The sequence below is a fragment of the Dietzia sp. Alg238-R159 genome (assembly GCF_900537145.1).
GTDB lineage: Bacteria > Actinomycetota > Actinomycetes > Mycobacteriales > Mycobacteriaceae > Dietzia > Dietzia kunjamensis.
The window spans coordinates 57,672-114,698 of sequence record NZ_UNRI01000009.1 but is presented as its reverse complement, the minus strand read 5'-3'; the positions used below and the strand labels follow the sequence as shown (position 1 = coordinate 114,698).

The following is a 57,027-nucleotide window of genomic DNA, read 5'->3' as shown; positions in this document are numbered from 1 at the left end:
GACAAGGCCTACTCGTCTGGCACGATCCGACGCCAGCTCCGCAGTCGCGGTATCGCCGCTGTCATCCCAGAGAAAAGCGACACCATCGCCGCTCGCGAACGCCGCGGCAGCCGCGGTGGCCGACCCCCGAAACTCGACACTGACCTCTACAAAGACCGAAACGTCGTCGAGCGTTCCTTCGCACTGGCCAAGCAATGGCGAGCGCTGGCCACCCGCTACGACAAACTCGCGATCACTTACCGCGCCGCCGTCACCCTCTGCGCAATTCTCACCTGGCTACGCCGATTGGGAGACACACCCTAGGTGGACGACCTGAGCCGCCGGTCGGGACCATCCCCGCTCGCGCGGGGAGCACCACCGGGCACCCTTCGCGGCCTTGGCCCCACGGGGACCATCCCCGCTCGCGCGGGGAGCACCTCCGGCGTCTCGCTGATGGTGTGAGCGCCCGTGGGACCATCCCCGCTCGCGCGGGGAGCACACCCTCTACATACACGGCGAAGACGAGCAACCGGGACCATCCCCGCTCGCGCGGGGAGCACATCGACGAGCTGACGGGCCGGGACGGTGAAGTGGGACCATCCCCGCTCGCGCGGGGAGCACATCGGTACCGGCGAGTCGGTGGTCTCGGTGACGGGGACCATCCCCGCTCGCGCGGGGAGCACCCGGTCCTCGGGTTGCATCGTCCGCTGGTTGAGGGACCATCCCCGCTCGCGCGGGGAGCACGACGCCGTGATGAGTGGGGCGCCGGCGGGATCGGGACCATCCCCGCTCGCGCGGGGAGCACTGACACGCGCTGCGGCCGAGCAGGGGCTGGACAGGACCATCCCCGCTCGCGCGGGGAGCACGTACTCGAGCGTGTCGTGCGGGCCGGGATGCTGGGACCATCCCCGCTCGCGCGGGGAGCACGACGGCAACATCCTCGCCGGGGTCAACCCGGCGGGACCATCCCCGCTCGCGCGGGGAGCACCGTGATGAGGCGTTGCGGAAGAAGGGCGAGGCGGGACCATCCCCGCTCGCGCGGGGAGCACTCGCAGGTGGGTTCGACGAAGCCGAGGACGCAACGGACCATCCCCGCTCGCGCGGGGAGCACAGTATCGCGTCGACGACGACGAGGCGGGAATTGGGACCATCCCCGCTCGCGCGGGGAGCACCCCTGGGCCAGGTCGATCACCGCCACCGCGGGGGGACCATCCCCGCTCGCGCGGGGAGCACTCTCTTCGGAACCTAGCCGCTGGTAGTCCATCGGGACCATCCCCGCTCGCGCGGGGAGCACACCAAGGGCCTCATGCAGATGCGCGACGACACGGGACCATCCCCGCTCGCGCGGGGAGCACTTCGGGGACAACTGGGAGGCGATCAAGGACCTGGGACCATCCCCGCTCGCGCGGGGAGCACCAGCGGGTCCACGACGACACCGAGGTGCCCGAGGGACCATCCCCGCTCGCGCGGGGAGCACGCCGAGTCACCCACCCAGGAGAACGACCTTCGGGGACCATCCCCGCTCGCGCGGGGAGCACATCTGCTGCGCCGTCCTGGGCGCGTAGAAGTCGGGACCATCCCCGCTCGCGCGGGGAGCACTGCGGCGGTCGCCCGCTATACCGCATGGGTGGAGGACCATCCCCGCTCGCGCGGGGAGCACGAGTTGGACACCTCGATGCCGAGGGACGACTCGGGACCATCCCCGCTCGCGCGGGGAGCACATGACCGCCCCGGTCTACGACACCCTCACCGACGGACCATCCCCGCTCGCGCGGGGAGCACAAATGCTCCGTAATGTCAATGGGCTGCGCCCCGGGACCATCCCCGCTCGCGCGGGGAGCACGCATGGCGAATCCGCGCCGCCGACGGGTACGTGGGACCATCCCCGCTCGCGCGGGGAGCACCCCTCCGAGATCAACCCCAGGACGGCCGCATCGGGACCATCCCCGCTCGCGCGGGGAGCACAAGGCTGGTACGAGGTCTCGACCCGGGGTGGCGGGACCATCCCCGCTCGCGCGGGGAGCACGTCTCGACGGCCGGAGCGCAAGGGTACGGGCAGGGACCATCCCCGCTCGCGCGGGGAGCACGACCTCCACCCACCGCAACATCAAACCCCCGAGGGACCATCCCCGCTCGCGCGGGGAGCACTCCAACACCTGGCGGTGAATGAACCGGGCGGCCGGACCATCCCCGCTCGCGCGGGGAGCACGAGGTGCCGCTCCGCGCCAGTTCGGCCCGGATGGGACCATCCCCGCTCGCGCGGGGAGCACCTGTCTGGCGGCGAGGCGATCATGCGGCCCGAGGGACCATCCCCGCTCGCGCGGGGAGCACAGGCCCGCCTCAGTGGGATCGAGGCAGGCGTCGGGACCATCCCCGCTCGCGCGGGGAGCACATCCAGCTTGCCGGTGACCTCGCGTCATCAACGGGACCATCCCCGCTCGCGCGGGGAGCACGAGGGCGAGCTGACCGGGATCCAGTCCAGTGAGGGACCATCCCCGCTCGCGCGGGGAGCACTCGCTGCGCGTGTGCTCGTCGCCCGCCCGCTCCGGACCATCCCCGCTCGCGCGGGGAGCACCCCGCCTCGGTGACCGCCTGAGACATAACCCGGGGACCATCCCCGCTCGCGCGGGGAGCACAGCACGCACAGACCTACATGGGGGCGCGATGAGGGACCATCCCCGCTCGCGCGGGGAGCACGGCGCGGACGATGCCGACGATGAGGCCCTCGCGGGGACCATCCCCGCTCGCGCGGGGAGCACGCGCAGATCCAGGGGGCCTGTGATGTGAAGACGGGACCATCCCCGCTCGCGCGGGGAGCACGTGGTACGTCTCACTTCGGGCACGTTCCTGGTGGGACCATCCCCGCTCGCGCGGGGAGCACGGGGCCGGGTAGTTGGCTACCGAGCCTGTGTCCGGACCATCCCCGCTCGCGCGGGGAGCACGTTGGTAATATCGGTAGGTCGTCGTGGCAGTCGGGACCATCCCCGCTCGCGCGGGGAGCACAGCGTGCCAAGCGGTATCGAAATCGTTGACGAGGGACCATCCCCGCTCGCGCGGGGAGCACTTCCGGCTCAACAGGGGGAGTGAACGGAACCGAGGACCATCCCCGCTCGCGCGGGGAGCACGTTGGACGCCTTCGAGGACATGACCCGGGCGGTGGACCATCCCCGCTCGCGCGGGGAGCACGTGTTCGGTCCGGTCATCGTCGCGGCGGCGGACGGACCATCCCCGCTCGCGCGGGGAGCACGTTGTGTCGCGGATCGTGGACATTCACGGGGCGGGACCATCCCCGCTCGCGCGGGGAGCACGGCACGAGCGGCACCATGACCGTGTGGGCCGGGGGACCATCCCCGCTCGCGCGGGGAGCACGTACGCGGAGGTCCCCAGCAGGTCGAAGCGGTCGGGACCATCCCCGCTCGCGCGGGGAGCACGAGACCGGCGAGGTCTTCGCGGACCAGCCGCAGGGACCATCCCCGCTCGCGCGGGGAGCACACGCCCCCACTGCGAGTGGGATGGATGTAAGTGGGACCATCCCCGCTCGCGCGGGGAGCACGTCACCGGGTACGCGCCCATCACCGTCAACCCGGGACCATCCCCGCTCGCGCGGGGAGCACAGGCCGGGCGATCCGGGCGAATCGTGCAGTGGGGGACCATCCCCGCTCGCGCGGGGAGCACCCGTGCCAGTCACCAATGCCATGGGGCGTCTCCGGACCATCCCCGCTCGCGCGGGGAGCACGGTGTCCGGCTGATGGCGATGTCGAAAAAGATGGGACCATCCCCGCTCGCGCGGGGAGCACAGTGATCTGCTGATAGCCGAGGTCGCGTAGCCGGGACCATCCCCGCTCGCGCGGGGAGCACGTACCGAGCCAGTCCCCACGCACCGGGGCGACGGGACCATCCCCGCTCGCGCGGGGAGCACCCTGAACGCCCACCACCCCAAGCCTGGCGAATCCGGACCATCCCCGCTCGCGCGGGGAGCACTCGCTGTTCACGATGCCGGACAATCCGTTGGACGGACCATCCCCGCTCGCGCGGGGAGCACGCGTGCTGCCCGGGTACACACCCGGCCGGGACGGGACCATCCCCGCTCGCGCGGGGAGCACGCGCTTAAGGCGGCGCTCGGTGTGGTGGGTACGGGACCATCCCCGCTCGCGCGGGGAGCACGACTCCAGCCCGCATTGTGTGGTGTCGTCGCGGGGACCATCCCCGCTCGCGCGGGGAGCACAAAGACAACGGGGACGAGGAGATGGAGATCCAGGGACCATCCCCGCTCGCGCGGGGAGCACTCGTCTGCGGTACTGAACCTGCTCAAGCCCGCGGGACCATCCCCGCTCGCGCGGGGAGCACTCGGTCTGTGCAACCGCCAGGTCCTGCGAGGCGGGACCATCCCCGCTCGCGCGGGGAGCACCGTCCCTATGCCGGTGTCGATGACGCCGGCGACGGACCATCCCCGCTCGCGCGGGGAGCACGTGTCCACGGCGGGGGCGCAAGGGTACGGGCAGGGACCATCCCCGCTCGCGCGGGGAGCACTGGGTCAAGTGCCCGCCCCCCGTCGCGACCGTGGGACCATCCCCGCTCGCGCGGGGAGCACCGGATCAAGGGCATCACCGCCCGGCCGATCAAGGGACCATCCCCGCTCGCGCGGGGAGCACGCTTGCTGACCAGCCATCTTACAAGCGACTAAGGCACTCTTCCATGACTTATGACAGGAGTGGCTGGGGTCGGACGGAGAAATGGCGCAGCACTCGGCCGAAGAACTGACTTGTACAAGGCTACTAATCGGGAGCGCTAGTATCTCGCGGCTCCTAGCGGCCGATCACTTCAGTAACGTCTGCGTCGACGCTGCGCAGCCGTGCTCCAGCCCTTGCGAACTCGTCCACGGGTGGTTTCGTTGTTGGTTGGACGACGGATCAGGGTGATGCCGTCGAGATCGACGGGCTCCCATTCGTGACGGTGAGTCTTGAATGTAAGCCGCTGTTCCCCGTCAGAATTGTGCACCATGATCGCCTTGCCGTCCTTCACGTACTCGACGATCTGGCTCCATAGTAGGTCCCGTACTCGAGCCGGAACGTGGCCGACGTAGACTCCGGCGCTGATCTCAAGCAGCCAGCGGGTAAGTTGTCCGCGGAGTTTCGCCGGACAACTGGTGAGGACAACCACTACCACGGCAGGTCCGCATCGGCGGATGAGAAATTGGTGCCGCCGACTACATTGTGGCCGCGGTCGTCCCAGAGCTCAATTACATCGGCGTAGTCGGCTTCCTCCACAGCATCCGTGTCTCCTGTGAGGAGGAGGGTGTAGGTGTCACGAACACAACGTGTCAGGATGGCGCCGGATTTCACGGCATCTCGAACGGCTCTGCGGGTCATGGCTCCCACGTCGTCAGCTGGGAGGCGTTCCCGATTGATGATCTCAGCTACATCGAAGGCCACCGGAACGGTTATTTCGGCCTTGTACAAATCCGCGATGTCGTACACGAATGACCGGTCGTGGCCGGTGTGGACAAATCCAAGACCCGGACTGCAACCGAGGGCCACAACCACGGAATGGACAACACCGTACAGACATGTGTGCGCTGCTGAGAGCGCCTGGTTGATCACGTCGGAGGCTGTGAAATCCTTCGGGTCGTAGTCGCGACGCTTCCATTCGACCCCAGTCCGCGCTGAATGTGTACGGTACAGACTGCGGACTCGGGCTCCCTCACGTCCGCGAAGTTGCTGCATCGAACACGCTGACACTTCTTCATCGGGAAAGCGCATCTCGTACATCGCGCGGGCGACGGCGATGCGACCGCGAGTATTGGACACCGCGCGGGCTTGCGCGTCCAGCAGCCGGGAGGTCCGACCGAGTGGGCGCCCGTGTGCGTAATAGCGGACACCGCGCTCTCCGACCCATACCGCTGTTGAGCCGCTGTCAGCCATCAACAGCATCGCCTGGTGCGTCACCCTGGTCCCGGGGCCGAGCAACAGCGCGCCAAGAGAAGCTGCCGGTATATGTATCACGCCAGCGTCATCTGTTGCCGTGATCGCGCTGTCGTCACGTCCGATCGTCGCACGCTCGACATAGACGAACGAGAGCCGATCCTGGACGCGGACCAGTTCGCTAGGTCGCGTTGGGCGCACTCCGGGAATCTCGACCATGTCAGGACACCGGCAGTAATGTCAGCAGCCCGCAACCGTACCCTTTGGCGCGGCCGATTCCTTGCGTAAGCGCCTTGCGCAAACGTTCAGTGTCGTCGACCCGCAGTTGGCCCTCGAACACGGCCGATCGTAACGTGACGCGCTGAGATCCTCGCCGAAAGACGACTGTCTCACGGTCCCGTACCACCAGTTCAGGGTGGGTCCGGTCTTCGCTGTTCGACGAGTTCTCGATCACGCTGAACCCGTTGGACACAGTTCGATCGAGAAACCACTGCCTCTGATGACCGTCCGTCACGTGTCCTACGATCTGCTTCCGAACGCCTCCGTCGGCTGGCGTAGAGATCCGATGAGTCGGGTTGGCGGCGAGGCGGAAGATGTATTCCTGGTCTTCCGTGATCGACGCCAGGAACGACTTGTAGTCCCGGGTGGCCCAGGTAGCTCTCGTCGACCAGCCAGCTTGGTCGTTGATGTGCGCCAGGCACGGCTCGGCTGGGCTGACGACCAGGAGGTCGACGGCCTCGTCATGGCGATCGACCCGCCAGAGCACTCGTCCGGCTTCGGTGCTCGTAGGTGTGCCGGGAGAAAACGATGACATCACCGCAGCATGCATCGCGTGCCGGCTTCCGAGCAGCTTCATCGCTCCCCGACGACGCCGGTTCAATGAGATTTTTGACATGTACATTAGCTACCTCCAAGTGGAGCGAGCCAGTCGAGCTGCGCCGCCGGGCGCTCGGACGCAGGGTTGTGGACTGGGACCGTGTAGTGCACTACGTCCCGCCACTCGTACTGCCGATGGGCGGGGTCGAAGCTGATCGGAAAGTCGCGGACGGATTCCGCAATGGCCTCGCCGGGTTCGGCGTCACGCACGACCGGAAGCCCCACTGTGCTGCCCTGCATGCGACGATGACGGGTACTTGCCGTCCACTCGGCCTCGCTGAGAGCAACTTGCACCGTCGAGTCGACAATCCGCCCCCTGATCGGCCCGGCTGGAGGGAAGGAACGTCGACCGAGATACAGCGGGAAGGTCGGATTCCTCAAAGCGCTGACGAGAGCCTCCAGCAACACGGCGGGGCCCTCCACGGCGGCCACGAACTTTGCGTCGGCGAGGTAGTAGCGGTGAGTGAGCGCCTTAGACTTTCCTGTCCGCCAGTCGATTTCCGTCTGGAAATCCCGTTCAAGTCGACCGGGCTGGTCGGTCCTCACGCCGAAGCGGAGACGCGCGAGGTCCTCGATCGGATCGGTACGGCGACGGCCCATCGCCGCAGCGAGCAGACCTACCACGCCGCTCTTCGTCGGCTCAGGGCGGGTTTGCCGTTGGGTGAACCGGCTGGAGTCGCCCCACGCCTGCATGGGTGCTGCCAACTCGACCAGAAGCGTCCCGGTCACAGGGTCTCTCCAACGCGCGTCCGCACCTCGCCGCCGAGAGAGGTTATAAGGTCATCGAGCGATACGGTTTGAATCGCCTCGTCCAGGTCCACTGCATCGATCGTGGTTATCGCGTACGACGCGGCCGGTCTGGCGTCAAAGGCCGAGTAGACCCGGTCCGCTTCGTCGAGCAGTGCATTGACCGACCTTCTGGTCAGTCCGCCCGTAGGGGGGACAGCGTCTTCGAAGGCCGCGGCGAGATTGATCGGTTGGTCGGTACGTACCGTAGCCAGGACTAGCGACGGCAGCGTCTTGTTGGCGAACGTGTTGCGCTTGCCGGTCGGCATAGAGGTGATGAACGAACGGGCGAAGGCCTCGACGCCGCGAGCGACCGCCTCGACGTTGCCGAGGTTCTCCTGCAATCGTGCGACGTTGACCGTTGCGTACCTGTAGAGCGTCGCGGTGTTGAACTCGACAGTGCCGATCATGCCGGCGCCGGCGTTGTCCGCCGACTGCTTGTCATCGACGGCGGTGAAGTAGTCGAACTCGGGCACGACGGTATGCGTGCCGATCGCGTGGGCGACCTGGGCTGCGGCATCGACATTGTGGTCGGGTGCGTCCGCGATCATCCGACCGAACAGGGCGAGGTCGATCGAGTTGCCCCGCGACAGTAAGTCCTTAGCAGCCTTCTTCTCGATCTTGCCTTCGGTGGTCACGGCGAGTTCGGCGAGTGCGTCGATCTGCGGATTGCTGAGGAACAGAAGCGCGCCGGTCCGCGAGTACTCCTTCGGGTCTTCGTCGCTCTTCCGAGGCTTGACCTTCTCTACCTTGATCCCGGTGGCGGTGAGCACCTCAGCCGCGCGCTCCTGTGCGAAATCCTTACCGGACGGATCGAGAGCGCCGATCCGCGCAGCGATCTGGTCGACCATCCGTAGCGTCCGGATCCCGAGTTCGGACTCGTCCAGATGCTCGGTGAAGTCGTGGCGCATGGCGCGTTTCCAGGCTTGACTCGACACTCGTGCACGCCTGGTGCCTCCGAAGGTGGTGGTCTTGGGACTGCCGTCCTCGTCACGGTTGATGTTGGCGGGCGGGACGGAATGCACGACGTGAAAGTCGATGAACAGTGACATGCTTTCTCCTGGTGGCTGGCCTGCGTGGGTGAACGTGTGGGTGGATCAGTCGGTCGAGGTGGCCGACTCGCTGGCGGACCCTGTGGCCGACTCCTCGTCAGGTTTCGGAGCCCGGCTGAAGTCGCGGGACCACCGAAGCTGGACGCGCCTCCGGGCCTGGTCCGAACTCTCGCTGCGGCGGTGGTGTCCGCCGAGTACAGAGAGATCGTCGGCCAGGCGCCCGTAGTCGAGCCGGATATCATGCGCACGAAGTTGACCCACGAGGCTCCGGAGATGCCAGCGAGTCTCCGGTTCACTGTCCGCCGTGACCAGGGCATTGAATCGCCGGACGACCGGGTCGCTGGCGTCCTCGCTGCCGCTGATCCGCGCCAGTCGACTCAGTGCAGTGCCGAGAGAAGGGCCCCCGTCTTCGTGCATCGGCTCGTTCTTTGACTGCTGGTGGAGTGCGAACAGGGTCAAGGTGAGGTACACGGCTTTCTCGTCGGCGCTCGGGTAGTCGCGGTCGTCCTCAGGTACGGGGTAGCCGAGAAAGGCGATCTGCCACGCGGAGGGATCCTCGCCGATCTCTGTCGCTGTTGCGCGCCGGAGGCGTGCCAGCGCGCCGACGGCGGCACCACGGTTATGTCTCACTCCCTCACAGAGGTCCGCAGCCCGTCGGTTTACGTGCTGGTTGACGGCTGATCGGTACCGCCGCTGAGACTCGGTCATCGCGTGTCGTCCTTCCGTTCGACGGGCAGGTGCCGCCTGAGGTTGAAGTAGAACCAGTCGGCTGCTGCGCCGGCGGACATCGCTCGCCCGTCGACCACCCTCACGCCACGGGATCGGGGGGGCGCGGAATCCAGGAGCTCAACTCCGAGATCCCGGATGGTCGAGTGCGCTTTCGCGAACCAGGCCTGGAGGAGATTCTCGGTATCGAAGTCACCGCCCACATGACTGATCCAGAAGCGGAAGTGTTGATCGAGGGCCGCGTAGGCGGTTGTTCGAGCCCGCGCTGCGGCGCCGGCGGGATCTCCCCCGTTGGCGACAGCGAGGTCCGAGGCGAGCCGGGCCAGCGCGGAGACTCCGTGATCGGACCGCTCGATCGCCTCGATAACGCCACGGTAGGCGGAGCTTGCGCCGTGCGCGATCGCCGGGTAGACGACCAGCCGGTCGGTAAATATTTCCGAGTAGACGGACATGTTGGAGCCGTACTCGACGCCCACGGACACCAGGGACACCCGCTGGTTCGGTAGCTGGCGGGACATGACCCGGGTGCCGAGACGGTTCACGATTTCGGACGGTAGCGACTCGACAATGCCCTTCTTGTTAACGCGAGGTTCCGGGGGCGGCAGCAGCGCGGAGAGACCACGCCACAGGGCTCTGCTGAAGTCGTGGGCACGGGGCATGTAAAGGGGAACCGCGGACACTTCCTTCTTGGTCTGAGGCTCGCTGTACCTCCAGGAAGTCATCGGCTCGATCGCGAGTTGGCGCGCCTTGGCTATCGGATCGCCGATGCAGATTAGAAGTCGAGTGACGCGATCACCCGAGGTGAAGAGGCGAATGTGGCGAATCGGCCAGGTGAACAGCCCTGCCGGACCGAATGGGCCGATCGCGCTGACCTGACGCGCTGCCGGAGTCAGGGGATCGAGTTCCCACAGCGCGTAATCTTTTTCTGCCGTGTCGGGCTTCGGAACCCAGTTGTGCAACAGGGTTTCGCGGAAGTCGGCACCTTCCAGATAGAGGCCCCCGAGCCAGCCGGCCCAACCGACACCGATTGGGTACCCCCTGCCCCCCTTGGTGCGTGGATCGTCGACAGCACCCGTCTTGATGCCGTCGACATCGTAGGCCTGACAGTGCACCAGCCACCGTGCAGCCTCGGCGAACGACAGTTCGCCCACGTCCCGTCTCATAGTGAAGAGGCTGCCCGGCCCCGGTGCGTCAGGGACCAGAAGCGTTAGCGGGCGAGTAGCTCCAGACGTGCTCTCCAACCCTGCGACCTGCATGAACGGGTGGACTCTGTCGAATAGGTCGAATCTGTCGTGCCACCGATCGAGATAGTCACCGATCTGGTCGAGAGGCAGCGTTCCGGATTCCCAGATCTCGCCGAGATCGTCATCGTTCGGCACCGCGCGATACAGGACCGCGAGGATTAAGCGAAGAATCGCAAAATCCTGGGTTGGTAGCTCCCCGGCGATGCGACCGATTTCCGTGGAGCGGCGGAATACTTCGCGCAGAGAGACCGTCTCTGCGCGGCCATCGACTAGCCGCACCCGGATCCACGGCTCGTCGATGAGATTGAAGGACGCGTTCTCGACGACAGGCCGGTTCACTGCAGCTCCTTCTTGGTCACAACTAGGCCGAGCTGGGTGTCGTACTGGAAGTGGTGTCCTGCATGGAAGGCCGAACCATCTTCGCCGAGTACCAGTGGCAGCGTCCCGCGCAGCCAGCGCGAGTTCTGCCAGGTGTCAATGCAGTTCTGTTCGAGCTCGTCGATGAGCTGGTCGCCGAGTCCACCAGTACCGAGATATCCGGGAAGCCGCAGGGTGTTGAGTGAGGCGGCGTAGGCGACGTCATCCTCGATGACCGTGGCCATGTCCACCTGCATTCCAGATAACGTGCCTGCCCACCTCGGGATTCGGTGTCGCCCGCCGACCCGCTCGACGACGACCACTTCGATCGAGTCCTCCGAGTCACGCACCTGCGCAATGCCCTGTTCTTCGGTAGAGCTCGGGGCCTCTACGTGCGCCCAGCCGACGAGTGGGCCTTTGGCCGGCGCGGGCACGCGGAATAGCGCTGCCTTGCTTCGCTTGTCGGCGCGGACCCGGTCGGCGATACGCTCCGCCTCGCTCCACTCGTTGGCCCACCCGTCCGGTGCCGATATCGACTCGTAGGCGCGAGTCACCAAGAGGGCGACGTCGTCGGGGCTCATGATGCTGTCGTGTGACCTGTGGTGCTCGTCGAGGGTGGCTATACATCGCAAGAGAGGTGCCGCTCCGTAGACGGTCCGGCAGCCGCGATCGAGCACAGGTACTCCGTCGTCGTCGCGGTCGAACCCAGTCAGGATCAGGCGAGCCGAGCGGTGCGCTGACGGTCGCCCGGGGTTCTTCCACTCGTGGCGGTGAAGTCGTCCAGCGCGCTGGATGATGAGGTCGATGGGTGCGATATCGGTGAACATCAAGTCGAAGTCGACGTCGAGTGACTGTTCGATGACCTGCGTCGCGATGACGATAAGCGGGCGGGGACCGGTCGGGGCACCGGGGCCGAGCCGTTCGCGCAGTTCGACCTCCTTGGCGAGTCGGTCGGGAGTGAGGAATCGAGAGTGCAGAAGTCGGAGCTCGACGTCGCCGGACGCATCGCTCGAAAGCGCTATGAACACCTCCTGAGCGCGGCGCACAGTGTCGCAGACCACAGCGATGCTGCCGCCGTGCTTCGATTCGGTGATGACCCGCCGCGCGATATCGGCAGTGGTTCCGGCGTACTCCTCGATCGTCATGACTGATCGTCGCGCCGAGGGCTCGAGACGGATCGTCTCGGAACCGTCCGGACACGTCGCGGTGATCCGCGGGTAGGTGATCTCCTCGTCCGGGTCGGCACGCGGTGTCCGGCGTCCCAGCCCTTCGTTGTACGCGGCGACGAGTTCTCTCCGGACAGAAGGAGGAAGTGTTGCAGACATCGCGATCACGGGCACGCCGTAGGCGGCAAGCCACGTCAGAATCCTGCACAGGTATTGCCGCATGTACTCGTCAGCCGCATGGATTTCGTCGAGCACCACGACTTTTCCGCTCAAGCCGAGGTGTCGCAAGGCGACGTGCTTGGAACAGAGGGCGCCCAGGAGGATCTGATCGATGGTGCCGACGACGAAGTCGGACATCGTAGCGAGTTTGCTGCGGCCGGTCAGGAAACGGTGGGCGATGACGGACCCGTGCTCGAAAGCCCCGCTGGCCGGGTCGGAGTCGAAGATGGGGGACATCCGCGGGATATCCCGATAATCCGTATTGAATGCAGACTTGCCATGTGCGAGCCCGATGGACAGGGTCTGCGAGCCCTGGATCGCGCTGATCCACTCCTGTACCGGTCCGAAGATCCCATCTGCGGTCGCCTGAGTGGGCAGTGCGAATATCGCACCGCCGAGGCCGAACCGCGCGGCGAGGACCTCGCTCGCGCCGAAGGCTGCTTTCGTCTTGCCCTCACCGGTCGGTGCTTCGAGGATGAGTAGCTCAGGTCGCTTGACCTCGTGTGCCAGTGCGACGATGCCCGTTTGAACCGGTCGGGGATTATCGAGCCCAAGATGGGCGGCGAACAGGCTCCCGTCACCGGGTATGTCGGATACCCAGGGCAGGGGCAGTCCGAGGCGCAGCATGGCGGCCTCGGCGGCTCCTGGATGCCGCGGAGCTGTCGTCAGGGCGAACAGTTCCTGGTTGGATGCGATCCAGTCGGCGAGAATCGTCAGTCCTGCAGCAATGAGCGCCGCAGGTTGACCCGGACGAACGGTCGAGAGTCGCTGTAGATCTGCCGGGGAGAGGTGGGCGTTCGCTGCGGCGAAGTCCGCCAATTCGAACTGCACGCGCGACCAGTCTGTGCCAGTGCCGAGGAGTGCTGGGTCGCCTTCGTACTCTCGGGGCGGCGGACGGAACGACCCGTGGTGTCCGAGCGGGATCGAGGCGTAGACCGGCGAGAGTCTCGGGGGGAAGCCGTGCCTGGCTTCCAGCCACTCACACAAGATTAGGAACGTCGCCATCGAATGTGGCAGCTTCGAGCGATTCCGATGGACGGCGGGGTGAAACTCCAATTCAGCGTCGGAGATCCTGTCGCGGAGACCGTCAACTTGGACAGCGAAGGCCGGGGAGGCTTTTCCAAGGTCGTGTGCTGCTGCAAGCCAGATGACCGTCTTCTTGGCGAGCCCCGAATCGCCGTCCAGTGCCGAGATGAGTACCTGTTTGGTCGCTTGCGGCAGGAACTGGTCCCAAAGGTGTTCGGCGACCGCCGCGGTGTCGGTTATGTGCTGGTAGAGAGGCATCCACTCGGCACCGTCCTTGTAGTCGGACTTGGCCCACTGCGCGCGGGCTGATGGCGAGAGTTCGTCGATGGACGGCGAACTGTCGTACCCGTGTGGTGTGGTGTGAGCCATGAACATTAGAGTAGATCAATCAACCTCAGAAACCAATATCTAATTCAGACATTTGCTAAGTGCACGTTGACGAGGCCGGACCGCACTGCAATCCGTCCTTTCCAGCCCCGCGTGAGCAGGGAGTACGTATCCAGGAGCCTGGTCAGAGACCAACATCTACGGATCATCCCGACGGGCGGGAAGCCGTCTCGTTGAGTAGGGGACGGCTGAGGAGAGGGTAACGTGCTCGCATTCTGCTGTTCTCGCGGCTGGGTGGGTGAGGGGGTCGAATGGTGGGTAGGTGCCTTTCTTGGTGACGACCGCCGCCGGGGAATATCAGTCGTAGGCTGCGACGGTGCCTGAGAAGACGATCGACATCCCTGACCTCGCCGGCCAGACCTGGCTCGTCACCGCGCGACGAGTGGGGTCGGGTTGGAGACGGCCAGGGCGGCGTCACGGGCAGGAGCGCGGGTGATCCTCGCCGTCCGTGACACCGAGCGCGGGCGGCAGGTGGCGGCGCAGTTGCCCGGTGAAACCCGGGTGGTGGAGGTCGACCTCGCCTCGCTCGAGAGCGTCCGCCGGGCGGCGGGCGAGCTGACCGGCGTCGGTGGTGGCGACGCCGAAGGGCGGGCCGGCGGGTTGGCCGGCGAGAAAGCCGACGGGGAGGTCGAGCAGATCGACGTGCTGGTCAACAACGCCGGCGCCATCAGCCCGCGCCGGTGCGAGACCGCCGACGGGTTCGAGATGCTCCTCGGCGTCAACGTGCTGGGCCCGTTCCTGCTGACGAACCTGCTGTTGCCGCTGGTGCGGCGACGGGTGGTGATCGTCGCGTCCAACGCCCACAAGAGAGGATCCTTCGATGTCGATGACCCGCATTGTCGCCGTCGACGGTGGACCCCCGCCGCGGCCTACTCCCAGTCCAAGCTCGGCGACATGCTGTGGGGCCTGGCGCTGGATCAGCGGCTGCGGGATGGGAGGGCCGAGGCGGCTGCGGCGGGGGTGGACGTGCAGCTCACCCACCCCGGTTGGGCGGCCACGGGGATCTCGAACGCCACCGGCAACGCGGCGATCGACCGGGTGGTGACCGGCGTGTGTTCGCTCTTCGCCCAGCCCGCCGCGCAGGCCGCGCTCACGACGATGTTCGCCGCGACCCGTCCGCTGCCGCCGTGCAGCTACACAGGGCCGGACGCGATGCAGCACCTGCGGGGGATGCCGACGCTCATCGGACGCAGCGCCGAGGCATCGGACCCGGCGATCGCGGAGCGCTTCTGGGAGTTCGCCGCGGCGGAGACGGCGACGGACTGAGGCCGTCGCGGGCAGGCCGCGGGTTCGCGTGAGGGTTAGTGCAACCGAGGGGTTGCACTACGGCTGCGCCCGTGCCATGGTGGAGCCACAGGTGCACCCCGCGACCCAGCATCCACCGAGCGGAACGCACCGCGAGGGAGGGAAGCCCGATGAGCGAGAACCGAACGGCCGGAACCGGACCCGATACGACCACCGACGACGTGCCGGACGAGATCGTCCGCAGCATCCGCATCGACGCCGAGGCGCAGACCGTGTGGGGCATCATCTCGGAACCGGGATGGTTCATCAACGACGGCGAGTGGGCCGAGCACGAGATCACCACCGAGGGTGACGTCTCGCGGGTGGTGGACCCGGTGCACGGCGAGTTCAGCATCCGCACCGTCGAGTTGGACCCGCCCCGCCGGGCGGTGTTCCGCTGGCTGGGCGGGCAGGTCGGCAGCGTCGACGAGTTCCCGTCCAACACGATCGAGTTCACCGTCGAGCCGCAGGGTTCCGGCGTGGTGCTCACGGTGCGGGAGACCGGATTCGCCGGTTTGAGCAGCGACGCGGTGGTGCGCCGCCAGCGGTTCGAGGAGAACTCCGCCGGGTGGGAGACCGAACTCGACCTCGCCCGGCGCCGGGCGGAGGATCAGGCGTGAGCGACGCCCCGACCGACTCCCGCGCGGCCGAGGGGGAGGGGCTGTCGGACCTGCTCGCGCCCGAGGCGGACGGCGTCTTTGCCGCTCTCGCCGACCGGACCCGCCGCCGCATCCTCGTCCGGTTGGCCGATCAGCCGGACGACGCCGGCGCGGTGGCCGCCGACCTCGGGATCAGCAGGCAGGCGGTGGCCAAACACCTGCGAATACTGGTGGACTGTGGGCTCGTCATCGCGAGCCCACAGAAGCGACGGCAGGTCCACGCGGTCCGGCCCGATCGGATCCGCGAGATCTCCGATCTGCTCGGCGCGGTGTCCCGGGGCTGGGATCGCAGGCTCGCCCTGGTCAAGCAGCGCGCTGAGCACGCCGAGCGCACCGAACACGCCGAGCACTCCCGGCGCGCGGAGTGACCGCAGGTCAGGTGAGGTGGTCGAACTCGCCGTCAACCCAGGCGGCGTAGCGCTCCGCCGAGCGCTGGACGGCACCGCGGGCGTCCTGCGGCACGCAGCCCCCGAAGTTGCTGTAGATGCGGTCGAAGTCGTAACGCGAGACGTGGTCGGCGATCCGGCGGACGACGGCGCCGGACAGCGGCATCCAGTTGGGGAACGAGCGCATGAAGGTCACCCACCCCGGATCCGCGACCGAACCGATCGTGTCACCGGTGAACAACACGCCGCGGCCGTCGGGGGCGGTCCAGTGCACCACCACGCTGCCCGGGAAATGCCCGCCGGGCTGGGACGCGCGCACGCCCGGCACGATCTCGATCTCGCCGCCGTCCGCCGGGTCCGCGGCGTGGCCCCCGCCCCACACCACCGTGTTGCCCGGCCGCAGGCCCAGCCACTTCTCGTCCGGCGCGGAGACGTAGACCGGGCAGTCGTCGAACGCCGACGACCACAGTGATTGCACCCCGTACATGTGCGGATGCGAGGCGATGATCGCGGCGAGGCCGCCCCACCCGCGCACCGCGGCGACCGCCTCATCGCTGATGTAGTTCGGCGCCTCCACCAGCACATTGCCGTGCTCGGTGCGGATGAGCGCCGGCTTCTGCCCGATGCCGGGGGAGTTGATCTGCACGAGGTTGATGACGTCGGTCTCGCGCTCGGCGAACTCGATCGACGCGCCACGGGCCCGGGACTCCTCCGGGTCGGTCCACCGCTGCCCACCGGACGGCACGTACTGGCGCTCGTCCGCGCAGATCGGGCACACCTCCGGTAGCGGCTGCGCGCGCTCGACCCCGCAGGTCGCGCACTGGGTCACCGAGCCCACGGGTGCGCCGCCCGCGTCCGCACCGCGACCGGGGCTCACGGCATGTCCCCCTCGATGTCGACGGCATGCCAGTCGTCGCCTATCTGCAGCTCGAGCGACCCGTCGACGGGGAGCTTCTCGGACTGGCTGGAGACGGCGGACTCGAGTGCCTCCTGGGCGGTGTCGAAGTCGCCGAGGTCGATCGTCTGGTCGGGGGTGTGGAGGCGGTAGTGCGGCATGCCCCGATTGTCCCCGTCGCGCGCGACTGCCGCATCCGTCGCGGCCCCCGACCCACCCGCGCCGCAGTGGCAGGCCCCGCAGGTGCGCGGTGCCCGCTGCCCGGCGGGTCTTCCCTGGTGGCCGCCCGCGGCGCACACTGGACAGACCGCCGCCTCAGCGAGAGGGCACACCATGTCGTCGTCGTCATCCTCCCCGTCCCACGACCCACGCGACGCCGCACCGGCCGACCCGCCACCCGGGTACCCCGACCTCGGGCCCCAGCCGGTGGACGGGGTGCGGCTGCTGCGCGCACCGGCCGTGCCGACCGCCGTCGTCCGCGCCACCGGCGTGCCCATGGCCACGATCGCCGGGTTCTTCGACTCGGCCTTCGGCAAGGCCTTCCCGGTCCTGTTCGCCGCCGGCGTCACCCCGGCCGGGCCGGCGTTCGCGCTCTACACGCGCACCACCGAGGAACCCGAACCCGCCGCGGACCTGGAGATCGGGTTCCCCCTGGCGCGACCGCTGGCCGAGCTGCACCCCGACGAACCGGCCGAAATCGACGGGATGCAGGTCATCGCGTCCGAGCTCCCGGCCGGGGACGTGGCGGTGACCAGTCACCTCGGCTCCTACGACGAGCTCGGGCAGGCGTGGGGCGAGTTCATGGGCGCGATCGGCGCGACCGGCCGCGCGCCCGGCGCCCCGTTCTGGGAGAGCTACGTGACCGAGCCGAGCCCGGACATGGACCCGGCCACCCTGCGGACCGACCTGTTCTGCCCCGCCCGCATCCCGGACGACGCCGCCTGACCCGCGTTCATCGCCCGCCGCCCGCCGCCCGTCGCCCGTCGCCCGCCGCCCGCCGCCGAGCAGAGGATTTCGCCTGTATCTCTCGAGAAGCAGTGCGCGAATTCCTCTTCTCGGCGAGCGCTCACAGGCCATCGCCGTCCCGCGCCATCGCCGTCCCGCGCCGTCGCTGCGGGCGACGGGCCGGGCGGCGGGGTCGGCCGCGCCGCTACATGTCCTCCAGCGACCGACCGTTGGTCTCCGGGATGAACTTCGCCACGAACAGCAGCGACAGCAGCGCGGAGACCGCGTAGAAGCCGTAGGTGAACGTCAGGCTGAACTCGGCCATCGGCGGGAACGCGGTCGACACGGCGAAGTTCGCCAGCCACTGCGCGGCCGCCGCCAGGCCGAGGGCCGCGGAGCGGATGCGGTTGTTGAACATCTCGCCGAGCAGCACCCACACGGCCGGGCCCCACGACATGCCGAAGAACACGACGAACCCGTTCGCGGCGATGAGCGCGATCAGCCCCTGGGTGTCGGCGAGCTGTGGGGCGAGCTCGCCGTCCGGGCCCGGTCCCATGGTCGCGGTGCTGAACATCAGCGCCATCACGGCCAGCGAGATCGTCATGCCCACCGACCCGGTGATGAGGAGCTTGCGGCGGCCGATCTTGTCGATGAGTGCGATCGCCACGATCGTCACCACGATGTTCGTCACGGACGTGATGACCGTCTGGGTGAGCGCGTCCTCCTCGGTGAAGCCGACCGACTGCCAGAGGGAGGTGGAGTAGTAGAAGATGACGTTGATGCCCACTGCCTGCTGGAAGACCGACAGGATGATGCCGATCCACACGATGGGCAGCAGGTTGACCCCGCCCGGCTTGACCAGGTCACGCCACGAGCGCTTGCGGTCGTCGCGGACTGTCGCGCGGATCTCCCTGATCCGGGAGTCGACACCACCCTGCTGAATGGAGCGGAGGACCTCGCGGGCCCGGTCGACCATGCCCTTGCCCACCAGGTAGCGCGGTGATTCGGGGATGGTCAGCGCGAGCACCCCGTAGGTGACGGCGGGGATCACCTCGGCCCAGAACATCCACCGCCACGCCTCGGCGCCGAACCACAGTTCCTCGATCGCGCCGCCCGCGATGCCGGCCAGCCAGGCGTCGGAGAGCAGTGCGACGAAGATGCCGGAGACGATCGCGAGCTGCTGCAGCGATCCCAGCCGACCGCGGATCGCCGGTGGGGCGACCTCGGCGATGTAGGCCGGTGCGATGACGGACGCCGCGCCCACCCCGAGCCCGCCGACCAGCCGCCAGATGATGAGGTCGACGGGGCCGAAGGCGAACCCGGTCCCCAGGGCGCTCGCGGTGAACAGCACCGACGCGAGGATCATCACGCGGGTGCGACCCCAGTGGTCGGCCAGACGACCGGCGACGTAAGCGCCGACCATGCACCCGAGCAGGGCGGAGGACACGGCGAAGCCGGTCAGCCCGGCGTTCATCTCGAAGGTCTCCTGCACGGCGTCCACGGCACCGTTGATCACCGCGGTGTCGAAGCCGAACAGGAAGCCGCCCAACGCTGCGACCAGGGAGATGAGCACCACCCGGCCGGTGTTGAACGTCTCCTCCTCGGCGGGTGTGGGTGAGGTCTGCTGCGTGGACATGACGTACCCCGCTCTGTTGTCCGACGCACCTGCTCCAGGTGGTGAAGGGAGCGTAGGCACGCGGTGCAAGTGACGCAAGCGATAAAGGAAACCGTTGTTCCGCCCGGTCCGCCCCCGCGGGACGAGAACACGTTCTAGGCTCGGGGTCACCTCGTCGTCGTCACCGAAAGGGCCACCGCCTTGAGCGCCTCACCCGACCAGATCCGTTCCACCGCCGACTCCTACATCGCGGCACTGACCGCGGGCGACCTCGAGGCCGTGATGGACCTCTACGCCGAGGGCGCCACCGTCGAGGACCCGGTGGGCAACGGCACCGTCCACGAGGGCAAGGCCGCCATCCGCGAGTTCTACGCCAGCGTCGTGGCGATGAAGATCGAGGGCGAGGTGCTCGAGGCCCGCGTGTGCGGAAACGACCTGCTGTTCAACTTCGAGATCACCACGCACTTCGACGCCGACTCCAAGGCCACCATCAACGTCTGGGACCTCATGACCCACGACGAGCAGGGCAAGGTCACCTCGATGCGCGCCTACTGGACCCCGGAGAACATGAGCTGACCGCGGCGCGCGGGCTACGCGCCGCCCTGGCTCCCGGCCCCCTGGGGCACGTTCTCCGACGGTTGCACGACCACCAGTCCCGCGCCGCCGAACGCCAACTGGAACGTCTCCCCGGACCCGCCCCGGAGCAGGGACTTCACCCCGCCGGTGTCCACCCGGACGTCCATCGTCACCCCGGCGGTCCACAGGACCACGGCCTGGGGATCGGCGAACGTCGGTGCGGAGGCCACGTCGAGAGCGACCGGCTGTCCCTTGGTGGTCACCGCCACGAACCCGGTCCCCCGCAGGGAGACGTTGAACAACCCGCCGGTCATGACGGCGCCCTTGGCGGCGATGCGGTGGATGTCCCACGCGATCCCCTCGGAGAACGCCAGCACGCTCGCACCGTTGACCGAGATCATGTCGTCCTCCAGGTAGAGGACCTGGACCTCGGAGGCCTGGTCGGCGAGGAACAGCTCACCCCGCCCGGTGCAGCGCATGAGGGGTACGCCCTCCCCGGTCGCCGCCGCCTTGAACATCCTGCCGATCCCGCCGCTGCCGACGTTCTCGAACCCGACCTGCCCCTGGTAGGCGACCATCGATCCGGTCCGCCCGAGGATCGGCTGGTCGGCGAGCGTCGCCTTGAGCATCTTGGAGTTCTGGAGGGCGAACGGGCGGTTCGTCTCCGTCTCGCGCGCCGACTGGAAGAGGTCCCCGTGGATCATGGCGCACACGGTACGCCCGCTCCACTAGCCTTGGGGTCATGATCACCGCAATCGTCTTCGTCCACGCCGAGACGGCGCGGATCCCCGAGGTCGCCGGGGCCATCGCCGATATCGACGGAGTCTCCGAGGTCTACTCGGTCACCGGCACCATCGACCTCATCGTGCTGGTGCGGGCCCGGCGCAACGACGAGATCGCCGACATCGTCTCGGACCGCCTCAACAAGGTCCCCGGCGTGGTGGACACCGAGACCCACATCGCGTTCCGCACCCAGTCCAAGCACGATCTCGAGGCCGCGTTCTCGATCGGGTACGAGGACTGAACCGGGTACGAGGACTGAATCGGGTACGAGGACCGAACCGGCTACGGGGACCGGGAGTCAGGTCGGCTGGCCGGTCATCTGCTGTATCCGGGCCAGGCGGCGGGCCCGGCGTCGGGCCCGCTGAAGCTCGGTGAGGAGCTCCCTGCCGGTCCATTGCCGCCGGTCCTCGCCGGCCGCCTCGGCCTCGTGCACCAGCTCCACCATCCGCGCGCAAGCCGGAGCCCCCAGTCCGAGCTGACCGGCCATCTTCACGACCTTGCCCTGCAGGTACTCGACCTCGGTGGGCCGGCCGCGCACGAGATCGTCCGTCATGGACGAGGTGCCGTCCGCGTCGACGCGGACCGCGGCCCGGGCGAGGCGGCGGAACAGCGGGTTGGGCAGCCGCATCACCACCGGGAGGGCGCCGGCGGGGATGGCCAGCGGCACCCGCGGCACCACCCCGGCGGCGGTGAACACCCGGTTGGCCTCCGCCTGGCACAGGGCGACGCAGCGCCGCAGGTCCCGGTCCAGCAGCTCCGTGCGCAGCGGGAGCCCGGACAGCGCCTGGACTGCGTTGTTGAGGTTGAGCAGGACCTTGCCGTGGAGGACCGCCTGGATGTCGTCGGTGGGTCGCACGGGCAGTTCGGCCGCCGCCATGGTGCGGATCAGCGGGACGGCCATGGGATGTTCGGCGAGCCGGATCACCCCGGTGGAGGTCCGCCGATAGGTGGCGGGTCCGGTGCGCGCGACGTTGAACGGGACGACGCCGGGGATCACCGTGGTCCGGTCGAGTAGTTCCCGGATGAGGTCCGCCGAGTGCAGACCGTTCTGCAGGCCCACGACCAGCGTGTCCGGCCGGAGGTAGGGAGAGAACTCGGCGGTGGCGGCGGCCGTCTGTCCGGCCTTGGTGCACACCAGCACGACGTCCGAGCGGCGGACGCTCTCGGGCCCGGTGGCCAGGGTGAGGGCGTCGGCGGGGATGTGGAGCCGGGCGTCCTCGCCGTCTCCGGACTCGACGGTCAGTCCCACCGCCCGGATCGGGTCGAGCACGTGGGGGCGCCCGACCAGGGTCACGTCGGCGTGGCGGGCGAGCCGGCCGCCCAGGTAGCAACCGATCACGCCCGCGCCGATCACGGTGATCCGAAGAGGAGGGTTTGGGCTGGTCATGGTGGTGCAGAGGATACGACACGCGCGGCGGCGGGGGAGCCGTTCGACGTACCTGTCCGCCGGACGGGGGAATCAGTGCGGGCGCGGCCGCAGGACGACCTCGGTGGGGTGCGCATCCGGAGTGGACTCCAACGCCTGCCGGACGGCGGTGGCCACCGATTCCGGGCGGAGGAAGGCGCCCGGGTCGTAGTCGCGCCCCTCGGCGGCGACGATCGCGCGCTGCATGTCGGTGTCCACGCGGCCGGGGTGGATGGAGGTGACGCGCAGGTCGGGTTCCTCGCCGCGAAGGGTGTCGGTAACGGCGCGGAGCGCGAACTTGGAGGCGCTGTAGGAGCCCCAGCCCGGTTTGGCGGTGGTCCCCGCGCCGGAGTTGACGACGACGAGGTGGCCCCGTGCCGCGCGCAGCGCCGGGAGCAGTGCCCGGGTCAGCTCGACGACGGCCAGCACGTTGACCTCGAACGCCCGGCGCCACTGGCCGGCCTCGGACTCGTCGATCCGGCCGAGGTCGGCGACCCCGGCGCAGTGGACGAGGCCGTCGAGGGTGCTGATGTCGCGGGCGGCGCGCGCGACCCCGTCGCCGGTGGTGAGGTCGGCCTCCACCACCCGGGCTGAGCGGCAGTCAGCGGCCACGGCCCGCAGCGCATCGACGTCCCTGCCCACGAGGACGAGGTCGTGGTGGGCGGACAGCGTGCGGGCGGTCGCCGCCCCGATCCCGCGGGAGGCGCCGGTGACGAGAACCGTGCTCATGCCCCGAGGCTAGACGGACCGGGGGGCGTCGGAGTGCTGCGGGTCGGACTGCTGAGAGTCGGGAAGGGCGTCGACATCGCCGTCGAAGGCGTCGAGGAGGGCGGTGAGGGCGGGCACCGCCGAGGAGAGCAGATCGCGGTGTTCGGGGCTCAGGTAGGACATCCGCTCGGCGAAGTCCCGGTCACGATCGGCGAGGACCTGTTCGATGCGGGCCCGACCGAGGTCGGTGAGGCGGACACAGACCCCGCGTCGGTCGGAGGCGTCGGGTTCGCGCTCGACGTACCCCATGGCCTCGATGACGCTCACCGAATTACTGGTGGTCGGTACGCGGACGTTCTCGAGTCGGGCGAGGTCCGACATCCGCAGCCGCCCGTGGCAGGCCAGGGTGTGCAGGATCGAGGTCTGCGCGCGACTCAGCGCGTACTGGGTGCTCTGCCGGCGGACAAGCAGGTCCAGGCGCAACAGGATGGGTCGGAACTTCTCGGCGAGTCCCCGCCCGGGCTCACCTTCCCGTATCGCCGGATCGCTCGTCGTCGTCTCCATGACCCCTGCTCCCTCGACACCGGCTTCCGCCCCGGAAGCCTCGCGGCACCGAATCTAGGCCGAACTTCTCCCGTCATGGGGCGCCACCTCGTCCCGGGGTGGATACTGATCGCATGGGTTTGTATCACCAGATCACCGGGGCCGGCCCGACCATCGTCCTACTGCACGGCGTGTGCCACCGGGCGCACGCCTGGGATCCGGTCGTGCCGCTGCTCGCGGACCGGTTCCGCGTGGTGGTCGTGGACCTGCCCGGCCACGGGCGGTCCGCGGATCTGCCGGACACCGGCGACGTGCTCGACTACTTCGTCTCCGAGCTCGTCACCCTCCTGGAGGAGGTCGTCCCGGCCGGGGAGCGCCCCCACATCGCCGGCAACTCCCTGGGGGGCTTCCTCGCGCTGGAGCTCGGCGCCCGCGGACTGGCGAGCAGCGTCACCGCGCTGTCGCCCGCGGGGTTCTTCCGCTCGCACGCCGAATGGCGCTACACGGTGAGCGTCTTCCGGAGTCTCCGCCGGGCGGCCGGCCGGATCGGCCGCCACACCCCGGCCCTGACCGAGCGGGCCGCCGGACGCGCGGTGATGATGGCGGTGTTCTGCGCCCGCCCGTGGCGGTACCCGGCGGAGGCCGCGGCCATCGACAGCGAGGCGATCGTGTCCAACACCGTGCTCGACCGGGCCGACCGGCGGGCGTTCGTGTTCTCCGCCCCCGTCGACGAGAACCTGCCGATCACCATCCGGTGGGGCCGGTTCGACATGGTCCTTCCGGTGCGGCAGGTCTCACTCGCCACGCGGTTGTTCCCGCAGGCGAGGGTCGAGGTCAGCGCCGACGGGCACGTGCCGATGTCCGACGACCCGGAGGGCGTCGCGGCCTCGATCGCCGCCTGCGCCGAGCGCGGCCTGGCGTACGCGCGGGCCGGCAGTCGGGCCTGACCGGCTCGCCTGCCGGCCCGGCAGCCGGGCCTGACCGACCCGACCCGCCGGCCCGGCAGTCCGCCTACCCGCCCCGGCCGTCCGTCGTCAGGAGCCGATCAGGCCGTTCGGCAGGGAGCCCGAACCGAGAGAGCCGGCACCGCCGGAGAACCCGTTGCGCCACGCGACCACGGTCGACGGCCGCGGCTGCGAGGTGCCGCCGTCGGGCCAGTGCGAGGCGGGGTTCTCGATCGACGCGCCGTCCTTCTCGCCGGGGTGCTGGACGTTGACGATCACCCGGTTGTCGAACACCAGCGGTCCGCAGGTCTCGGCCCCGACGGGGACCGTGAGGAACAGCTTGGTCTCGCCGCGGTTCGGACCTTCGGTCGCCACCGAGTAGAGGCCGTCGTTGAAGCCGAGGGCGTTGCCGTCGGTGGACACCCACAGTCCCCCGGCCGGGTCGAAGGCGACGTTGTCCGGGCAGGAGATGGGGCTGACCTTCGACTTGTCGAAGCCGCCGAAGTACGAGTCCGCCTCGGCCGGGTCGCCACACACCAGCAGCAGGTTCCAGCCGAAGGTGGTGCCGGCGTGGTCGTCGGTGATCTCCACGACCTGACCGTGCTTGTTGTTGTGCCGCGGGTTGGCCTCGTCCACGTTCGCGGTCGTGCGGCGGGTGTTGTTGGTCAGCGCCATGTAGACCTTGCCGGTGGTCGGGCTGGGCTCGACGTCCTCGGGGCGGTCCATCTTGGTGGCGCCGACGCGGTCGCCGGCCATGCGGGTGTACACCGCGACCTGCTCCGGCGTCATGTCCGGCACGTGTGAGACGGCGTTCCCGCCGGGCGCGACGGTCAGGAGCGGGATCCAGGTGCCGGTGCCGTCGAACGCGCCGTCGGCGGGCAGCGTCCCGGAGCCGTCGATCTGCGCGGCGGGGGAGTTGCCGGAGAACGTCGCCACGTAGAGGGTGCCCTCGTCGAGGATCTTCATGTTCTCGGCCCGTGCGGCCGAACCGGTACCGGGTGTGATCCGGCGGCTGGAGACGAACTTGTAGAGGTAGTCGAAGCGCTCGTCGTCACCGGAATAGGCGACGACGGTGCCGTCACCGGTGACCTGGACCGAGGCGCCCTCGTGCTTGAACCGGCCCATCGCGGAGTGCTTGACCGGGGTCGAGGTCGGATCCCAGGGATCCACCTCGACGACGTAGCCGAAGCGGTTGACCTCGTTGGGCTCGGCGGCCGGGTCGAAGCGGGCGTCGAACTCCTCCCACCGGCGCCCCGAGCGGGAGACGGACACGCCGTAGCGGCGCAGGGCCTCGAGACGCTCCGGGTCGCTGACCGTCCCGGTGGTGCCGAAGTACTGGTTGAAGTTCTCCTCGCCGGACAGGACGGTGCCCCACGGAGTGTGCCCGCCGGCGCAGTTGTTCAGTGTGCCGAGCACGCGGGTGCCGGTCGGGTCGGCCGTGGTCCGGGTCAGGGGGCCGACGGCGGGTCCGCGCAGCTCGAACGGGGTGGTGGCGGTGATGCGCCGGTTGTAGGACCCCATGACGGGGTCGAGCCCGCCGTCGCCGGCGCGGCTGGAGAGCTCGACCACCGTCAGCCCGTGGGCCGCCCAGGCGATCTCCACCTGCTCGCGGGTCGGGGCCGAGGAATCGTACCCGCGGAACATCGAGGGCTCGGTCGTGTACTCGTGGTTGACGGTGAGCAGGAAGCGCTCGTCGCGGTCGTCCATCGGGAACATCACCGCGAGGTCGCAGTTGTAGCCGTACTGCATGGCCTGCGCGGCGGCGGTCTGGTTCTCGAAGTCGAACTCCGGGGCGCCCGGCAGCACGGGGTCGCCCCACCGGATCACCACCTCGCTCGAGTATCCCGCCGGGACGGTGACGGCGTCGGCGGTGTTGGGCGCGACCGGGGCGAACCCCGTGTCGATCGTCGCGCCGCCGGTGGATCCGGTGGGGCCGAGCGAGCCGGCGGCGGACGAGCCCTGCGCCGCGGCTGCCGCGGGCAGCACCTGGGTGGCGCCCACCGCCAGCGCCACGACGCCCGCGGCCTTGAGCGCACCGCGGCGGCTGATCTCGGTGGCGATGTCCCCGAAGTACGGGTTGTCGGTGGTGTTGGGCACCGGCGCGGCGCACTGGTCCCCGCACTTGTAGACACAGGTCACGTGCTGTCGGTTGGAGATCCCCGGCGTCGGGGCGGTGGCGAGCGGGAGCAGGCGGCGGACGGACATTCGGGTCTCCTGGAGGCGTCAACAGTCGTAGTGGACGCATGCACGCTAGGCGCGCGGGACGACCGGGCGGCCGCGCGCGGGCCACGCCCGCGTGAACTGTGTGCGCAGTGCGGGTGAACTCCGCCCCGGGCCGCTACAGTCACCCGTGTTCGCCCTCTATCTCGGATCGTCCGGCACGTTCCTGCCGGTGAAGGGAATTATTTCTCATGGCCTCGGTAACCTTCGAGAACGTGTCCATCATCTATCCGGGGGCCGCGCGACGCAGTGTCGACCGTCTGGATCTGGAGATCGCCGACGGCGAGTTCCTCGTCCTGGTCGGACCCTCCGGCTGCGGAAAATCGACGACCCTGCGCGCCCTGGCCGGTCTGGAGGACGTGGCGGCGGGACGGATCCTCATCGGTGACAGGGACGTGACGGGCACCGAGCCCAAGGACCGCGACATCGCGATGGTGTTCCAGAACTACGCGCTGTACCCGCATTACACGGTCCGCGAGAATATGGGTTTCGCACTGAAGCTGGCCAAGGCGTCCAAGTCGGAGATCACGGAGCGCGTCGACCGCGCGGCGGAGATGCTCGACCTGGTGCCGTATCTCGACCGCAAGCCCAAGGAGCTGTCCGGCGGCCAGCGTCAGCGCGTGGCCATGGGGCGGGCGATCGTGCGCAACCCGCAGGTCTTCCTCATGGACGAGCCGCTGTCCAACCTCGACGCCAAGCTCCGGGTGGCCACGCGCGCCCAGATCGCCAAGCTGCAGCGGGACCTGCACACCACGATGATCTACGTGACGCACGACCAGGTCGAGGCCATGACGATGGGCGACCGCGTCGCGGTGCTCAAGGACGGGGTGCTCCAGCAGGTCGACGCCCCGCGCGAGCTCTACAACAACCCGGTCAACGCCTTCGTGGCCGGCTTCATCGGGTCACCGTCCATGAACCTCTTCGACGCCCCGGTCGCCGACGGGGCGGTGGACCTCGAGGGGTTCCGCGAGCCCGTGCCCGCCGGCTCGGGGTCGCGGGTCACCGTCGGCGTGCGGCCCGAGCACCTGCGGATGGCCGCGGAAGGCCACGGGCTGGAGGTGACGGTGGACCTGGTGGAGGAGCTCGGGGCGGACAGCTACCTGCATTGCTCGACCCGCGACAACCACCCCGTGGTGTACCGGGCGGAGTCGGGTGACCACCCCCGCAAGGGCGACACCATGTACCTCGAGGCGCTCGACGACGAGGTGCGGTTCTTCGACGTGGAATCCGGTCTCAGACTGCGCTGACCCCGTGGGGCCGGGGCCCGTGCCAACGGCGATGCACGCCGGCGTCCGCCCCGATCGGGTGTTGCTAGAGTGACTCCTGTGACCTCGCTCCCGTGACCATCCTGGTGGCGGGAGCGACGGCGCGTCGGTCGCGTGTCCGCACGTGGTCCCGCGCCACCGCCGTCTCGTGGGTTACGCTCAGCAGGTCCTCAGTGAGACCCGCGTCACAGGCGGCACCGGTCCACTGCCCCGTCGGCACTCGCCGAGGGGAGTCGAGACACGACAGTAGGAGAGAGCGCATGGCCGTTCACGGCAGGTTCCTCAAGGCGGCGGCGGCCGCCTCCGTAGTCGCCCTGGTATCCACGGCGTGTGGATCGGGTGGCGATGAATCCGACGAGCAGGCGCAGGCCGGCACCTCGGGCGTCGGCCCCATCACCTTCGCGATGGGCAGCAACGACACCGACAAGCTCCGTCCCGTCATCGAGCAGTGGAACGCGGAGAACCCCGACCAGGAGGTCACCCTCCGCGAGCTGCCGGCCGAGCAGGACGGGCAACGCGACACCCTGACGCAGTCGCTCCAGACCGAGAGCGGCGAGTACGACGTGTTCGCCCTCGACGTCACCGACACCGCGTACTTCGCGGCCAACGGGTGGCTGCAGCCGATCGAGAACGAGACCGAGGTCGACACCTCCGGGCTGATCGAGGCCGCCGTCGACTCGGCGACCTACAACGGCACCCTCTACGGCGTGCCGCAGAACACCAACGCCCAGCTCCTGTACTACCGCACCGACCTCCAGCCGGAGGCGCCCGCCAACTGGGAGGAGCTCGTCTCCTCCTGCGAGGCCGCGGAGGGTGCGAACGTCGACTGCCTGCAGACCCAGCTCAGCCAGTACGAGGGTCTCACCGTCGCCGCCACCCAGTTCATCCACAGCTGGGGCGGGCAGGTCGTCGGTGAGGACGGGAAGACGCCCGAGCTCGACACCGAGGAGGCGCGTGCCGGCCTGGCCGCCCTCGTCGACGCATACAAGGGCGGCGTCATCCCCCAGAAGACCGACGCGTTCACGGAGGAGGAGACCGCGCAGGCCTTCCTCGCCGGCGAGACCATGTACTCCTACAACTGGCCGTACATGTACGAGTCGGGCCAGTCCGACCCCACGTCGCAGGTCCAGGGTGACTTCCAGGTCGCCCCGATCGTCGGCGAGGACGGCGCCGGTCAGTCCACGCTCGGTGGCTACAACAACGCGATCAACGTGTTCTCCGAGAACAAGGAGACCGCGCGGGCCTTCCTCGAGTTCATCATCTCCGAGGACGTCCAGATGGGCTTCGCCGAGCAGTCGTTCCCGCCGGTGCTGTCCTCGATCTATGACGACGAGGCGCTCCAGCAGGAGTTCCCCTACATGCCGGCGCTGAAGGCGGCGCTCGACAACGCCGAGCCGCGCCCGGTCACCCCGTTCTATCCGTCCGTGTCCAAGGCGATCCAGGACAACACCTTCGCGGCGCTTCACGGGGAGAAGGACGTCGAGCAGGCCCTCAACGACATGTCGGCCGCGATCGAACAGGCACAGTGATTCACCGAGCACGGTGATCGAACGAGGTCAGCGATCACCGCGGTCCGGGTGATCGGCACACGGTCCGGCGACAGACGGCTGTCGGACCAGGGCAGGTGGGCCCCGGGTAACGTTCCCGGGGCCCACCGGTCTACCTGGTGGGGCGGGCGCGAATCCGGCGAGGAGCGAGGCGATGACGACGAGCGAGAAGTCCCCGGCGCCACTGGTCGAGAAGAAGTTCGACTGGCGGCCGGTGTGGATGGTGGGTCCGGCCCTGGCCATCCTCGCGGTGGTGATCGGGTATCCGGTCATCCGCGCGGTGTACCTGTCGTTCATGGCCGACCGCGGCCTGGACCCGGCCACGGGCATGTTCTCGGAGGGCGGGTTCGCCGGCTTCCAGCACTACCTCTACTGGCTGACGCAGGCCTGCCCCGCTCCCGGCGGCGACGGCACGGTCACCTGTCCGCCGGGCGTCTCGTCCGTGGACTTCTGGCCCGCCATGGGCAACACGCTGTTCTTCACCGTCACCACCGTCTCCCTCGAGACGGTACTCGGTTTCGCCATGGCCGTGGTCATGGGCAAGAGCATCTGGGGACGCTCCCTGCTGCGTGCCGCCGTGCTCGTCCCGTGGGCGATCCCCACCGCCGTCACGGCCAAGCTGTGGGCGTTCATCTTCGCCCCCAACGGGATCGCCAACACCATCCTGGGCACGAACATCGCCTGGACCACCGACCCGTTCTACGCCCGTATGGCCATCATCATCGCCGACGTGTGGAAGACCGCGCCGTTCATGGCGCTGCTCATCCTCGCCGGGTTGCAGATGATCCCCGGTGACGTCTACGAGGCGGCCCGCGTGGACGGCGCGTCCCGCTGGCAGCAATTCGTCCGCATCACCCTTCCGCTGGTGCGTCCCGCCCTCATGGTGGCGATCCTGTTCCGCACCCTCGACGCGCTGCGCATGTACGACCTGCCCGTCATCCTCGTGTCGGCCAACTCCAACTCGCCCACCGCGACCGTGTCGATGCTGGTGGTCAACGAGATGAGAATGGGCAACTTCAACAGTGCCTCCGCGATATCGACACTGGTGTTCCTGCTGGTCTTCGCCGTCGCGTACATCATGGTCAAATTCCTCGGCGCGAACGTCGTGGAGGATCGCACGGGCAAGAAGGGGGAGATCCGGTGAGTCACCGAGCGTCTGAACCGAGCACCTCGCCGACCACGCCGACGACCACCTCGTCGTCGTCGACCCGCGGCCCCGACCGGCGCCGCGACGACGAGGACATCAAGCCACCACGCAAACCGCTCGGCCCCACCGTCAGCACCTACGTCGGCGCGCTACTCATCCTCATCTGGGGACTCGCGCCGTTCTACTGGATGCTGGTGACCGCGTTCCGCGACAACCGGTTCATCTTCTCCGCCAGCCCGGTGCCCTCGCACCTCACGCTCGACAACTTCCGTGAGGCGCTGGCCACGGACGGCGGCAACAACTTCCTGGGCGCGATCATCAACTCCGTGCTCATCAGCTCGATCACCACCGCCCTCGCGCTGACGTTCGGCGTGTTCACCGCCTACGCCCTCGCCAGGGTCGACTTCCGGGGCAAGTTCCTCGTCACCGGGATCATCCTCGCCGCGTCGATGTTCCCCGGCGTCGCCCTGGTCACGCCGCTGTTCCAGCTGTTCACGGACATCGGCTGGATCGGCACCTACCAGGCGCTCATCATCCCCAACATCTCGTTCGCGCTCCCGCTGACCATCTACACGCTCACGTCGTTCTTCAACGACCTGCCGTGGGAGCTGGAGGAGGCCGCCCGCGTCGATGGTGCGACCCGCGGCCAGGCGTTCATCAAGATCATCCTCCCGCTCGCCGCGCCGGCCCTGTTCACCACCGCGATCCTGGCGTTCATCATCACGTGGAACGAGTTCGTGCTCTCGCAGCAGCTGTCCACGACCGCGACCGAGCCCGTGACGGTGGCGATCGCCCGGTTCTCCGGCGTCAATCCGTATCTGCCGCCGCACGCGGCGATCATGGCCGCCGGCGCGCTCGTCACCGTGCCGCTGGTGATCATGGTGCTGATCTTCCAGCGGCGGATCATCTCCGGCCTCACCGCCGGCGGACTGAAGAGCTGACCGGCGGTGGCTCGGAGCGGCGGTGACGCCCTGGGTGCCCGGCAGCGGCTGGAAGTCATCGGCGGGTTCGTCGGGTTCTTCACCGTGCTGGCGCTGGTCAACGCGGTGGGCTTGATCCTCACCGGGCGACCGTCGATCTTCGCCTCGCTCGTGCTGGTGCTCATGCTCGTGGCGTCGGGGTACACGTACCGGACGTGGCGCCGGGTCGACCGGGCGGTCAAGCGGGGCTGACCCGCCGTGGCCCGCGCCGACACGCGCCCGCCCCAGCCCGCCCGGCCCGCCCCGGTTCCAATCCAGCCTGAAATCCGCTACTCGGAATGCGGATTCGCTACGCCGATCGGGATAGCGGATTCGGAATCCAAGTAGCGGATTTCCGGCTCTTGTGACCTGTCCATGGGTCGTTCGGTGGATCTCGGGTAGAAGCACGCCGTTCTCGGCTTAGGTTTTGGGTGTCTAAGTCCAAACCGAAGAGCGGAGAACGGCGTGCGAGGTGTCAGCCTATGGCGTGCGGTGCTGGGCGTCGAGAGAACGGTTATCGAGAACGTCGAGTTCGACCACAACGAGCAGATCGTGGTCGCACATGTTCGCCCTCGAAGGGGGTACTGGGCCCGGTGCGGCGTCTGCGGGACGCCGGCGGCCCGGTACGACAACGGCGCTGGCCGACGCCGCTGGCGCAGTCTGGATATGGGCTCAACGATGGTGTTTCTCGAGGCCGATTCGCCGCGAGTGAGCTGCCCCGTGCACGGTCCCACTGTGCGTCAGGTGCCCTGGGCCCGCCACGGCGCCGGTCACACCAGACCCTTTGACCAGCAGGTCGCGTGGCTGGCCACGCAGTGTTCCAAGAGCGCCACGTGCCAGCTGATGCGCATCGCCTGGCGCACGGTGGGGTCGATCATCGCCCGCGTCTGGGCCGACACCGTCGCCGGTACCGATCCGTTGGCCGGTCTGCGGAGGATCGGAATCGACGAGATCTCCTACAAGCGCAACTACAAGTATCTGACCATCGTGGTCGATCACGACACCGGTCGCCTGGTGTGGGTTGCCATTGGCCGGGACAAAGCCACCGTGCAGGCGTTTTTCGACGCTCTCGGGGCCGACCGGTGTGGGCAGATCACCCATGTCACCGCTGACGGGGCGAAGTGGATCGGCGACGTCGTAGCCCGAGCGTGCCCCGAGGCGGTGCGCTGTACCGATCCGTTCCACGTGGTCAAGTGGGCCACCGATGCCCTGGATGAAGTGCGTCGACAGGTGTGGAACGAGGCCCGCGGCGACAAACGGCAACTGCGTGAACGTCGTCTGGCCAACAAGGTCAACCGGGCCCGCGGTTACGCCCGGGACATCAAGCACGCCCGATATGCGCTCTGGAAGAACCCCGAGAATCTCACCACCCGGCAGAGTGCCAAGCTGGCGTGGATCGCCAAGACCGAACCCACCCTGTACCGCGCCTACCTGCTCAAAGAAGGCCTGCGTCTGATCTTCCAACTCCCGATCGACGAGGCCAGAGACGCCCTGGAAGCGTGGATCAGCTGGGCCAGACGATGCCGCATCGAACGGTTCGTCCACTTGCAGCGCACCATCTGCACCTACAAGACCGAGATCCTTGCCTCGATCGAACACGGCCTCTCCAACGGGCTCATCGAATCGGTAAACACCAAGATCCGCCTCATCACCCGAATGGCCTTCGGCTTCCGTTCACCAGAGGCCCTCATCGCCCTGGCCATGCTCAACCTCGGCGGCCACCGTCCCACCCTCCCCGGCCGCCAAAAGGCCCACGCATGAGTCATAAGAGCCGGATTTCCGGCGCCGACGGGCAGGTTCAGCGCCGGCGCGCCGGCTTATCGCCCGTCGCGCCAGGCCACCAGCGACTCGACCAGGTCCAGCGGGTAGTCGGGGCCGTTGAGCCCGACCGTGAAGAGGGTGACGCCCTCGGCGTGCAGGTCCTCGGCGAGCCGCTTCGCCTCGTCGGGTGAGCTGGCCCCGCCGATCTCCGTCGACCGCTCGATCTCGCCCGGATCGCGCCCCACGTCCGCGCAGTGCCCGGCGAGCACCTCCGACTTGTGGCGGTAGGTCTCCACGTCGACGAAGGAGTGCCAGATGTCGGCGTGGCGGGCCACGTGCCGCAGGGTCTTCTTCTCACCGCCGCCACCGAGCAGCACGGGGATGTCCCGCGTCGGGGCGGGGGTGAGCGTGGCGAAGCGCTGCTCGATCCGCTCGAGGGAGTGCCCGAGGTCGTCGAGCCGCGAGCCCTTGGTGCCGAACTCGTAGCCGTACTCCGCGTAGTCCCGCTCGAACCATCCGCTGCCCAGGCCCAGGATGAGGCGGCCGCCGGAGATGTGGTCGACGGTCCGGGCCATGTCGGCGAGCAGGTCGGGGTTGCGATAGGTGTTGCAGGTGACCAGGGCGCCGATCTCGACGCGTTCGGTCTGCTCGGCCCACGCGGCCAGCATCGTCCAACACTCGAAGTGCGCGCCGTCGGGATCACCGTAGAGCGGGAAGAAGTGGTCCCAGTTGAAGACCACGTCCACGCCCGCGTCTTCGGAGCGTCGGACGGCGTCCCGGATCAGTCCGTAGTCCGGCGAGTGCTGCGGCTGGAGCTGGACGGCGATGCGGACCGGGCGCGTGGGGTTCGGGGTCATGCGCCCCATTGTGGGGCGTGGCGCCGCCCCGCGCACCCGGCCCGTGCGTCTCAGCGCTCGCGCTCCAGGACGAACCAGAAGTGCTCGCCCTCGTGCACGGTGCCGCGCCCGTTCATCACCGCGAGGAGGGTGTCGGGTCCGACGACGGCGAAGTGGTCGATCACCGGCAGGCGGTCGTACACCATGGAGGCGGTCGGGCGGCCGCGGAAGGAGACCTCCCACAGGGACGCCCCGCCCCCGCCGGTCGCCGAGGTGTCCGGCACGACCTCACCGGAGTCGTCGGTGACGAGGATCGGGTCCACCTTGCGGGCCTCGGTGAAGTCCTTGCCCCACCAGCGCATCTGCCCGAGCATGCCGAACATGGGGTGCCCGGTGTCCAGGCCGGTGCCCCTCCAGCGGCTGCCCGCGATGTCGTCGCGCGGCGACACCCGCGGTCCCGGCGGTCCCGGCCGCCCCGGCTGTACCGGCGGTGCTCACAGGCCGAGCGTCTTGCCGATGATGTCCCGCTGGACCTCGTTGGTGCCGCCGTAGATGGTGGAGACCACCGCCTGGCGGACCAGACGTTCCATCCCGTACTCGGTGGCGTACCCGTATCCGCCCATGGACTGCATGCACTCGAGCGTGACCCGCTTGCTCAGCTCGGACGCCTTGAGCTTGGCCATGGAGGCCTCACGCGGGAACAGGGCCGTGGGGTCGGCCTCGTCGACCTTCCTGGCGACCGCGTAGACGAGCAGGCGCGTGGCCTCGATCTCGGTGGCGAGGTCGGCCATACGGTGGCGGAGCACCTGGAAGGAGCCGACGGGGCGGCCGAACTGCTCGCGCTCCTTGATGAAGGTCAGGCAGTCGTCGAACGCCCGCTGGGCCACGCCGAGCTGCATGGCGGCGAGGATGAGGCGCTCGGTATTGAGCCCGGTCATGAGCTGCGCCCAACCGCCGCCGACCTCTCCGATGACGGAGTCGGCGGGCAGGCGGACGTCGGTGAAGTAGAGGTCGTTGACCTCCTTGCCGCCCATGGTCTCGATCCCGGTGATCTGCAGGCCCTCGATGTCCGCGGGCACGTCGAACATCGTGATGCCCTCGTGCTTCTTGCCCGACGAGTCGGTGCGGGCGACGAGCAGGATGCGGTCGGCGAAGTGGGCGTTGGAACACCAGGTCTTCTGCCCGTTGATCACCCAGTTGTCGCCGTCGCGCTCGGCCTTGCAGCGCAGGGCGGCGACGTCGGACCCGGCGCCGGGCTCGGACATCGAGATGGACAGGGTCCCGCCGTTCACGACCAGCTCGAGCGCGCGTTTACGCTGCTCCTCGGTCCCGAACTTCTGGTACGCGGCGGCCGTGATGAGGGTGGGGCCGATGCCGCCGATCGGGGCGAGGCCGCGCAGGGAGTGCTCGAGCAGGAGGCACAGTTCGACGGCGCCGGCGTCGGAGCCGCCGTACTCCTCGGGGACGGTCAGCCCCAGCCATCCGAGCTCGGCCATCTTGGAGTAGATGTGCGGCGAGTGGGTGCCGCCCTCGGTGGTGAGCTCGCGTCGCTCTCGACGCCGTCGACCTCGCGCGCGCAGAAGTCATCGATCGACTTGGCGAATTCACGCTGCTCTTCGGTGAGGATGTCGAACACTTCTCGCCTCGTTTTTCTGTGTGGTTGCCCCGGTATCTGGCACGGGGTGCCGGTTGGGTGCACACTGGACTACTGTGGCGCGTATCGCGGTACGCTACATCAAATATATGTGATCGGTAACGAGAGGACCTCAGATGACGACCACCGAGCCCAGCAAGACCGGCCCCACGTTCGCGAGCCTGGACCCCCGCGACGGCACCGTCCTCGCGGAGTACCCCGTCGCCGGTCCCGAGGAGGTCGCCCTCGCCGTGGAGCGTGCGCGTGCCGCGGCTCGCTGGTGGGCGAACCAGGGTCCGCGGGGTCGCCGTGAGTGGCTGCTGGAGTACAAGCGGGCGATCTCGTCCAGGGCCGAGGAGTTGGCGTCCCTGATCTCCGCCGAGACCGGGAAGCCGGACGAGGACGCGACCCTCGAGGTCATGCTCACCGTCAGCCATCTGGAGTGGGCGGCCAAGAACGCGGACAAGGTCCTGCGACGGCGCTCCGTCTCGGCCGGGCTGCTCATGAGCAACCAGGCCGCCTACGTGGAATATCAGCCCTACGGCGTGGTCGGCGCGATCGGCCCGTGGAACTACCCCGCGTTCACCCCGATGGGCACGCTGTCCTACGCCATGGCCGCGGGCAACGCGGTGGTGTTCAAGCCCAGCGAGCTCACGCCGGGTGTGGGCGTGTGGCTGGCGGAGGTGTGGGATTCCCTGGGCGCCTCCCAGCCGCTCATCCAGACGATCACCGGCGACGGCTCGACGGGCGCGGCGTTGTGCAGGGCGGGCGTCGACAAGCTCGCGTTCACCGGCTCCGCCGCGACGGGCCGGAAGGTCATGGCCGCCTGCGCGGAGACGCTCACGCCGGTCGTCATCGAGGGCGGTGGCAAGGACGCCCTGCTCGTCGACTCGGACGCGGATCTCGACGCGGCCGCCGACCAGGCGGTCTTCGGCGCCATGGGCAACGCGGGCCAGACCTGCGCGGGCGTGGAGCGGATCTACGTCCACTCGGACGTCCACGACGCGTTCGTCCAGAAGTTCACGGCCAAGGTCCGCGCGCTCACCCCGGGCAACTCGATCTCCTCCAGCTACGGGCCCATGACGCTGCCGGCGCAGGTCGACATCGTCCGCAGGCACGTCAAGGACGCGATCGCCAAGGGCGGCAGGGCCGTACTCGGCGGCGAGGACTCGGTCGGCGAGAAGATCATCGAGCCGGTCGTCCTCGTCGACGTCCCCGAGAACTCGTCCGCGATCACCGAGGAGACCTTCGGCCCCACCGTCGTGATCAACCCTGTCGCGGACCTGGAGGAGGCCATCGAGAAGGCGAACGCCAGCAGCTACGGCCTCGGCGGTTCGATCTTCACCGGCAACAAGAAGCGGGGGCTGGCCCTCGCGGAGAAGTTGGACGTGGGCATGGTGTCGGTCAACTCGTTCCTCGCGTTCGCCGGCATCCCGGCGTTGCCGTTCGGCGGTTCGGGTGACTCGGGTTTCGGCCGTATCCACGGCGCCGACGGGTTGCGCGAGTTCGCCCGCCCCAAGGCCATCACCGCGCAGAAGTTCGCGGCCCCGCTGAACCTCATGACCATGACCCGCAAGCCGCGTGACATCAAGATCGTCAAGTGGATGCTCGCGAACGTCCAGGGAAGGATGTGAGGTGAGATGACCGCCACCTCCGAGAGAACCGAGGAGGTGACGACGACGACGAGGGCCGCGGCCACCGAGCGGCCCGCCGTGCCCGGGGTGTTCGGACCGATCCCGGCCGACCTCGTCGCCGACGCCGCCGTCGACCACCCGCTCACGGCAGGGGTCCCGTTCAGGCCCGGGCGCTGGTACTGGCGTGATCTCATCGCGACTCTCGATCCGGTGGCGGACGCGGCGGAGATCCACCGCATCACCTCCGCGTACGAGTTCCCGTGGGACTATCAGCGGGCGCTCGAGCTGGCGCTGTACCGGACCTACTGCATCCCTTCGGTGTCGGCGGTCCTGGAGCAGGCGGGCAACTTCCGCGATCACCCGCAGAAGCGGTACGACGACACCGCGCTGCTCATGGTGGAGCTGGTCGAGCACGGGTACGACTCGCCCCGCGGCAAGGAGGCGCTGCGGGTGATCAACCGCCAACACGCGATGTACGAGATCACCAATGACGACATGCTCTATGTGTTGTCGACGTTCATCTACGAACCGCTCGAGTGGATCGATGCGAACGGCTGGCGGCGTCTGCATCCGAACGAACGGCTCGCGGCGTTCCACTTCTACCGCGCAGTCGGGGAGCGGATGAAGATCAAGGGGATCCCGCAGGGCATCGGGGAGTTCCGGCGCTGGCGGGACGACTACGAGGCGCGCACCATGCGCTACGCCCGGACCAACGAGCTCATCGGGACGTACACGCTCGATCTCATGTGTTCCTGGTACCCGGAGCCGGCCCGGCCGGTGGTCCGCAAGGTCGTGCAGGCGCTGATCGACGACGACATGACCCGCGCCTTCGGCTTCCCGTGGCAACCTCCGGCGTTCCGCGAGGCCGCCTACGCGGCGCTGCGGATGCGGTCGAAGGTGGTGCGGTGGCTGCCGGTCCGCCGCCGCGAGCTCGGGTCCCGTGGGACCGAGAACCGGACGTACCCGGGATACCCGGAGGGTTACCGTCCCGCCGACCTGGGGGCCTGCCCCATCCAGCCGCGCGACCGGGTGGTCGCCTGCCCGGTCGTGCACGCTCCAGCCGCCGGCTCCACCGGAGCCGCCTAACCCGGCGGAACTGCCGCCGCGCCCCGCGATTTCCGCACGTCGGGACGCCGAACCCGATGCCCGGAGAGGGTGCGTGACCCACGAGGGCGTGAGGGGCACATGGGTGCGCTTTCCGGGTTAGGTGGAACACGGTGTGATCTTGACAACACCGGCTACAGTGGGCATCGCGTAGCGACACTTACACATATATGTGATCGGATCCATGGTCGTTCTGGAGGGACGACGTCATCGCGGTCGGTTGCAGAAGGGATCAGTCGCCCATGCCAAGTCCTGAGGCCACCTCCGGTGGCACCTACGAGGAGGTCCAGCCGTGATCCGCACCCGATTCACCGAGGAGTTCGGCGTCCGTCATCCCATCGTCCAGGGCGGCATGATGTGGGTCGGCCGCGCCGAACTCGCTGCCGCTGTGTCCGAGGCCGGCGCGCTGGGGATCATCACCGGACTCACCCAACCCACGCCCGAGGACCTGGTCAAGGAGATCGCGCGCTGCCGGGAGATGACCGACCAGCCGTTCGGCGTCAACCTCACGATCCTTCCCGCGATCTCTCCGCCCCCGTACGCCGAGTACCGGCAGGCGATCGTCGAGTCGGGCGTGAAGATCGTCGAGACGGCCGGGTCCAATCCCAAGGACCACCTACCGGTGTTCCACGAGGCCGGCATCAAGGTGATCCACAAGTGCACCTCGGTCCGCCACGCGATCAAGGCCGAGCAGCTCGGTGTGGACGCGGTATCGATCGACGGCTTCGAGTGCGCGGGCCACCCGGGGGAGGACGACGTCCCCGGCCTGGTGCTCATCCCTGCCGCGGCGGCGAGGCTGTCCATCCCGATCCTCGCCTCCGGCGGGATCGCCGACGCCCGCGGCATGGTGGCAGCACTGGCGCTGGGAGCCGACGGCGCCAACATGGGCACCCGCTTCATGTGCACGGCCGAGTCGCCGGTGGCCGGGCAGGTCAAACAACAGATCGTGGCCAACACCGAGCTCGACACGAAGCTGATCTTCCGGACACTGCACAACACCGCGCGGGTGGCCGCCAACGCCGTCTCCGCCGAGGTCGTGTCGAAAGAGGCCCAGGGTGCCGAGTTCTCCGACATCCAGCACCTCGTCGCCGGAGCCCGCGGACGCAAGGTCTTCGAGGACGGCGACCTGGACGCGGGCATCTGGAGCGCCGGCCAGTGTCAGGGTCTGATCCACGACGTGCCCACCGCGGCGGAGCTCGTCGACCGGATGATGGCCGAGGCTGAGGAGATCATCACCGGCAGGCTGGCCGGGATGGTCGAGGCGGGGGAGACGGTCCGATGACCGCGACCGGACGTGACGCCATCAAGGTCGACCATGACGACCTGGGCGTGACCACGATCAGTATCAACCGGCCCGACCGGATGAACGCGCTCGACCACCCCACCGTCACCGCGCTGACCGAGCTCATCATCGAACACGGCAGCGATCCGGGCACCCGGGTCATCGTGCTTTCAGGGGAGGGCGGGGCGTTCACCACCGGAGCTGACCTGCAGGCGATCAAGGACGCCGGCGCGGACGCGCCCAGCCCCGACGCGACCATGGCCGGGGCCGCCGCACTGGTCCGCGCGGTCCTCACGGTCCCGGTCCCGGTAATCGCCGCCGTCACCGGCCCGGCGGCCGGGGTGGGCGTCTCGCTCGCGCTGGCCTCCGACCTCGTCCTCATGTCGGAGGACGCCTACCTACTGTTCGCGTTCACCAACATCGGACTCATGCCCGACGGCGGCGCCAGCGTGCTGCTGCCCGCGGCCGTCGGACGGTCGATCGCCTCGCGCATGCTGCTGCGTGGCGACGCCGTCTCCGCCGCGGAGGCCCACGACGTCGGACTGGCCATGGAGGTCCACCCGACCGCGGACCTCGAGCCCGCCGCCGCGAAGCTCGCCCGCCGACTGGCCCGGGGTCCGCGCCGCGCCCTGGAACTGACCAAGAGGGCCGTCACCGGGGCCACGCTCGCCGAGCTGGACGCGGCCCTGGCCAGGGAACTCGAGGGCCAGTGCGAGCTGCTGATCTCCCCCGACTTCGCCGAGGGCGTGTCCTCGATCCTCGAGAAACGGCGCCCGAACTTCTCCTGAACCGTCCCTCCTGTCACCTGCCCCTCCCGTCACCCACCGCCCGACGAAAGGCCGAGATCATGACCACCGCCACGGATCCCATCGCCGAACTCCACGCGGCACGTCGCAACAACTGGAACACGTGGGTCGCCACCCACGCCGAGATGCAGCCCGACGCCGAGGCGCTGCGGTTCCTCGGCCAGACCACCACGTGGTCCCAGCTGCACGACCGCAGCAACCGCTTCGCCGACGCGTTGGCCCGCCGCGGTGTGGGCAGGGGCGACCGGGTCATGCTCATCACGCTCAACAACCCGGAGTTCGTCGAGGCGGTCCTGGGCATCAACGAGCTGGGTGCCATCGCGGTCCCGGTGAACTTCCGTCTCACCCCCGGCGAGCTCGCCTACCTGGTCAGCGATTGCACGCCGAAGGGCGTCATCACCGACGCGATGCTCGCCCCGCTCGTCGGCGCGATCCGCGCCCAGGGCGAGGAGCCGGGCCACCACATCGTCATCGGCGGTGAACCGGGGACGCCCGACCAGACCACGTACGCGGACGCGATCGCGGAGGAGGGCCAGCCGCCGAGCCCGTCGACGTCCCCGAGGACTCCACCGCGCTCATCATGTACACCTCGGGCACCACGGGTCGCCCCAAGGGCGCGATGCTCTCCTACGAGAACCTCACGGCGCAGTCCCTGACCTGCATCCGGGTGTTCCGACTGTTCGAGGAGGACGGGCGCGCACTGTGCGCCGCCCCGATGTTCCACATCGCGGCGCTCGGCTCGATCGCGCCGAGCCTCCAACTCGGCGGCGTCACGGTGGTCCACCCGCTGCAGGCCTTCGACCCCGCAGCGGTCCTGGACACCCTCGAGGCCGAGCACATCACCAGCATCTTCCTCGTCCCCGTGCAGTGGCAGGCCGTCTGTGCCGAGCAGCAGGCCCGCCCGCGCAGCCTGGTGCTGCGCACCATCTCCTGGGGCGCGGCCCCGTCCACCGACACGATCCTGCGCGCCATGGCCGAGACCTTCCCGGACGCCCTGAACTGCGCGGTGTTCGGCCAGACCGAGATGAGCCCCATCACCTGTGCCCTCGACGGCGATGACGCGATCCGCAAGATCGGCTCCGTCGGCAAGGTCATCCCCACCCTCCAGGCCCGCGTCGTCGACGCCTTCGGCGAGCTCGTCGGCCCGGGTGAGGTCGGCGAGATCGTCTACCGCGGTCCCACCACCATGTCCGGCTACTGGAACAAGCCCAAGGAGACGGCGGAGGCCTTCGAGGGCGGGTGGTTCCACTCCGGCGACCTGGTCCGCATGGACGACGAGGGCTTCGTCTACGTGGTGGACCGCAAGAAGGACATGATCATCTCCGGCGGCGAGAACATCTACTGCGCCGAGGTGGAGAACATCATCGCCGGGCACCCGAGGATCCGCGAGGTCGCGGTGATCGGCCGCAAGGACGACAGGTGGGGCGAGGTCCCCGTCGCAGTGGTCGCCCAGAACGTGGAGGACGGCGTTGCCGATCTCACCCTCGAGGAGCTCAGCGAGTGGCTGCGGGACAAGCTCGCCGGCTTCAAGCTCCCCAAGCATCTGGTCCACGTCGACGAACTCCCCCGCAACGCCAGCGGCAAGGTCGTCAAGGGCACACTGCGTTCCGAGCACGGCACCGTGGGCGTCTGAGCTGGTGTCACGGCTCCCGTCCGACCACTCCGGGAGAGCAGGGAAGTGCTCACCAGCTCTATCGTCGGGCCGGATCCACAGGTGCGCGACCACCGGCTTCCTGCAGCGACCGTTCCGGGATGAACTCGGAATCCCGTGGAGTTCGCACGCGGCCCGACGAACTCCCCCGGACGGTTCGGACGGCCACCCACCGCATCCTGTTCAAACCGATCTGAGGTGGAGAGTGCGGACGGACCGATCACTGAAGTGGGACTCAGTGCTCGGGGTCGAGTTCCGGTGCGCGCTCGTCGTCCCACACGCCCGCTCGCTCGAGATGGGCGATGAGCAGACTCGCGCCACCGGTGAACTCGGCGTCCACCACTTCGTGGGCCGTCTCGACGTCGCCGTCACGCAGCGCCTCGAGCATGCGGCGGTTGTCCGTCAGTGCGCCCGCACGCCACTCGGGGTCGTCCGCGTACAGCCGGTAGGGCATGTAGCGGGCGGCGTTGGACAGGAACCGGGACAGCTTGTCCGAGCGGGAAGCCCGGTTGAGGCACCGGTGGATCGCGTACTGGGCGTGCACCACGCCGTCGGTGTCATCTGACGCGGATGCCTTCTCGAATTCGTCGATCAGACGACCGTGGAACTCGAGAGTTTCCGCGTCGTAGCGGGTGATGGCCCGGTCGACGATGCGCTTGGAGAGTTCCGCTTGGAGCCAGAAGATGTCCTCGATGTCCTGGCGGCTCATCGGCGAGACCAGGTAGCCGCGCCGCGGCACCAGATCGACGAGGCCCTCGCCGCGCAGGGTGAGTAGTGCCTCCCGGACCGGGGTCACGCTCACCCCGAGTGCGGAGGCGGTCTCGTCGAGCCGGATGAAGGACCCCGGGCGGACATCGCCGCTCATGATCCGAGTCCGCACGTGGTCGGCGACCTCCTCGGAGAGCTGCGGGCGCTGGCCGAGTCGTGTGGGGGCCACGTCCGCCACCTCATTCCACAAGAGAAGGGCACCCACCCGGAGCGCCGAGACCGATGATCTAAATCAAATATATCTGTAGTGGCTCACACTACCTCGCCGGGGGCGGGGCATCCACCCACCGCCGAGAAGGGTTCACGTGAAACATCTCTCGCTCGCCTTCGTTTCGGTTATGACAACCCTCGACCGGCCCGTCTCCTCGGGGCGCTGCAGCGCGGGTCGGAATCGGCGACAGTTCGGCGGTGGCCCCGCGGCGACCGTCGGCGACCCGCGAGTGGCGCCCCCGACCCGCGACATGGAGCCCGACCCGCGACATGGAGCCCGACCCGCGACATGGAGCCCGACCGGCGGGGCACGGTGTCCGACCGGCGGGGCGCCTGGACCTGCCCCGCACCGGGACCGGCCGAGGGGAAGGATGCGTTTACGCGCAGCGACGTCGGCCGTGCCACTCGAGCGTGCGATGCGCGGACATCCGCACGAACTTTCCTGCGGAGAGGGCCGAATAGCGCGGAGGGGCTGCGGGGCGGCCACAGCCGGGCGAGACTGGGCCCATGACGTCAACCGAGAACCGTCCCGCCGTCCGTACCGAGCGCCGGGACCACGTCCTACTCGTCACCCTCGACCGCCCGGAGGCCCGCAACGCCGTCAACGGCGAGGTCAGCACGCTGCTGGGCAACGCGCTGCACGAGGCGGACACCGATCCCGAGATCCGGGTCGTGGTGATCACCGGCGCGGGAGAGCGGTCGTTCTGTGCGGGCGCCGACCTCAAGGCCATCTCCCGGGGTGAGGACATCTTCCCGGCCGAGAACCGGCAGTGGGGATTCGCGGGGATGATGCAGCAGTACGTCTCGGTCCCCGTGATCGGCGCGGTCAACGGCACCGCACTGGGTGGGGGCTGCGAGATCGCCCTGGCCTGCGACCTCGTGGTGGCCGCCGACCACGCGGTGTTCGGTCTGCCGGAGGTGCGGCGTGGGCTCATCGCCGCCGCCGGTGGCGCGTTCCGGCTGCCGGCCCAGCTGCCCCACCGGGTGGCCATGGAGATGATGCTCACCGGCGAGCCGATCACCGCCGGGCGGGCGCTCGACCTGCACCTGATCAACCACGTCGTCCCGGCCGACCGGCTGCTCGACACCGCGCTCGAGCTCGCCGGGACCATCGCCGCCAACGCGCCGCTGGCGGTCCAGGGGACCAAGCGGGTCGCGCTCGGGATCACCGACGGCGGGCGTCCGGCGGAGGTCGACCAGTGGAAGGTCAATGACACGGAGATGATCACCGTCATGACCTCCGAGGACGCGGCCGAGGGCCCGAGGGCGTTCGCGGAGAAGCGTGCCCCGGTGTGGAAGGCGCGCTGAACCCGGATCCGATGAGACCCATCCCCCAGCCCGACCGGATGTGAACTCCGCCCCCCGGCCCTACATTTCCGTTATGGAAGCAGTGTTGAGGTCGATGGTCGTCGAAGAGGACCTGCACGTCCTCGACACCGCGAGCAGGGAGTTGACGCCCCGGGCGGCGGAGTTGCTGGCCCTGCGGGGTGGAGGTGGCTCGGGAGAGGAACTGCGCAACTGCGTCATCCGCGCCGCGACCGCCCCTGCCGGGTCCGCGACGGAGCTGCGGTCGGCCCTCCGCGCGGAGCGGGCGGGGCTCAACGGGGCGGGGGCCGAGCTCGGGCTGGCGGTGGTCGCCGCCGGGGCCGTCCCGCTCGTGCCCCCCGGATCCGCCCTCGTCGACGAGACGCCGAGGACTCGTCGACTCCTGGCCGACTACGAGTACCTGGCCCGGGATCAGATCTACTGTGGCGTCCGGATCCGGGTCGAGGCCCATGGCGCAGACGAGGCTGTCGCGGTGTCCTGCCGGATCGCGCCGTACCTGCCGGTGTTCCTCGCGCTCACGGCGAGTTCGCCGTTCCTGAGGGACGGGTCGGACTCCGGCTACGCGAGTTGCCGCTCGGTGGCGGCCTCGCAGTGGCCCACGGCGGCGCCCGTGGCGGGCGTGTGCTCGGCCGCCGAGTACGACGAGCTGGTGGCCGACCTCGTGGCCAGCGGGGTGGTCGTCGATGCGTCGATGGTCGGCTTCGGCGTGCAGCCCGGGGCCGACCGGCGGTCCGTGGAGCTGCAGGTGGGTGACGCCTGTCCCTCCGCCGACGCCACCGTTCTGGCCGCCGCTCTGTTCCGGGCCCTCGTCGAGCGCGAGGCGACCGCCGTCGCCGACGGCGCCGGGTCGGCGGCCCCCGCCGAGACGAGGCTGCGGGCGGCCCTGTGGCGCGCGGCCCGGTCGGGCCTCGAGGGTGATCTCGTGGACCCCGTCACCTTCCGGGCCCGGCCCGCCACCGACGTCGTCTCGGATCTGGTGGAGTCCCTGACCGGCGAGTTGAACCGGTCGGGTGACCTCGACACCGTGCGCACCCTGCTCGACAACGCGCTCTACAACGGCAGCAGTGCGTTCCGGCAGCGCCAGGCCCTCCGCCGGCGGGGGCACCCCCACGACGTGGTCGACCTGCTCGCGGCGGAGACCGCCGGGATCAGCGGTCCCCGGTCGGCGGTCCCCGATGCCCACTCACGACTGTTCGGCGTCTACGAACCGATCGAGGGCCTCGACGCCGACCCGAGCTGGGACGAGGCGGTCGAGGAGGGGGGTGCCCCCCCGTGAGGCCTACGCTCCCGTGATGTCGGCCCTGGACCGGGCGGGCACCGTGCGGCTCCGGTCGCGACAGGTGACGGCGGAGAAGGAGGCCTCGGTGGCCGGGGTGACGTTCCGGGTCACCGGACAGGAGCGGCCCCAGGCGTTCCCCATGGACTTCGTACCCCGCATCATCTCGCCCGAAGTGTGGCGGGTGCTGGCCGCCGGCACGGAGCAGCGCGCCCGCGCCCTGGACGCCTTCCTCGACGACATCTACGGCCAGCGCGAGTTCGTGCGCGCGGGGCACATGACGCCCGAGTCCCTGGACCGCGCCCCCGGTCACCGCAGCACGGGACGCGTACAGCGGCCGGGTCGGACGCGGGCGCACATCTGCGGGATCGACCTGGTGTGCGGGGACGACGGCACGTGGTTCGTGCTGGAGGACAACGTCCGGGTGCCCTCCGGGATCGCCTTCTCCCACGCCCTGCGACAGATGACCACCTCCCTGTTCGGCGACCTCACGGGCGGGTTCGATCTCCACGCGCCGGACGAGGCGTTCGGCATGATCCGCGAGACGCTCGAGGCGGCCGCGCCGCCGGCCGCCGGGGACGAGCCGCAGCTCGCGGTCGTCTCCTCCGGGCCGACCGACTCGGCCTGGTTCGAGCACCGACTCATCGCGCAGCGCACCGGACTGCCGCTGGTCACGCCCGACCGGCTCACCTTCCGGGACGGGGTGCTGCACCATCGCGCGGGCCGCGATCTGCACCGGGTGGACGTCATGTACGCCCGGATAGACGAGGACATGCTCCTCAGCTCGCCGGGCGACGAGGGCATCCCGCTGCGCGACGGGCTGCTCGACGCGCTCGGGGCCGGACGCCTGACCATCGCCAACGCCCTCGGCAACGGGGTGGCCGACGACAAGGCCGTCTACGCCTCCGTCCCCGCCATGATCGACTTCTACCTGGGGGAGACCCCGATCCTCGAGCAGGTCCCCACCTACCTGTGTGCCGACCGGACGCAGCGGGACCTCGTGTTGAACCGCCTCGGCGAGCTGGTGGTCAAGCCGATCGACGGGTACGGCGGACTCGGGATCACCATCGGGCCGGAGTGCTCGGAGGCGGAGCTGGCCGCCCGCCGGGAGGACCTGCTCACCCGGCCGGAGGGGTTCATCGCCCAGGAGGTCGTGCCCCTGTCCACGTTGCCGACCTTCGACGGGACCCGGATGCAGCGCCGGCACGTGGACCTCCGCGCGTTCGCCCACGTCCGACGCGAGGGGGGCAGGACCACCGCGCACGCGGTCCCGGCCGGGCTCACCCGGGTCGCGCCGGCGGGATCGATGATCGTCAACTCCTCGCGGGGCGGCGGCGGCAAGGACACGTGGATCATGCGGTGACCCCCGCGCCGGGCGCGGAGAGCTGCTGCGGGTGCGGGTGCGCCCGCGTTCCCTTAGCGTGGGAATGATGACCGACGCACAGCGATGGATCAGAGTCGAAGAGGAACTCCACCTCGTCGACACGAGGACCCGGCGACCGGTTCGGCGGGCAACGGACGTGCTCGCCGCTCTCGGCGACACCGGGCAACGGGGACAGGAGGGCCACGTCCGGCCGGAGCAACACGGCGCGATCGTGGTCGCGGACGCGGGCGCCCACACCGGGCTCGGCGAGCTCGGGGACGCCCTCCGCCGTAACCGGACCCGCCTGGCGGAGGCCGCCAACGGACTGCGGACCGGGGTGGTCGCGGCAGGGTCGCTGGCCTCGCCCGGAGTGGAGTTCGACCCAGCGCCGCAGGACCCCCACCCCGCGCCGGGCCGCGAGTCGCAGACCCGCGCCTCGGCCGGCTTCCGGGTGGTGATCGAGACCGCCGACGCCGACGAGGCCCAGTACGCGGCCCGACGGGTCGCCGCCCTCGCGCCGGTGCTGCTGGCACTGTCGGCGAGTTCCCCCTACTGGGCCGACGGCACCGACTCCGGGTACGCCTCCACCCGCTACTTCGAGAGCCAGTGGTCGCCCGCACACCTGCCCGCCTATGCCGCCGACACCGCCGACGAGGCGCTGGCCTGCGAGGACGAGATCGTCGCCACCGGCGTGGTCGCGGGACGGGAGGGGATCGCGGTCGACGTCCGCCCCTCCCGGGACGGGGACGGGATCGAACTCGTGGCCTGCGATTCGTGCAGCACGATCGACACCCTCGTCGTCGTCGCCGCCCTGTTCCGCGCGGCGGTCGACCGCGTCCTCGCCGAACGGGACGCCGCGCAGGGCGCCGGATCCGTTGGGTGGGACGGACCCTCCGACGCCGTGCTGGCCGCGGCGTTCTGGCGCGCCGCACGCTCCGGACTCGAGGGGGACCTCGTGGACGTGGCGACCGGGCGCCCCCGCCCCGCCACCGAGGTGCTCACCGGACTGGTCGACGACCACGTCGACCACCTCCGGGCCGGAGGCGAACTCGACCTGGTGCTGAACCTGCTCGACGGGGTCCGCGGTTCCGCGACCTCGGCGACCCGCCAACGCGCGGCGCACCGCCGACGGGGACGCCGCAGCGACGTGATCGCCGTCCTGCTGGCTGAGACCGTCGAGCGGATCCGTCCCCGGGACACCGCCGACGACCGCGGGATGCGACACATGCTCGCCTCCTACTCGCCGCTCGGCGAGGCGGTGACCGAGGAGGTGCACGACGAGGCCATCTCCGAGGACGGCAATCCGCGGCCCGAGTACGTGGACCTGCTCAAGGCCGTGTCCGACCTCGGTCCCGAGGTCCTGTGCGAGCGCAAGGAGCAGGTGGACGACAGACTGCGCTCCATGGGCATCACGCTCAAGGTGTACGGCAAGGACGAGCCGCAGGTCTTCCCGCTGGACTCGGTCCCGCGGATCGTCCCGGCCGACCAGTGGGCACGGATCTCCGCGGGCATCGAGCAGCGGGCGCGCGCGATGGAGATGTTCCTGCGCGACATCTACGGGGCGGGCGAGATCAGCCGGGCCGGCGTGGTCCCCGCCGAGGCGCTCCAGCGCGCACCGGGGTTCCGTCCCACCGGACGCGCGGTGCCCGAGGGCGTCCTGCACGCCCCGGTGTGTGGCGTGGACCTGGTCTCCACGGCGCCGGGCGAGTGGATCGTGCTCGAGGACAACCTGCGGATGCCCGGGGGGATGGCGATGGCGGTCGCACTGCGCGACCGGATCGCCGAGGGTTTCCCCGAGTTCGGTGCGCGGTCGGAGGTCCACGACCCCCGCGAGGCGCTGGCGATGCTGACCGACACCCTGCGGGCGGCCGCGCCCGAGGGGGTCGACGATCCCGCCATCGGCGTGGTGGTCGCCGAGGACGAACTCGAGGCGTACGACCTCAAGAGTGTCACGGAGGCGGTCGGTGGCACCCTGGTGACGCCCTCGGACCTGGTGTGCGAGGACTCCGCCCTGTGGCGGATCGAGGGCGGGGAGCGGCAGAAAATCGACGTGCTCTACGTCCGTATGGACGAGGAGATGCTCCTGTCCTCTACGGGTGCAAATGGCACCGCGCTGCGCAGTGGGCTGCTGAACGCGATGGCGGAGCACGGCGTCGCCGTGGTCAACGCGCCCGGCAACGGTGCAGCCGACGACAAGGCGATCTACGCGATGGTCCCGAAGATCATCGACTTCTACCTGGGCGAGAAGCCTCTCATCGGCCAGGTCGACACGTACCTGTGCGCCGACCCGGACCAGCGTCGACAGGTCCTCGACCGGCTCGGCGAGCTGGTCGTCAAGCCGATCGACGGCTACGGCGGGTCCGACATCACCGTGGGTCCGGAGTGCTCACCCCGCGAGCTCGACGAGCGCCGGGACGAGCTGCGCCGCCACGGCGACCGGTTCGTCGCGCAGGAGGTGCAGCCACTGTCCACCCTGCCGACCTTCGACGGTCACGAACTGCAGCGTCGCCACGTCGACATGCGGGCATTCGTCATGTTGCGGCACGGTGAGGGGGGAGACATCCTCGCCTCGGCCCCGCCCGTCGCACTGACGCGCGTGGCCCCGGCGGGCACCATGGTCGTCAACGCCTCGAGCGGAGGCGGCGGAAAGGACACCTGGATTCACCGTGCCTGACACCACCGAGGTCGAAGTCGAGGTCACCGAGGAGGCCGAGTCCCGCGACGTCGCGGGACCACCCGACGACGCCGCCGGGGGGCCCACCCAGATCCGTCACACCACGTCCCCCAACCTGTCGCCCGACGGCTCGATGCTGGCGTGTGTGGTCACCGAGCGCACCGGCTACCCGCGCGCCGTGCAGCGGCCGCTGGGGCCGGGTGGGCTGGACGGGGCCGGGCCGGAGCGCGACGTGGTCCTGCCCGTCGACGGCCCCGTGCGTCGCGTGGCCTACTCGCCCAACGGCAGGTGGCTCGCCTGCGAGGTCGCCCCGGACGGCGGCGAGCGCGAACGGATCTGGCTGGTCACCACCGACCCTGACGATCACGACGTCTACCCCGTCGACACCGTGGGCGACGCCACCGTCCAGATCGTCGGCTGGGACGGCGACCTGCTCGCGGTGACGGCGTTCGACTCCGAGGGCCTGGCCGAGGGCCGCCTCGTGGACCCCGAGACCGGGGAGCACACCGTCGTCGACCGACGGATGGGCGGCGCACTGGTCCACGCATGGGACGGTGCCGCGCTGTTCCGGGTGGGTGCCCGGGGTAACCGCGAGTTGCTGCGCATCGTCCCCGACGGCCGGTGGTGGCCATTGCTGCCCGTCGACACCGGCTCCACCACGGACGCCGGGGTCATCCTCGACGCGGGGGATGCCGACCGCCCCATGCGGATGATCGTGCGCAGCGACCACTCGGCCGACCGGATGGGCCTGCTCGCGGTCGAGGCCGACGAGGACTCCACCGAGTCCTGGCCGGTGGCGTTCCGCAGGGACGCCGATCTCGACAAGGTCGAGGTGAGCCTGGACCGCTCGACCGCGGTCCTGTTGTGGAACGTGCGCGGCGGCCTGTCGGAGATCGAGGTCCTCGACCTGCGGCCGGAACGCCCCCGGGTCATCGTCCGGCCGCCGCTGCCCGAGGTCGTGGCGTCGTCTCCCACGCTCACCGCCGACGGCCGGTTGCTCGCGCTCACCGTCCAGAGCCTCGACCAGCCTCCCCGCACCGTCATGTACGACGTGGACAACCGCAGGTGGACCGGGCGGCCGCCCGAGCAACCCGACCCCGCGCCGACGTTGGTCGAGTTCACCGCCCGTGACGGACTCCAGCTCAGCGGCTGGCTGTACCGTCCCGACATCGCTGACGAACCGGGCCCGACCGTGGTCCACCTCCACGGCGGTCCCGAGGGGCAGTCGCGCCCCGGGTACAACGACATCGCCCGCCGCTACCTCGACATCGGCGTGAACTACTTCCTGCCCAACGTGCGCGGCTCCACCGGCGCCGGGCGCTTCTACAGCCACGCCGACGACCGCTACGGGCGGTTCTCGGCGATCGACGACGTCGAGGACGCCCTGCTGCACCTGATCGACGAGGGCATCGCCGATCCCGGCCGGGCGGTGGTCTCGGGCCGGTCCTACGGCGGCTACCTGGTCAACGCCACCCTGGTCCGCCACCCCGGACGGTGGTGCGGGGGGATCGCCGCATGCGGGATGAGCGACCTGCAGACCTTCTACCGCACCACCGAGCCGTGGATCGCCGCGGCCGCCTACCCCAAGTACGGCAACCCGCTCCAGGAACGTGAGCTGCTGCGGGAGGCCTCGCCCCTACGGCGGTATCACCACGTCGACGTCCCGATGCTCTTCGTCCACGGCGCGCACGACACCAATGTGCCGCTCAGCGAGACCGATCAGGCCGTGGAGTTCCTGCGCCGGCGCGGCGTACCGGTGGACGTCCTGCTGTTCGAGGACGAAGGTCATGAATTCGTGAAATTGGCCAACCGGCAGCTTCTCGGCGACCGGGTGGTCCAGTTCTGCCAGGAGGTGTTCGATGTTCGGACGCAAGAAGAATGAGACCCCCGACCCGACCGGGTTCGAGGGCCGGCTCGTCGAGTGGCGGCGGCACATCCACGCCCACCCCGAGCTGTCCTACGAGGAGCGGGAGACGACCGAGTACATCGAGGGCGAGCTCCGATCGATGGGGCTCAAGCCCGAGCGGTTCGAGGTGGGCACCGGGCTGTGGTGCGACGTCGCGGCCGCCGACGGGGCCACGTCGACCGATGTGGTGGCGCTGCGCGCGGACATCGACGCGCTGGCCATGAGCGAGGAGTCCGGCGAGTCCTTCTCCTCCGAGGTCGAGGGCGTCAGCCACTCCTGCGGGCACGACGGCCACACGGCGATGCTGCTGGGCGCCGCCGAGATGCTGGTCGCCGACCCGCCGCCCCGCCCGGTGCGCCTGATTTTCCAGCCGGCCGAGGAGACGATGCCCGGCGGTGCCAAGGACTGCGTCGAGGAGGGCGTGGTCAAGGGCGTCGACCGCATCCTCGCGCTGCACTGCGACCCGCACCGCCGGGTCGGCGAGGTGGGCGTGACCGGCGGGGCCATCACCTCGTCCAACGCCAAGATCGGCATCACCGTCCACTCGGACGGCGGGCACACCGCGCGTCCGCACGAGACCCAGGACACCGTCTTCACCCTGGCCCAGATCGTCACGGGCGTCACGGGCGTGATCGACCGACGGATCGACCCGCGGTCGGGCACCGTGCTCACGTGGGCCTCGATCAAGGCCGGCGGGTCCGCGCCCAACGTCATCCCCGACTCGGGCGAGATCTGGGGCACGCTGCGCAGCGCGGACCGCGATGTGTGGGCGACCGTCGAGCCGCTGGTCCGCGAGACGGTCGAGCGGATCGGTGCCCTGTACGGGGCGCGCACCGAGGTCGAGTACATCCAGGGTGTGCCGCCCGTGGTGAACGACGACGAGTGCGCCGACCTCGCGGCGAAGGCCGTCGAATCGGTGCTCGGAACCGACGGGGTGGGCACCGCCGACCAGTCCAGCGGCGGCGAGGACTTCGCCTGGTACACCGAGGAGATCCCCGGCGTGTACCTGCGGTTGGGGGTGTGGGACGGCGAGTCCGAGGAGACGGACCTCCACCATCCGGGCTTCGTGCTGGACGAGCGGGCGCTGGCCCACGGTGCCCGCATCTTCGACGCGTTCGCCCGCCTCGACCGCCCCGCCTGAGCCGGCGGGGCGACTCCCGGCCGCGCGCGCTCACCCTCCCGCCCTCGGGCGCTCACCCTCCCGCCCTCGTGCGCTCACCCTCCCGCCGAGCAGAGGATTTCGCCGGTATCGCCCGAGAGCGGGTGTGCGAAACCCTCTGCTCGGCGAGGTGCGGGGAAACCGGCCCCGTCAGCGCACGGTGATCGCCGCGTCTCCGGCGGGGACGAGTTCGCCGATCACGGTGCCCCCCGGGATCTCCCCGGCCACGAGCAGCCCGCCGGAGGTCTGGGCGTCGGCGAGCAGGAGCAGCTCGTCCTCGTCCACGTCGGCCGCGAGGTGCGGACGGACCCAGTCGAGGTTGCGGCGCGTCCCGCCGCTGACGTATCCGTCGGCGAGCGCCTGACGGGCGCCCTCGAGGTAGGGCACCGCGGCGGGGTCGATCACGGCCGAGACGCCGCTGGCCCGGGCCATCTTGTACAGGTGGCCGAGCAGGCCGAACCCGGTGACGTCCGTGGCGCACTCGACCCCGGCGGCCAGGGCGTCCCGGGAGGCGACGTCGTTGAGGGTGGTCATCGTCTCGATCGCCTCGCGGCTCACCTCCCCGGTGTTCTTGTGCCGACAGTTGAGCATCCCGATCCCCAGCGGCTTGGTGAGCGACAGCGGCATCCCGGCCCGGCCCGCGTCATTGCGCAGCAGCCGGTCCGGGTCCGCCAGCCCGGTGACGGCCATGCCGTACTTGGGCTCGGGGTCGTCGACGCTGTGCCCGCCGGCCACGTGGCATCCGGCGGCGCCGGCCACCTCCTGGGCGCCACGCAGCACCTCTCCGGCCATCTCGTACGGCAGGACGTCCATCGGCCAGCACAGCAGGTTGATCGCCATGATCGGCGTCCCGCCCATCGCGTAGACGTCGGACAGTGCGTTGGCCGCGGCGATGCGCCCCCAGTCGTACGGGTCGTCGACGACGGGGGTGAAGAAGTCGGCCGTGCTGATGACGGCCCGGCCACCGGTGATCCGCACCGCCGCCGCGTCGTCGCCGTCGTCGAGGCCCACGATGAGTTCCGCGGCCGGATCGCGGACCGGGGCCCCGATGAGGTCGGCAACGACGTTCTCCAGAGCACCGGGCGGGATCTTGCAGGCACACCCGCCCCCGTGCGCGTACGAGGTGAGCCGGGCGGCGGGCGAGATGGGTTCGGTGGTCATGGTCCGACCCTAACGAGGCGGCGCCGATCGGTGGGCGCGGCCGGGGAACACCGCCTAGTCTCGTGGGGCAGGGAGGCGTCCGGGCACCTGGTGGTCCCCGCGGTCTTCAAAACCGACGTGGCCGAGTATCTCGGTCAGGCGGGTTCGATTCCCGTCCGCCTCCGCCACAACCTCACCGTCACCGGCACCGATCCGAAAAGGGGAACGGACGATCACCGAGCAGCCGCGGACAGGGTCGGGGGCGCCGTCGCCCGATCCGCGTCGTCTCATCCCGTCCACCGACGTCCTGCTCCGCGATCCCCGGCTCGCCGCGGCGGTCGACGGGCTGGGCCGCGAGCTGGTCAAGGGTGAGATCCGCGGCGCGCAGGACCGCGCCCGGGCGGGAGCGCTCCCGCCCGACGGGATCGTCGACGCGGTGCTCGACGCGCTGCCCGGCGCGCCCGTGACGTTGACGCCCGTCCTCAACGCCAGTGGCGTCCTGCTGCACACCAACCTCGGCCGGGCGCCGCTGTCGGACGCCGCCGTCCGCGCGCTCGCCGAGGCCGCGGGCACCAATGACGTGGAGCTGGACCTGGCGACGGGCCGCCGGGGCAGGCGGGGCCGCGGCGCTCTCGACGCCCTGCGGGCCGCCGTGCCCACGGCGGGCGACGTCCACGTGGTGAACAACGGCGCGGCCGCCCTGGCGCTCGCGACGACCGCGCTGGGCGGGCCGGGGCGGACGATCGTCATCGCGCGCGGGGAGATGGTGGAGATCGGCGACGGGTTCCGCCTGCCGGAGCTGCTGGAATCCACGGGGACCCGGTTGCGGGAGGTCGGCACGACCAACCGGGTAAACGCCGAGGACTACTCCCGCGCGATCGACGACACCACTGCCTTCGTCCTCAAGGTCCACCCCTCCAACTTCGTGGTGAGCGGCTTCACCTCGTCCGTCCCGCCCGCCGAACTGCGGGATCTCGGGGTGCCGCTGGTGGTGGACATCGGCTCGGGGCTGCTCGCGCCCCACCCCACGCTGCCGGACGAGCCGGACATGACCACGACGCTCGCGGCGGGCGCCGACCTCGTGACGTCCAGCGGCGACAAGCTCCTCGGTGGCCCGCAGGCCGGGATCATGGCCGGCGACGCCGCGCTCGTGCAGCGCCTGCGTCGCCATCCGCTCGCCCGCGCGTTGCGCGTCGACAAGCTCACGCTGGCCGCCCTCGAGGCGACGCTGCGCGGCCCGCGCCCGCCCGTCGTCGCCGGTCTCGAGGCCGACCCCGCCGAACTGCGGGCGCGGGCCGAGCGGATCGCCGCACGACTGCGCGCGGCGGGGCTTGATGCGGAGGCCGTCCGGTCCGTCGCCGCCGTCGGCGGTGGGGGCGCGCCCGGTGTCGACCTCCCGAGCGCCGCGGTGTCCCTGCCGGAGCGCTGTGCCGAGACATTGCGCGCCGGACGCCCCGCCGTCCTGGGGCGTGTGACCGACGGCCGGTGCCTCCTGGATCTGCGCGCAGTGCCGCCGGGGGACGACGACGAGCTGGCGCGACTCGTGCTCCGGGCGGAGGCGCCCGCCTGATGTTCGTCGTCGCCACCGCCGGCCACGTCGATCACGGGAAGTCGACGCTCGTCCGTGCGCTCACCGGCGAGGAGCCCGACCGGTGGGACGAGGAACGCCGCCGTGGCCTGACCATCGGTCTGGGGTACGCCTCGACCACCCTCGACGACGGCCGCACGGTCGCGTTGGTCGACGTGCCCGGCCACCGGCGGTTCGTCCCCACCATGCTGGCCGGGGTCGGGCCGGTGCCCGCGGTGATGTTCGTCGTGGCCGCCGACGACGGGTGGATGCCGCAGTCCGCCGAACACCTCGACGCGCTCACCGCGCTGCGCGTCGAGCACGGCGTCCTCGTCATCACGCGCAGTGACCTGTTGGACCCGGACCTCGCGCTGGCGGAGGCCCGTGACGCGATGGCCGGGACACCCCTGGCGGACATACCGGCGGTGTGCGTCTCGGCCGTCACCGGCGCCGGGATGGACGCGCTGCGCGGGGAGCTCGCCCGGCTGGGCACGCTGCTGCCGGAGCCCGATCGCGACGCCGACGTGCGGCTGTGGGTGGACCGGTCGTTCAGCATCGGCGGAGCCGGCACCGTCGTCACCGGCACGCTTCCCGCGGGCACCATACGGGCGGGTGACACGCTGGAACTGGGCCCGGGCGGTCCCCAGGTCACCGTCCGTGGTCTGCAGTCGCTCGGGCACCGGCGCGACGAGGTGGCGGCGGTGGCGCGGGTCGCCGTGAATCTGCGCGGGGTCGCCGCGGACGAGATCCCGCGGGGCAGCACTCTGGTCACCCCGCAACGGTGGCGCCCGGTCGGGACCCTCGACGTGCGCGTCGACGGGCGGACGGGCGCGCTGCCGGAGCAGGTGATGGTGCACATCGGATCCGCCGCGACAGCCGCTCACGTGCGGCCCCTCGACGAGGGTCATGCCCGCCTCACGCTCGCGGACCCGCTGCCGCTGCGGGTGGGGGACCGGCTCATCCTGCGCGAGCCGGGAGCCGACCGTATCCCGGCGGGCGCCGTCGTGCTGGATCCCGCCCCGCCGGCGCTGCGTCGGCGCGGCGCGGCCCGCCGCCGCGCCGAGGAGTTGGCGGCGACACCGGAGCGCCCCGACCTGCCCTCGGAGCTGCGTCGGCGCGGCGTGGCCCACGTCGACGACCTGCGCGCATGGGGGATCGCCGTCCCGGTCCGCGACCAGTCGCACCGCGGCTGGCTGATCGACCCCGGGCGCGTCGCCGTCCTCGCCGAGACCCTCGTCGAGGCCGTGCGCGAGCACGATCGCGCCGATCCGCTCGATCCGGGCCTGCCCACCGAGGCGGCCCGCCGCGCGC

The 57,027-nt window shown here is 69.7% G+C and carries 46 protein-coding genes, 1 tRNA gene, 2 pseudogenes and 1 CRISPR repeat array (1 of these 50 cut by a window edge); of the genes and pseudogenes, 28 read left to right on the top strand and 21 right to left on the bottom strand.

The annotated features are described in order from the left end of the window. On the top strand, positions 1 to 303 hold a 303-nt coding region (locus G6R20_RS16240), incomplete at its 5' end, for a transposase (RefSeq protein WP_163376997.1). A gap of 23 nt (positions 304 to 326) precedes the next feature. Further along, a CRISPR array of direct repeats spans positions 327 to 4,631; the repeat unit is 28 nt; unit sequence GGACCATCCCCGCTCGCGCGGGGAGCAC. 169 nt (positions 4,632 to 4,800) lie between these two features. Here the strand turns inward: G6R20_RS16240 and cas2e are convergent. The 8 genes from cas2e to cas3 form a co-directional block, all read right to left on the bottom strand. After that, entirely contained in the window at positions 4,801 to 5,139 is a 339-nt protein-coding gene (gene cas2e / locus G6R20_RS16235) for a type I-E CRISPR-associated endoribonuclease Cas2e (protein ID WP_335672669.1), read from the bottom strand. Next, positions 5,139 to 6,119: a type I-E CRISPR-associated endonuclease Cas1e gene (gene cas1e, locus G6R20_RS16230; protein ID WP_163376995.1), complete on the bottom strand. Its 981-nt coding sequence runs from the start codon at positions 6,117 to 6,119 to the stop codon at positions 5,139 to 5,141. The genes cas2e and cas1e overlap by 1 nt, the downstream gene beginning before the upstream one ends. Position 6,120: 1 nt before the next feature. Beyond that, positions 6,121 to 6,795: a type I-E CRISPR-associated protein Cas6/Cse3/CasE gene (cas6e, locus tag G6R20_RS16225; protein ID WP_275898266.1), complete on the bottom strand. Its 675-nt coding sequence runs from the start codon at positions 6,793 to 6,795 to the stop codon at positions 6,121 to 6,123. Positions 6,796 to 6,800: 5 nt separating this feature from the next. Further along, entirely contained in the window at positions 6,801 to 7,505 is a 705-nt protein-coding gene (gene cas5e, locus G6R20_RS16220) for a type I-E CRISPR-associated protein Cas5/CasD (RefSeq protein ID WP_163376993.1), read from the bottom strand. Beyond that, entirely contained in the window at positions 7,502 to 8,614 is a 1,113-nt protein-coding gene (gene cas7e / locus G6R20_RS16215) for a type I-E CRISPR-associated protein Cas7/Cse4/CasC (RefSeq protein ID WP_163376992.1), read from the bottom strand. The genes cas5e and cas7e overlap by 4 nt, the downstream gene beginning before the upstream one ends. Before the next feature lie 45 nt (positions 8,615 to 8,659). Next, the gene (casB, locus tag G6R20_RS16210) at positions 8,660 to 9,244 is read right to left on the bottom strand and encodes a type I-E CRISPR-associated protein Cse2/CasB (protein WP_163376991.1); all 585 of its coding nucleotides are present in this window, start codon (positions 9,242 to 9,244) and stop codon (positions 8,660 to 8,662) included. 74 nt (positions 9,245 to 9,318) lie between these two features. Then, on the bottom strand, positions 9,319 to 10,923 hold the full coding sequence (gene casA, locus G6R20_RS16205) for a type I-E CRISPR-associated protein Cse1/CasA (protein ID WP_163376990.1): 1,605 nt from the start codon (positions 10,921 to 10,923) through the stop codon (positions 9,319 to 9,321). Continuing rightward, positions 10,920 to 13,721, bottom strand: a complete 2,802-nt coding sequence (gene cas3 / locus G6R20_RS16200) for a CRISPR-associated helicase Cas3' (RefSeq protein ID WP_163376989.1) — start codon at positions 13,719 to 13,721, stop codon at positions 10,920 to 10,922. Before cas3 ends, casA begins: the two co-directional genes overlap by 4 nt. 450 nt (positions 13,722 to 14,171) lie before the next feature. Between cas3 and G6R20_RS16195 the strand changes: the two genes are divergently transcribed. The 3 genes from G6R20_RS16195 to G6R20_RS16185 all read left to right on the top strand — a co-directional run bounded on the left by G6R20_RS16195 (position 14,172) and on the right by G6R20_RS16185 (position 16,050). Further along, positions 14,172 to 15,005, top strand: a complete 834-nt coding sequence (locus tag G6R20_RS16195) for an SDR family NAD(P)-dependent oxidoreductase (RefSeq protein ID WP_240341518.1) — start codon at positions 14,172 to 14,174, stop codon at positions 15,003 to 15,005. A gap of 149 nt (positions 15,006 to 15,154) precedes the next feature. Next, entirely contained in the window at positions 15,155 to 15,643 is a 489-nt protein-coding gene (locus G6R20_RS16190; protein ID WP_163376988.1) for an SRPBCC domain-containing protein, read from the top strand. Beyond that, on the top strand, positions 15,640 to 16,050 hold the full coding sequence (locus tag G6R20_RS16185; protein ID WP_205475919.1) for a metalloregulator ArsR/SmtB family transcription factor: 411 nt from the start codon (positions 15,640 to 15,642) through the stop codon (positions 16,048 to 16,050). The genes G6R20_RS16190 and G6R20_RS16185 overlap by 4 nt, the downstream gene beginning before the upstream one ends. 7 nt (positions 16,051 to 16,057) lie before the next feature. Here the strand turns inward: G6R20_RS16185 and G6R20_RS16180 are convergent, their stop codons facing one another. Both G6R20_RS16180 and G6R20_RS16175 read right to left on the bottom strand, forming a co-directional pair. Beyond that, complete coding sequence (locus G6R20_RS16180) at positions 16,058 to 16,945, bottom strand: hydrolase (protein WP_096906383.1); 888 nt, start codon at positions 16,943 to 16,945, stop codon at positions 16,058 to 16,060. Then, positions 16,942 to 17,124 carry a hypothetical protein gene (locus G6R20_RS16175; RefSeq protein ID WP_154830990.1) on the bottom strand — a complete coding sequence of 61 codons (183 nt, stop codon included), beginning with the start codon at positions 17,122 to 17,124 and terminating at the stop codon, positions 16,942 to 16,944. The genes G6R20_RS16180 and G6R20_RS16175 overlap by 4 nt, the downstream gene beginning before the upstream one ends. 172 nt (positions 17,125 to 17,296) lie before the next feature. On the opposite strand from G6R20_RS16175, the gene G6R20_RS16170 reads away from it, so the two are divergent. Beyond that, complete coding sequence (locus G6R20_RS16170; protein ID WP_163376987.1) at positions 17,297 to 17,908, top strand: GyrI-like domain-containing protein; 612 nt, start codon at positions 17,297 to 17,299, stop codon at positions 17,906 to 17,908. 205 nt (positions 17,909 to 18,113) lie between these two features. On the opposite strand, the gene G6R20_RS16165 is transcribed toward G6R20_RS16170, so the two are convergent. Then, positions 18,114 to 19,544, bottom strand: coding sequence for a sugar porter family MFS transporter (locus tag G6R20_RS16165; RefSeq protein ID WP_096906381.1), 1,431 nt, complete (start codon positions 19,542 to 19,544; stop codon positions 18,114 to 18,116). Positions 19,545 to 19,724: 180 nt separating this feature from the next. Between G6R20_RS16165 and G6R20_RS16160 the strand changes: the two genes are divergently transcribed. Then, a complete protein-coding gene (locus tag G6R20_RS16160; protein WP_163376986.1) occupies positions 19,725 to 20,099 on the top strand; it encodes an SgcJ/EcaC family oxidoreductase in 375 nt (124 codons plus the stop codon). Between the two features lie 14 nt (positions 20,100 to 20,113). Here the strand turns inward: G6R20_RS16160 and G6R20_RS16155 are convergent, their stop codons facing one another. Continuing rightward, positions 20,114 to 20,803: an AIM24 family protein gene (locus G6R20_RS16155; RefSeq protein ID WP_163376985.1), complete on the bottom strand. Its 690-nt coding sequence runs from the start codon at positions 20,801 to 20,803 to the stop codon at positions 20,114 to 20,116. Between the two features lie 38 nt (positions 20,804 to 20,841). On the opposite strand from G6R20_RS16155, the gene G6R20_RS16150 reads away from it, so the two are divergent. Then, on the top strand, positions 20,842 to 21,123 hold the full coding sequence (locus tag G6R20_RS16150; protein ID WP_067720093.1) for an Lrp/AsnC ligand binding domain-containing protein: 282 nt from the start codon (positions 20,842 to 20,844) through the stop codon (positions 21,121 to 21,123). Positions 21,124 to 21,180: 57 nt separating this feature from the next. Here G6R20_RS16150 and G6R20_RS16145 read toward each other — a convergent pair whose 3' ends face one another. From G6R20_RS16145 to G6R20_RS19055, 3 genes are all read right to left on the bottom strand, one after another. After that, positions 21,181 to 22,269: a 2-dehydropantoate 2-reductase gene (locus G6R20_RS16145; RefSeq protein ID WP_163376984.1), complete on the bottom strand. Its 1,089-nt coding sequence runs from the start codon at positions 22,267 to 22,269 to the stop codon at positions 21,181 to 21,183. A 72-nt stretch (positions 22,270 to 22,341) separates the two neighbouring features. After that, positions 22,342 to 23,016 (bottom strand): SDR family oxidoreductase, encoded by a 675-nt coding sequence (locus G6R20_RS16140; RefSeq protein WP_163376983.1) that lies wholly within the window; start codon positions 23,014 to 23,016, stop codon positions 22,342 to 22,344. Between the two features lie 9 nt (positions 23,017 to 23,025). Further along, complete coding sequence (locus G6R20_RS19055; protein WP_069389855.1) at positions 23,026 to 23,559, bottom strand: MarR family transcriptional regulator; 534 nt, start codon at positions 23,557 to 23,559, stop codon at positions 23,026 to 23,028. Between the two features lie 113 nt (positions 23,560 to 23,672). Between G6R20_RS19055 and G6R20_RS16130 the strand changes: the two genes are divergently transcribed. Continuing rightward, entirely contained in the window at positions 23,673 to 24,485 is an 813-nt protein-coding gene (locus G6R20_RS16130; protein WP_067720085.1) for an alpha/beta fold hydrolase, read from the top strand. 87 nt (positions 24,486 to 24,572) lie between these two features. Here G6R20_RS16130 and G6R20_RS16125 read toward each other — a convergent pair whose 3' ends face one another. Further along, positions 24,573 to 26,687, bottom strand: a complete 2,115-nt coding sequence (locus G6R20_RS16125; RefSeq protein ID WP_163376982.1) for a PhoX family phosphatase — start codon at positions 26,685 to 26,687, stop codon at positions 24,573 to 24,575. Positions 26,688 to 26,893: 206 nt separating this feature from the next. Here G6R20_RS16125 and ugpC point away from each other — a divergent pair, with 206 nt between their 5' ends. The 6 genes from ugpC to G6R20_RS16095 all read left to right on the top strand — a co-directional run bounded on the left by ugpC (position 26,894) and on the right by G6R20_RS16095 (position 33,381). Further along, entirely contained in the window at positions 26,894 to 27,949 is a 1,056-nt protein-coding gene (gene ugpC / locus G6R20_RS16120) for a sn-glycerol-3-phosphate ABC transporter ATP-binding protein UgpC (protein WP_163376981.1), read from the top strand. A 278-nt stretch (positions 27,950 to 28,227) separates the two neighbouring features. After that, positions 28,228 to 29,496, top strand: coding sequence for an ABC transporter substrate-binding protein (locus tag G6R20_RS16115; RefSeq protein WP_163376980.1), 1,269 nt, complete (start codon positions 28,228 to 28,230; stop codon positions 29,494 to 29,496). A 172-nt stretch (positions 29,497 to 29,668) separates the two neighbouring features. Further along, a complete protein-coding gene (locus G6R20_RS16110; RefSeq protein WP_163376979.1) occupies positions 29,669 to 30,658 on the top strand; it encodes a sugar ABC transporter permease in 990 nt (329 codons plus the stop codon). Then, entirely contained in the window at positions 30,655 to 31,602 is a 948-nt protein-coding gene (locus tag G6R20_RS16105) for a carbohydrate ABC transporter permease (RefSeq protein WP_235027836.1), read from the top strand. Before G6R20_RS16110 ends, G6R20_RS16105 begins: the two co-directional genes overlap by 4 nt. A 6-nt stretch (positions 31,603 to 31,608) precedes the next feature. Then, positions 31,609 to 31,833, top strand: a complete 225-nt coding sequence (locus tag G6R20_RS16100; RefSeq protein WP_120285617.1) for a hypothetical protein — start codon at positions 31,609 to 31,611, stop codon at positions 31,831 to 31,833. Between the two features lie 252 nt (positions 31,834 to 32,085). Further along, complete coding sequence (locus tag G6R20_RS16095; protein WP_163376978.1) at positions 32,086 to 33,381, top strand: ISL3 family transposase; 1,296 nt, start codon at positions 32,086 to 32,088, stop codon at positions 33,379 to 33,381. A 56-nt stretch (positions 33,382 to 33,437) separates the two neighbouring features. Here the strand turns inward: G6R20_RS16095 and G6R20_RS16090 are convergent, their stop codons facing one another. The 3 genes and pseudogenes from G6R20_RS16090 to G6R20_RS16080 all read right to left on the bottom strand — a co-directional run bounded on the left by G6R20_RS16090 (position 33,438) and on the right by G6R20_RS16080 (position 35,853). Beyond that, complete coding sequence (locus tag G6R20_RS16090; RefSeq protein ID WP_061228349.1) at positions 33,438 to 34,238, bottom strand: LLM class F420-dependent oxidoreductase; 801 nt, start codon at positions 34,236 to 34,238, stop codon at positions 33,438 to 33,440. A 50-nt stretch (positions 34,239 to 34,288) separates the two neighbouring features. Beyond that, a complete protein-coding gene (locus G6R20_RS16085) occupies positions 34,289 to 34,666 on the bottom strand; it encodes a DUF4334 domain-containing protein (protein ID WP_163376977.1) in 378 nt (125 codons plus the stop codon). Between the two features lie 45 nt (positions 34,667 to 34,711). Further along, positions 34,712 to 35,853, bottom strand: a pseudogene (locus G6R20_RS16080) (acyl-CoA dehydrogenase family protein). Positions 35,854 to 35,987: 134 nt separating this feature from the next. On the opposite strand from G6R20_RS16080, the gene G6R20_RS16075 reads away from it, so the two are divergent. The 5 genes and pseudogenes from G6R20_RS16075 to fadD5 all read left to right on the top strand — a co-directional run bounded on the left by G6R20_RS16075 (position 35,988) and on the right by fadD5 (position 42,309). Further along, positions 35,988 to 37,484 (top strand): aldehyde dehydrogenase family protein, encoded by a 1,497-nt coding sequence (locus G6R20_RS16075; RefSeq protein ID WP_067720070.1) that lies wholly within the window; start codon positions 35,988 to 35,990, stop codon positions 37,482 to 37,484. A 6-nt stretch (positions 37,485 to 37,490) separates the two neighbouring features. Continuing rightward, positions 37,491 to 38,570 (top strand): oxygenase MpaB family protein, encoded by a 1,080-nt coding sequence (locus G6R20_RS16070; RefSeq protein WP_163376976.1) that lies wholly within the window; start codon positions 37,491 to 37,493, stop codon positions 38,568 to 38,570. A gap of 313 nt (positions 38,571 to 38,883) precedes the next feature. Then, positions 38,884 to 39,870, top strand: a complete 987-nt coding sequence (locus tag G6R20_RS16065) for a nitronate monooxygenase family protein (RefSeq protein WP_205475924.1) — start codon at positions 38,884 to 38,886, stop codon at positions 39,868 to 39,870. Further along, positions 39,867 to 40,658, top strand: coding sequence for an enoyl-CoA hydratase-related protein (locus tag G6R20_RS16060; RefSeq protein WP_163376974.1), 792 nt, complete (start codon positions 39,867 to 39,869; stop codon positions 40,656 to 40,658). The genes G6R20_RS16065 and G6R20_RS16060 overlap by 4 nt, the downstream gene beginning before the upstream one ends. A gap of 59 nt (positions 40,659 to 40,717) precedes the next feature. Beyond that, positions 40,718 to 42,309: pseudogene (gene fadD5, locus G6R20_RS16055) on the top strand (fatty-acid--CoA ligase FadD5). A 253-nt stretch (positions 42,310 to 42,562) separates the two neighbouring features. Here the strand turns inward: fadD5 and G6R20_RS16050 are convergent. After that, positions 42,563 to 43,264 carry a GntR family transcriptional regulator gene (locus tag G6R20_RS16050; protein ID WP_043566242.1) on the bottom strand — a complete coding sequence of 234 codons (702 nt, stop codon included), beginning with the start codon at positions 43,262 to 43,264 and terminating at the stop codon, positions 42,563 to 42,565. Between the two features lie 548 nt (positions 43,265 to 43,812). Between G6R20_RS16050 and G6R20_RS16045 the strand changes: the two genes are divergently transcribed. From G6R20_RS16045 to G6R20_RS16025, 6 genes are all read left to right on the top strand, one after another. Next, positions 43,813 to 44,613 carry a crotonase/enoyl-CoA hydratase family protein gene (locus G6R20_RS16045; protein WP_067720055.1) on the top strand — a complete coding sequence of 267 codons (801 nt, stop codon included), beginning with the start codon at positions 43,813 to 43,815 and terminating at the stop codon, positions 44,611 to 44,613. A gap of 73 nt (positions 44,614 to 44,686) precedes the next feature. Then, complete coding sequence (locus tag G6R20_RS18890) at positions 44,687 to 45,907, top strand: glutamate-cysteine ligase family protein (RefSeq protein WP_240341517.1); 1,221 nt, start codon at positions 44,687 to 44,689, stop codon at positions 45,905 to 45,907. A gap of 16 nt (positions 45,908 to 45,923) precedes the next feature. Continuing rightward, positions 45,924 to 47,270: a circularly permuted type 2 ATP-grasp protein gene (locus tag G6R20_RS18885; protein ID WP_240341516.1), complete on the top strand. Its 1,347-nt coding sequence runs from the start codon at positions 45,924 to 45,926 to the stop codon at positions 47,268 to 47,270. A gap of 67 nt (positions 47,271 to 47,337) precedes the next feature. After that, positions 47,338 to 49,944 (top strand): carboxylate--amine ligase/circularly permuted type 2 ATP-grasp protein, encoded by a 2,607-nt coding sequence (locus G6R20_RS16035; RefSeq protein ID WP_163376973.1) that lies wholly within the window; start codon positions 47,338 to 47,340, stop codon positions 49,942 to 49,944. After that, positions 49,937 to 51,826 (top strand): prolyl oligopeptidase family serine peptidase, encoded by a 1,890-nt coding sequence (locus G6R20_RS16030; protein WP_163376972.1) that lies wholly within the window; start codon positions 49,937 to 49,939, stop codon positions 51,824 to 51,826. The genes G6R20_RS16035 and G6R20_RS16030 overlap by 8 nt, the downstream gene beginning before the upstream one ends. Continuing rightward, on the top strand, positions 51,804 to 52,991 hold the full coding sequence (locus G6R20_RS16025; RefSeq protein WP_163376971.1) for a M20 family metallopeptidase: 1,188 nt from the start codon (positions 51,804 to 51,806) through the stop codon (positions 52,989 to 52,991). The genes G6R20_RS16030 and G6R20_RS16025 overlap by 23 nt, the downstream gene beginning before the upstream one ends. A 168-nt stretch (positions 52,992 to 53,159) precedes the next feature. On the opposite strand, the gene selD is transcribed toward G6R20_RS16025, so the two are convergent. Then, the gene (selD, locus tag G6R20_RS16020) at positions 53,160 to 54,170 is read right to left on the bottom strand and encodes a selenide, water dikinase SelD (RefSeq protein WP_096906360.1); all 1,011 of its coding nucleotides are present in this window, start codon (positions 54,168 to 54,170) and stop codon (positions 53,160 to 53,162) included. A gap of 71 nt (positions 54,171 to 54,241) precedes the next feature. Between selD and G6R20_RS16015 the strand changes: the two genes are divergently transcribed. From G6R20_RS16015 to selB, 3 genes are all read left to right on the top strand, one after another. Next, positions 54,242 to 54,337: transfer RNA gene (locus G6R20_RS16015), tRNA-Sec, on the top strand. A 119-nt stretch (positions 54,338 to 54,456) separates the two neighbouring features. Next, positions 54,457 to 55,719 carry an L-seryl-tRNA(Sec) selenium transferase gene (gene selA, locus G6R20_RS16010; RefSeq protein WP_240341522.1) on the top strand — a complete coding sequence of 421 codons (1,263 nt, stop codon included), beginning with the start codon at positions 54,457 to 54,459 and terminating at the stop codon, positions 55,717 to 55,719. Continuing rightward, on the top strand, positions 55,719 to 57,027 hold the 5' portion of the coding sequence (selB, locus tag G6R20_RS16005) for a selenocysteine-specific translation elongation factor (protein WP_205475917.1). The gene runs 455 nt beyond the window's last position; the window shows 1,309 of its 1,764 coding nt (coding positions 1–1,309); its start codon is at positions 55,719 to 55,721; its stop codon lies off the right edge, out of view. The genes selA and selB overlap by 1 nt, the downstream gene beginning before the upstream one ends.

Bases quoted from the DNA above. Each gene is read 5' to 3' on its own strand.
- cas1e (WP_163376995.1), bottom strand. From the start codon at position 6,119: ATGGTCGAGATTCCCGGAGTGCGCCCAACGCGACCTAGCGAACTGGTC.
- cas6e (WP_275898266.1), bottom strand. From the start codon at position 6,795: ATGTCAAAAATCTCATTGAACCGGCGTCGTCGGGGAGCGATGAAGCTG.
- cas7e (WP_163376992.1), bottom strand. From the start codon at position 8,614: ATGTCACTGTTCATCGACTTTCACGTCGTGCATTCCGTCCCGCCCGCC.
- cas3 (WP_163376989.1), bottom strand. From the start codon at position 13,721: ATGGCTCACACCACACCACACGGGTACGACAGTTCGCCGTCCATCGAC.
- G6R20_RS16190 (WP_163376988.1), top strand. From the start codon at position 15,155: ATGAGCGAGAACCGAACGGCCGGAACCGGACCCGATACGACCACCGAC.
- G6R20_RS16175 (WP_154830990.1), bottom strand. From the start codon at position 17,124: ATGCCGCACTACCGCCTCCACACCCCCGACCAGACGATCGACCTCGGC.
- G6R20_RS16170 (WP_163376987.1), top strand. From the start codon at position 17,297: ATGTCGTCGTCGTCATCCTCCCCGTCCCACGACCCACGCGACGCCGCA.
- G6R20_RS16165 (WP_096906381.1), bottom strand. From the start codon at position 19,544: ATGTCCACGCAGCAGACCTCACCCACACCCGCCGAGGAGGAGACGTTC.
- G6R20_RS16155 (WP_163376985.1), bottom strand. From the start codon at position 20,803: ATGATCCACGGGGACCTCTTCCAGTCGGCGCGCGAGACGGAGACGAAC.
- G6R20_RS16150 (WP_067720093.1), top strand. From the start codon at position 20,842: ATGATCACCGCAATCGTCTTCGTCCACGCCGAGACGGCGCGGATCCCC.
- G6R20_RS16145 (WP_163376984.1), bottom strand. From the start codon at position 22,269: ATGACCAGCCCAAACCCTCCTCTTCGGATCACCGTGATCGGCGCGGGC.
- G6R20_RS16140 (WP_163376983.1), bottom strand. From the start codon at position 23,016: ATGAGCACGGTTCTCGTCACCGGCGCCTCCCGCGGGATCGGGGCGGCG.
- G6R20_RS19055 (WP_069389855.1), bottom strand. From the start codon at position 23,559: ATGGAGACGACGACGAGCGATCCGGCGATACGGGAAGGTGAGCCCGGG.
- G6R20_RS16130 (WP_067720085.1), top strand. From the start codon at position 23,673: ATGGGTTTGTATCACCAGATCACCGGGGCCGGCCCGACCATCGTCCTA.
- G6R20_RS16125 (WP_163376982.1), bottom strand. From the start codon at position 26,687: ATGTCCGTCCGCCGCCTGCTCCCGCTCGCCACCGCCCCGACGCCGGGG.
- ugpC (WP_163376981.1), top strand. From the start codon at position 26,894: ATGGCCTCGGTAACCTTCGAGAACGTGTCCATCATCTATCCGGGGGCC.
- G6R20_RS16115 (WP_163376980.1), top strand. From the start codon at position 28,228: ATGGCCGTTCACGGCAGGTTCCTCAAGGCGGCGGCGGCCGCCTCCGTA.
- G6R20_RS16110 (WP_163376979.1), top strand. From the start codon at position 29,669: ATGACGACGAGCGAGAAGTCCCCGGCGCCACTGGTCGAGAAGAAGTTC.
- G6R20_RS16090 (WP_061228349.1), bottom strand. From the start codon at position 34,238: ATGACCCCGAACCCCACGCGCCCGGTCCGCATCGCCGTCCAGCTCCAG.
- G6R20_RS16075 (WP_067720070.1), top strand. From the start codon at position 35,988: ATGACGACCACCGAGCCCAGCAAGACCGGCCCCACGTTCGCGAGCCTG.
- G6R20_RS16070 (WP_163376976.1), top strand. From the start codon at position 37,491: ATGACCGCCACCTCCGAGAGAACCGAGGAGGTGACGACGACGACGAGG.
- G6R20_RS16060 (WP_163376974.1), top strand. From the start codon at position 39,867: ATGACCGCGACCGGACGTGACGCCATCAAGGTCGACCATGACGACCTG.
- G6R20_RS16045 (WP_067720055.1), top strand. From the start codon at position 43,813: ATGACGTCAACCGAGAACCGTCCCGCCGTCCGTACCGAGCGCCGGGAC.
- G6R20_RS18890 (WP_240341517.1), top strand. From the start codon at position 44,687: ATGGAAGCAGTGTTGAGGTCGATGGTCGTCGAAGAGGACCTGCACGTC.
- G6R20_RS18885 (WP_240341516.1), top strand. From the start codon at position 45,924: ATGTCGGCCCTGGACCGGGCGGGCACCGTGCGGCTCCGGTCGCGACAG.
- G6R20_RS16035 (WP_163376973.1), top strand. From the start codon at position 47,338: ATGACCGACGCACAGCGATGGATCAGAGTCGAAGAGGAACTCCACCTC.
- G6R20_RS16025 (WP_163376971.1), top strand. From the start codon at position 51,804: ATGTTCGGACGCAAGAAGAATGAGACCCCCGACCCGACCGGGTTCGAG.
- selD (WP_096906360.1), bottom strand. From the start codon at position 54,170: ATGACCACCGAACCCATCTCGCCCGCCGCCCGGCTCACCTCGTACGCG.